This window comes from Marinitoga sp. 38H-ov (genome assembly GCF_011057715.1).
Taxonomy (GTDB): domain Bacteria; phylum Thermotogota; class Thermotogae; order Petrotogales; family Petrotogaceae; genus Marinitoga.
Genome location: NZ_LNGH01000016.1, coordinates 57,672 through 115,342 on the forward strand (window position 1 = coordinate 57,672; position 57,671 = coordinate 115,342).

60 protein-coding genes and 1 tRNA gene (2 of these 61 cut by a window edge) are annotated in these 57,671 nt (G+C 26.9%); 23 read left to right on the plus strand and 38 right to left on the minus strand.

What is annotated here, in order from left to right; all coding sequences use genetic code 11:
- The 14 genes from AS160_RS05650 to AS160_RS05715 form a co-directional block, all read right to left on the minus strand.
- A protein-coding gene (locus AS160_RS05650; protein ID WP_165146170.1) for an LCP family protein crosses the window boundary here: on the minus strand, positions 1–629 show its 5' portion. Its footprint begins 547 nt before the window's first position; only the first 629 of its 1,176 coding nucleotides appear in the window; it begins with the start codon at positions 627–629; its stop codon lies beyond the left edge, outside the window.
- Between the two features lie 4 nt (positions 630–633).
- Positions 634–1,353, minus strand: coding sequence for a hypothetical protein (locus tag AS160_RS05655; RefSeq protein WP_165146173.1), 720 nt, complete (start codon positions 1,351–1,353; stop codon positions 634–636).
- Positions 1,354–1,372: 19 nt separating this feature from the next.
- Positions 1,373–1,960, minus strand: a complete 588-nt coding sequence (yqeK, locus tag AS160_RS05660; protein WP_165146176.1) for a bis(5'-nucleosyl)-tetraphosphatase (symmetrical) YqeK — start codon at positions 1,958–1,960, stop codon at positions 1,373–1,375.
- Positions 1,947–2,228: a DUF503 family protein gene (locus AS160_RS05665; protein WP_165146179.1), complete on the minus strand. Its 282-nt coding sequence runs from the start codon at positions 2,226–2,228 to the stop codon at positions 1,947–1,949. The genes yqeK and AS160_RS05665 overlap by 14 nt, the downstream gene beginning before the upstream one ends.
- Positions 2,229–2,231: 3 nt before the next feature.
- Positions 2,232–2,759 carry a cob(I)yrinic acid a,c-diamide adenosyltransferase gene (locus AS160_RS05670; protein ID WP_165146182.1) on the minus strand — a complete coding sequence of 176 codons (528 nt, stop codon included), beginning with the start codon at positions 2,757–2,759 and terminating at the stop codon, positions 2,232–2,234.
- A 102-nt stretch (positions 2,760–2,861) separates the two neighbouring features.
- Positions 2,862–4,940: an elongation factor G gene (gene fusA, locus AS160_RS05675; protein WP_165146185.1), complete on the minus strand. Its 2,079-nt coding sequence runs from the start codon at positions 4,938–4,940 to the stop codon at positions 2,862–2,864.
- Between the two features lie 26 nt (positions 4,941–4,966).
- Complete coding sequence (locus AS160_RS05680; RefSeq protein ID WP_165146188.1) at positions 4,967–6,715, minus strand: phosphodiester glycosidase family protein; 1,749 nt, start codon at positions 6,713–6,715, stop codon at positions 4,967–4,969.
- The gene (locus AS160_RS05685; protein ID WP_165146191.1) at positions 6,715–8,031 is read right to left on the minus strand and encodes a thymidine phosphorylase; all 1,317 of its coding nucleotides are present in this window, start codon (positions 8,029–8,031) and stop codon (positions 6,715–6,717) included. Before AS160_RS05685 ends, AS160_RS05680 begins: the two co-directional genes overlap by 1 nt.
- On the minus strand, positions 8,018–9,301 hold the full coding sequence (locus AS160_RS05690; protein WP_165146194.1) for an ATP-binding protein: 1,284 nt from the start codon (positions 9,299–9,301) through the stop codon (positions 8,018–8,020). Before AS160_RS05690 ends, AS160_RS05685 begins: the two co-directional genes overlap by 14 nt.
- A gap of 51 nt (positions 9,302–9,352) precedes the next feature.
- A complete protein-coding gene (locus AS160_RS05695) occupies positions 9,353–10,084 on the minus strand; it encodes a response regulator transcription factor (RefSeq protein WP_165146197.1) in 732 nt (243 codons plus the stop codon).
- A 25-nt stretch (positions 10,085–10,109) separates the two neighbouring features.
- Positions 10,110–10,532: a hotdog domain-containing protein gene (locus tag AS160_RS05700; protein ID WP_165146200.1), complete on the minus strand. Its 423-nt coding sequence runs from the start codon at positions 10,530–10,532 to the stop codon at positions 10,110–10,112.
- Positions 10,483–12,369 carry an ATP-dependent zinc metalloprotease FtsH gene (gene ftsH, locus AS160_RS05705; protein WP_165146203.1) on the minus strand — a complete coding sequence of 629 codons (1,887 nt, stop codon included), beginning with the start codon at positions 12,367–12,369 and terminating at the stop codon, positions 10,483–10,485. The genes AS160_RS05700 and ftsH overlap by 50 nt, the downstream gene beginning before the upstream one ends.
- Positions 12,370–12,384: 15 nt before the next feature.
- The gene (tilS, locus tag AS160_RS05710) at positions 12,385–13,320 is read right to left on the minus strand and encodes a tRNA lysidine(34) synthetase TilS (protein ID WP_165146206.1); all 936 of its coding nucleotides are present in this window, start codon (positions 13,318–13,320) and stop codon (positions 12,385–12,387) included.
- A gap of 88 nt (positions 13,321–13,408) precedes the next feature.
- Positions 13,409–13,483: transfer RNA gene (locus tag AS160_RS05715), tRNA-Thr, on the minus strand.
- A gap of 128 nt (positions 13,484–13,611) precedes the next feature.
- On the opposite strand from AS160_RS05715, the gene AS160_RS05720 reads away from it, so the two are divergent.
- Positions 13,612–14,499 (plus strand): HD domain-containing phosphohydrolase, encoded by an 888-nt coding sequence (locus AS160_RS05720; protein WP_165146209.1) that lies wholly within the window; start codon positions 13,612–13,614, stop codon positions 14,497–14,499.
- A gap of 20 nt (positions 14,500–14,519) precedes the next feature.
- Here AS160_RS05720 and miaB read toward each other — a convergent pair whose 3' ends face one another.
- From miaB to AS160_RS05795, 15 genes are all read right to left on the minus strand, one after another.
- On the minus strand, positions 14,520–15,869 hold the full coding sequence (gene miaB / locus AS160_RS05725) for a tRNA (N6-isopentenyl adenosine(37)-C2)-methylthiotransferase MiaB (RefSeq protein WP_165146212.1): 1,350 nt from the start codon (positions 15,867–15,869) through the stop codon (positions 14,520–14,522).
- A 60-nt stretch (positions 15,870–15,929) separates the two neighbouring features.
- Positions 15,930–16,733 (minus strand): 30S ribosomal protein S2, encoded by an 804-nt coding sequence (gene rpsB, locus AS160_RS05730; RefSeq protein WP_165146215.1) that lies wholly within the window; start codon positions 16,731–16,733, stop codon positions 15,930–15,932.
- A 91-nt stretch (positions 16,734–16,824) separates the two neighbouring features.
- Positions 16,825–17,181 carry a ribosome silencing factor gene (rsfS, locus tag AS160_RS05735; RefSeq protein ID WP_165146218.1) on the minus strand — a complete coding sequence of 119 codons (357 nt, stop codon included), beginning with the start codon at positions 17,179–17,181 and terminating at the stop codon, positions 16,825–16,827.
- Between the two features lie 15 nt (positions 17,182–17,196).
- The gene (gene glmS / locus AS160_RS05740; protein ID WP_165146221.1) at positions 17,197–19,023 is read right to left on the minus strand and encodes a glutamine--fructose-6-phosphate transaminase (isomerizing); all 1,827 of its coding nucleotides are present in this window, start codon (positions 19,021–19,023) and stop codon (positions 17,197–17,199) included.
- A gap of 15 nt (positions 19,024–19,038) precedes the next feature.
- Positions 19,039–20,025: a phosphate acyltransferase PlsX gene (gene plsX, locus AS160_RS05745; protein WP_165146224.1), complete on the minus strand. Its 987-nt coding sequence runs from the start codon at positions 20,023–20,025 to the stop codon at positions 19,039–19,041.
- 2 nt (positions 20,026–20,027) lie between these two features.
- Positions 20,028–20,213, minus strand: coding sequence for a 50S ribosomal protein L32 (gene rpmF, locus AS160_RS05750; protein WP_165146227.1), 186 nt, complete (start codon positions 20,211–20,213; stop codon positions 20,028–20,030).
- A gap of 22 nt (positions 20,214–20,235) precedes the next feature.
- Positions 20,236–20,805, minus strand: a complete 570-nt coding sequence (locus AS160_RS05755) for a DUF177 domain-containing protein (RefSeq protein ID WP_165146230.1) — start codon at positions 20,803–20,805, stop codon at positions 20,236–20,238.
- A gap of 98 nt (positions 20,806–20,903) precedes the next feature.
- Positions 20,904–21,815 carry an RluA family pseudouridine synthase gene (locus AS160_RS05760; RefSeq protein WP_165146233.1) on the minus strand — a complete coding sequence of 304 codons (912 nt, stop codon included), beginning with the start codon at positions 21,813–21,815 and terminating at the stop codon, positions 20,904–20,906.
- Positions 21,797–22,249 (minus strand): signal peptidase II, encoded by a 453-nt coding sequence (gene lspA / locus AS160_RS05765; protein WP_165146236.1) that lies wholly within the window; start codon positions 22,247–22,249, stop codon positions 21,797–21,799. Before lspA ends, AS160_RS05760 begins: the two co-directional genes overlap by 19 nt.
- Before the next feature lie 12 nt (positions 22,250–22,261).
- Positions 22,262–23,080 (minus strand): protein-glutamate O-methyltransferase CheR, encoded by an 819-nt coding sequence (locus tag AS160_RS05770; RefSeq protein ID WP_165146239.1) that lies wholly within the window; start codon positions 23,078–23,080, stop codon positions 22,262–22,264.
- A gap of 13 nt (positions 23,081–23,093) precedes the next feature.
- Complete coding sequence (locus AS160_RS05775; protein WP_165146242.1) at positions 23,094–23,858, minus strand: hypothetical protein; 765 nt, start codon at positions 23,856–23,858, stop codon at positions 23,094–23,096.
- Between the two features lie 39 nt (positions 23,859–23,897).
- Positions 23,898–24,650 carry a YebC/PmpR family DNA-binding transcriptional regulator gene (locus AS160_RS05780; protein ID WP_165146245.1) on the minus strand — a complete coding sequence of 251 codons (753 nt, stop codon included), beginning with the start codon at positions 24,648–24,650 and terminating at the stop codon, positions 23,898–23,900.
- 12 nt (positions 24,651–24,662) lie between these two features.
- Complete coding sequence (locus AS160_RS05785) at positions 24,663–26,066, minus strand: SpoIIE family protein phosphatase (RefSeq protein WP_165146248.1); 1,404 nt, start codon at positions 26,064–26,066, stop codon at positions 24,663–24,665.
- Positions 26,059–26,427, minus strand: a complete 369-nt coding sequence (locus AS160_RS05790; protein ID WP_165146251.1) for a response regulator — start codon at positions 26,425–26,427, stop codon at positions 26,059–26,061. Before AS160_RS05790 ends, AS160_RS05785 begins: the two co-directional genes overlap by 8 nt.
- Positions 26,428–26,967 (minus strand): TIGR03936 family radical SAM-associated protein, encoded by a 540-nt coding sequence (locus tag AS160_RS05795; RefSeq protein WP_165146254.1) that lies wholly within the window; start codon positions 26,965–26,967, stop codon positions 26,428–26,430. It abuts the gene before it with no gap.
- An 88-nt stretch (positions 26,968–27,055) separates the two neighbouring features.
- Between AS160_RS05795 and AS160_RS05800 the strand changes: the two genes are divergently transcribed.
- The 5 genes from AS160_RS05800 (at position 27,056) to AS160_RS05820 (ending at position 32,773) form a co-directional block, all read left to right on the plus strand.
- Positions 27,056–29,053, plus strand: a complete 1,998-nt coding sequence (locus AS160_RS05800) for a transglycosylase domain-containing protein (protein ID WP_165146257.1) — start codon at positions 27,056–27,058, stop codon at positions 29,051–29,053.
- Between the two features lie 8 nt (positions 29,054–29,061).
- The gene (locus AS160_RS05805; RefSeq protein ID WP_165146260.1) at positions 29,062–29,910 is read left to right on the plus strand and encodes a cyclic nucleotide-binding domain-containing protein; all 849 of its coding nucleotides are present in this window, start codon (positions 29,062–29,064) and stop codon (positions 29,908–29,910) included.
- Complete coding sequence (locus AS160_RS05810; RefSeq protein ID WP_165146263.1) at positions 29,900–30,403, plus strand: hypothetical protein; 504 nt, start codon at positions 29,900–29,902, stop codon at positions 30,401–30,403. The genes AS160_RS05805 and AS160_RS05810 overlap by 11 nt, the downstream gene beginning before the upstream one ends.
- 136 nt (positions 30,404–30,539) lie before the next feature.
- Positions 30,540–31,577, plus strand: coding sequence for an L-threonine 3-dehydrogenase (tdh, locus tag AS160_RS05815; RefSeq protein WP_165146265.1), 1,038 nt, complete (start codon positions 30,540–30,542; stop codon positions 31,575–31,577).
- 11 nt (positions 31,578–31,588) lie between these two features.
- The gene (locus AS160_RS05820; RefSeq protein ID WP_165146267.1) at positions 31,589–32,773 is read left to right on the plus strand and encodes a glycine C-acetyltransferase; all 1,185 of its coding nucleotides are present in this window, start codon (positions 31,589–31,591) and stop codon (positions 32,771–32,773) included.
- 23 nt (positions 32,774–32,796) lie between these two features.
- On the opposite strand, the gene plsY is transcribed toward AS160_RS05820, so the two are convergent.
- Together plsY and AS160_RS05830 are read right to left on the minus strand one after the other, a co-directional pair.
- The gene (gene plsY / locus AS160_RS05825; protein ID WP_165146269.1) at positions 32,797–33,387 is read right to left on the minus strand and encodes a glycerol-3-phosphate 1-O-acyltransferase PlsY; all 591 of its coding nucleotides are present in this window, start codon (positions 33,385–33,387) and stop codon (positions 32,797–32,799) included.
- 8 nt (positions 33,388–33,395) lie between these two features.
- The gene (locus AS160_RS05830; protein WP_165146271.1) at positions 33,396–34,571 is read right to left on the minus strand and encodes an ABC transporter permease; all 1,176 of its coding nucleotides are present in this window, start codon (positions 34,569–34,571) and stop codon (positions 33,396–33,398) included.
- Between the two features lie 114 nt (positions 34,572–34,685).
- On the opposite strand from AS160_RS05830, the gene upp reads away from it, so the two are divergent.
- Positions 34,686–35,321, plus strand: coding sequence for a uracil phosphoribosyltransferase (gene upp / locus AS160_RS05835; protein WP_165146273.1), 636 nt, complete (start codon positions 34,686–34,688; stop codon positions 35,319–35,321).
- A 16-nt stretch (positions 35,322–35,337) separates the two neighbouring features.
- Here upp and ftsY read toward each other — a convergent pair whose 3' ends face one another.
- Entirely contained in the window at positions 35,338–36,243 is a 906-nt protein-coding gene (gene ftsY, locus AS160_RS05840; RefSeq protein WP_165146275.1) for a signal recognition particle-docking protein FtsY, read from the minus strand.
- Positions 36,244–36,397: 154 nt separating this feature from the next.
- On the opposite strand from ftsY, the gene AS160_RS05845 reads away from it, so the two are divergent.
- From AS160_RS05845 to eno, 8 genes are all read left to right on the plus strand, one after another.
- Positions 36,398–37,054, plus strand: a complete 657-nt coding sequence (locus AS160_RS05845; RefSeq protein WP_165146277.1) for a DUF2225 domain-containing protein — start codon at positions 36,398–36,400, stop codon at positions 37,052–37,054.
- The gene (locus AS160_RS05850) at positions 37,054–39,012 is read left to right on the plus strand and encodes a peptidoglycan DD-metalloendopeptidase family protein (RefSeq protein WP_165146280.1); all 1,959 of its coding nucleotides are present in this window, start codon (positions 37,054–37,056) and stop codon (positions 39,010–39,012) included. The genes AS160_RS05845 and AS160_RS05850 overlap by 1 nt, the downstream gene beginning before the upstream one ends.
- A 3-nt stretch (positions 39,013–39,015) precedes the next feature.
- Positions 39,016–39,495, plus strand: a complete 480-nt coding sequence (locus tag AS160_RS05855) for an Rrf2 family transcriptional regulator (RefSeq protein WP_165146282.1) — start codon at positions 39,016–39,018, stop codon at positions 39,493–39,495.
- A complete protein-coding gene (gene mnmA / locus AS160_RS05860) occupies positions 39,455–40,540 on the plus strand; it encodes a tRNA 2-thiouridine(34) synthase MnmA (protein WP_165146284.1) in 1,086 nt (361 codons plus the stop codon). The genes AS160_RS05855 and mnmA overlap by 41 nt, the downstream gene beginning before the upstream one ends.
- A 10-nt stretch (positions 40,541–40,550) precedes the next feature.
- Entirely contained in the window at positions 40,551–41,039 is a 489-nt protein-coding gene (gene coaD, locus AS160_RS05865) for a pantetheine-phosphate adenylyltransferase (protein ID WP_165146286.1), read from the plus strand.
- A gap of 64 nt (positions 41,040–41,103) precedes the next feature.
- Complete coding sequence (tsf, locus tag AS160_RS05870) at positions 41,104–41,703, plus strand: translation elongation factor Ts (protein ID WP_165146288.1); 600 nt, start codon at positions 41,104–41,106, stop codon at positions 41,701–41,703.
- A 52-nt stretch (positions 41,704–41,755) separates the two neighbouring features.
- Positions 41,756–42,454 (plus strand): UMP kinase, encoded by a 699-nt coding sequence (gene pyrH / locus AS160_RS05875; RefSeq protein WP_165146290.1) that lies wholly within the window; start codon positions 41,756–41,758, stop codon positions 42,452–42,454.
- A gap of 14 nt (positions 42,455–42,468) precedes the next feature.
- Positions 42,469–43,761 (plus strand): phosphopyruvate hydratase, encoded by a 1,293-nt coding sequence (gene eno / locus AS160_RS05880; RefSeq protein WP_165146292.1) that lies wholly within the window; start codon positions 42,469–42,471, stop codon positions 43,759–43,761.
- 49 nt (positions 43,762–43,810) lie between these two features.
- Here the strand turns inward: eno and AS160_RS05885 are convergent, their stop codons facing one another.
- Genes AS160_RS05885 through AS160_RS05905 form a run of 5 tightly spaced genes read right to left on the minus strand, consistent with a single transcriptional unit; the run spans position 43,811 to position 49,146 of the window.
- A complete protein-coding gene (locus AS160_RS05885; protein ID WP_206528115.1) occupies positions 43,811–45,448 on the minus strand; it encodes a cache domain-containing protein in 1,638 nt (545 codons plus the stop codon).
- Positions 45,449–45,473: 25 nt separating this feature from the next.
- Positions 45,474–46,472, minus strand: coding sequence for a M42 family metallopeptidase (locus AS160_RS05890; protein ID WP_165146296.1), 999 nt, complete (start codon positions 46,470–46,472; stop codon positions 45,474–45,476).
- Positions 46,472–47,512: a M42 family metallopeptidase gene (locus tag AS160_RS05895; RefSeq protein WP_165146299.1), complete on the minus strand. Its 1,041-nt coding sequence runs from the start codon at positions 47,510–47,512 to the stop codon at positions 46,472–46,474. Before AS160_RS05895 ends, AS160_RS05890 begins: the two co-directional genes overlap by 1 nt.
- Positions 47,505–48,527, minus strand: coding sequence for a M20/M25/M40 family metallo-hydrolase (locus AS160_RS05900; protein ID WP_165146302.1), 1,023 nt, complete (start codon positions 48,525–48,527; stop codon positions 47,505–47,507). The genes AS160_RS05895 and AS160_RS05900 overlap by 8 nt, the downstream gene beginning before the upstream one ends.
- Before the next feature lie 13 nt (positions 48,528–48,540).
- On the minus strand, positions 48,541–49,146 hold the full coding sequence (locus AS160_RS05905) for a septum site-determining protein MinC (RefSeq protein WP_165146305.1): 606 nt from the start codon (positions 49,144–49,146) through the stop codon (positions 48,541–48,543).
- Between the two features lie 210 nt (positions 49,147–49,356).
- Here AS160_RS05905 and AS160_RS05910 point away from each other — a divergent pair, with 210 nt between their 5' ends.
- From AS160_RS05910 to AS160_RS05940, 7 genes are read left to right on the plus strand one after another with little or no spacing between them, the layout of a single operon-like run.
- Positions 49,357–51,039, plus strand: a complete 1,683-nt coding sequence (locus tag AS160_RS05910) for a methylmalonyl-CoA mutase family protein (protein WP_165146308.1) — start codon at positions 49,357–49,359, stop codon at positions 51,037–51,039.
- A 17-nt stretch (positions 51,040–51,056) separates the two neighbouring features.
- Positions 51,057–51,449 (plus strand): cobalamin B12-binding domain-containing protein, encoded by a 393-nt coding sequence (locus AS160_RS05915; protein WP_165146311.1) that lies wholly within the window; start codon positions 51,057–51,059, stop codon positions 51,447–51,449.
- Positions 51,433–52,347 carry a methylmalonyl Co-A mutase-associated GTPase MeaB gene (gene meaB / locus AS160_RS05920; protein ID WP_165146314.1) on the plus strand — a complete coding sequence of 305 codons (915 nt, stop codon included), beginning with the start codon at positions 51,433–51,435 and terminating at the stop codon, positions 52,345–52,347. Before AS160_RS05915 ends, meaB begins: the two co-directional genes overlap by 17 nt.
- Positions 52,328–52,732 carry a methylmalonyl-CoA epimerase gene (gene mce, locus AS160_RS05925; RefSeq protein ID WP_165146372.1) on the plus strand — a complete coding sequence of 135 codons (405 nt, stop codon included), beginning with the start codon at positions 52,328–52,330 and terminating at the stop codon, positions 52,730–52,732. The genes meaB and mce overlap by 20 nt, the downstream gene beginning before the upstream one ends.
- Before the next feature lie 19 nt (positions 52,733–52,751).
- On the plus strand, positions 52,752–54,305 hold the full coding sequence (locus AS160_RS05930; RefSeq protein ID WP_165146318.1) for a carboxyl transferase domain-containing protein: 1,554 nt from the start codon (positions 52,752–52,754) through the stop codon (positions 54,303–54,305).
- Between the two features lie 14 nt (positions 54,306–54,319).
- Positions 54,320–54,688: an OadG family protein gene (locus AS160_RS05935; RefSeq protein WP_165146321.1), complete on the plus strand. Its 369-nt coding sequence runs from the start codon at positions 54,320–54,322 to the stop codon at positions 54,686–54,688.
- Positions 54,685–55,086, plus strand: coding sequence for a biotin/lipoyl-containing protein (locus tag AS160_RS05940; RefSeq protein WP_165146324.1), 402 nt, complete (start codon positions 54,685–54,687; stop codon positions 55,084–55,086). The genes AS160_RS05935 and AS160_RS05940 overlap by 4 nt, the downstream gene beginning before the upstream one ends.
- A 23-nt stretch (positions 55,087–55,109) precedes the next feature.
- On the opposite strand, the gene AS160_RS05945 is transcribed toward AS160_RS05940, so the two are convergent.
- Positions 55,110–56,210 (minus strand): class I SAM-dependent RNA methyltransferase, encoded by a 1,101-nt coding sequence (locus AS160_RS05945; protein WP_165146327.1) that lies wholly within the window; start codon positions 56,208–56,210, stop codon positions 55,110–55,112.
- 161 nt (positions 56,211–56,371) lie between these two features.
- Here AS160_RS05945 and AS160_RS05950 point away from each other — a divergent pair, with 161 nt between their 5' ends.
- Positions 56,372–57,671: the 5' portion of an ABC transporter permease subunit gene (locus tag AS160_RS05950; RefSeq protein ID WP_165146330.1), read on the plus strand. It continues 473 nt past the right edge of the window; the window shows 1,300 of its 1,773 coding nt (coding positions 1–1,300); the start codon lies at positions 56,372–56,374; the stop codon falls past the right edge of the window.

The window sequence follows — 57,671 nt, forward strand, 5'->3', positions numbered from 1 at the left end:
AATATTTTTGAAAAACCTGCATTTTTTGCAGAATTCATTAAAGCAAATAAAACATCTTTTTGTCTTTGAATTCTTCCTAAATCTCCTAATGCATCATGCCTAAATCTTGCATAATACAATAATTCTTCACCATTCAGATAATTATATCCTTGTTTAAAGTCTATATGTAAATTCTGATGAAAATCTTCATAATACATATCATTAGGAACATAAATCTTTACCGGAGAATATATATCTCCAATTTCTTTAAAAAGACCATAATCAAAAATTAAATAATCTGATATTTTTACTTTTACTATGTTATGTATAATTTCTTTTAATTTTTCTATGCCATATTTAACATATATTGCATTTATTCTTATTGTTTCATTATCAACATTTATTAATAAATCCCTTGGAATAGGTAATACTAATACTTTATTTTTTTTCTCACTTACACTTACTAATAATATAGAATCTGTTCTAGAAACTTTTTTATCTACATCGGTTGTATCCATACCTAATACTAAAAAATAATATGGATCTTCTATCTTTTCCATTTTAGTATATATATTAACAAATGGATAAATCATTGATATTATTATTAATATAGAAAATAAAATACCAAAAAAATACATCAAAAATTTCATTGGATCACTCCAATATGGTTTTTAACGTTTCTAAAGATGTTTTATCAATATAATTTCTTTCAAATTGTTTTTTTAAATCAGGTAATTTAACAGTTACTGGGTTTGAAAGTAATGTTTTTATTTCTAATTTATCATAACTTGTAATAGAATAATTTGAGAATGCTTGTAGAAATGAAAATGATCCATTAAATGATAAATTTGTATTTCCATATTTTCTTACTTCGTTTACAATTTTATTAGCTGTCAATATATCTAATATTCCTGATTTTCTAACTTTTAAATAATTAAATAAATTATCTATATTATTTCCATTGCCTTTAATTATACTCATAAACGCTGGAATACTCTCTTCTTTTAATACAAAATAATATTTTATAGTTGATGGATTAATATCAAAAATTTGTTCAAAATTGGTTAACGCTTCCTCTGGATTTAACGAATTAATTTGTAATCCTTTTTCTGAATAAAAAATATTATCTTGACTTTTTACTATAAAGACTTTTCTTGATTGATTTTTAACTCTAACAAAATATAATTCAGTATTATTTTTAGTTTCATATGTTATTAAATAACTTATAGCATCAGCTTTCATTTCTGTTGTATTTTTTAGATTATTATAAAAATAAAATATTCCTCCAGCAATAACTATTATAATCATCAATATTAATATCCATATCCATTTTCCTGAAGATCTTTTGCTACCTCCAACTTGTATTCTTGCCACTTAATACACCTCCAAATTATTATTTGTTTATATTATAATTCCATGCATCTATTGTTTCTTTTAATAAGTAATGTTCTTTATTTAAAGCAAAAATAATTTTATTTTTTAATATTTCCTTATATGCTAAATCTAAATCTATATTAGCAATATTTCTAAAATATTCTACATTATCATAATTTCTTGTAGGTTCTATAGAATCTGAAATAAAAAGTATTTTTCCAATATTATTAAAATATTTATATCCACTTGTATGATAGTATATTGCTTCATAAATATCATTTGGAATTTCATACTCTCTTTTTAAATATTCGGCAGCTATTTTACCATGTAATAATATAGGATTTTTTTCTTCCACATATGAAATATCAATTCCATAAACTTTAGCAATTTTTAAAAACTTATAAGGTTTTACATCTCTAAATAAATCATGCCCTAATGCAGCAATTTCTGCTTTTATTTCATTTTCATTATACTTTTCTGCTAATATTTTTGCTGTATAGGCTACACCCATAATATGTTTTATTCTATGTTCTGTATTTAATCTTTTTACTATTTTTTTTAAATAAAAAAGTATTTCCTCCAGAAAAATCACCTCATAATATTTCATAATCAGAATTTATCACTCTTAATCCAAATTTATATTCAATTATATCTTCCATTTTTTCATAAAAAGATAGTAAGTAATCTACATCATTTGATAATGTTGATAAAGTAAATTGAAATATTTTCTTATTATCATTAAATCCACTTTCAATAATGGCAATATTAAATTTTTTTCTGAATTCGTTTGAAACTTTTTTTACTATACTCCTTTTTTCTTTCAAAGATTTAATATTAATTAATTCTACTTGAAATGTTGCTAATAACACTTTCATAAATCACCATTGTTTGTACTCTATTTTATCAATTAAATATTCTTCATATCTAGCCATAATAAATAATAAATCTGATAATCTATTTACATATTTTAACAAATGCTCTGATATATTATCTGTTTTTGAGAGTGTAACTATTCTTCTTTCTGCTCTCCTAGCAATAGTTCTACATACATCTAATTTTGCTGATTCTATTGTATTACCAGCTATAACAAAACCTGTTAAATTCATTTTATTTTCAAAATATTTCACATACTTTGTAAGTCTTTCTACATCAGATGTTTCAATAGGTTTTACATATATTTTATCTTTTGATGCCAATTCACCTGCTACTTTAAATAAATCATTTTGCACTTCATTTATTATATTTTTTACTTCATATGATTTCACAAAATGTTTTGCTTCACCTAAAAAAGAATTTAATTCATCAATTGTTCCGTATGCTTCTACTCTTATATCATCTTTAGATACTCTTTCACCTGACCATAAACTTGTATTACCTTTATCTCCACCACCTGTACTTATTGACATTATACTCCTCCTTACTATTTTTATTGTACAAAAATATTATACCATTTAAAATGTGAATTTTTAAGTACTAAAAAAAAATGGTTGCCAAAAGGCAACCAGAAATTATTCTTGTTCAGCTTTTTCTCTTTCTCTTTCTTGAATTATTTTTTGTTGAATATCAGGTGTAACTTCTTGATAAGTTGAGAATTTCATTGTGAAATATCCTTTACCGCTTGTAATAGAACTTAATCTAGGGGAGAAATCTAACATTTCTGCAAGAGGAATTTCAGCTTCAATTTTATCCATACCTCTACCTACAGATTGCATTCCCATTGGTCTTCCTCTTTTAGCAGAAATCTCACCCATTACATCTCCGGTATATTCTGTTGGTGTATAAACTTCAACCTTCATAACAGGTTCTAAAATTACAGGATTAGCATTATTCATACCATCTTTAAATGCTTGTCTAGCTGCAATTTGGAAAGCTATATCAGATGAATCAACATCGTGATAAGAACCATCAAATAAAGTGACTTTAATATCTACAACAGGATATTCAGCAACTACACCCTTTTTCATAGCTTCTCTAATTCCTTTATCAACTGATGGAATAAAGTTCTTTGGAATTACACCACCAACTATTTTATCAACAAATTCATAACCTTCTCCACGAGGTAATGGTTCTATTTCTATCTTAACATGACCATATTGTCCATGACCACCTGTTTGTTTCTTATGTTTATACTCTGCAGTTACCTTTCTTCTAATTGTTTCTCTATATGCAATTTTAGGTTTTCCAACTTCTACATTTACCTTAAATGTTTTCTTTAATCTTTCAACCATTATTTCTAAATGTGTAGTTCCTAATCCAGAAATTATTGTTTCTCCAGTTTCAGGATCAAATTCCCATGAGAATGTTGGATCTGATTCTTGTAATTTTGACAATGCATTGTTTACTTTATCTATTTCATTTTTAGATGATGTTTTTACTGATTTTGAAATCATTGGTTCAGGGAATTCAGGGTATTTTACTTTTATTAATCTAGATGAATGAGCAACTGTATCATTTATTTTACTTTTTTTCAACTTAGGTACAACTATAATATCCCCAACTCCCGCTTCAGAAACTTCTTCTCTATCATTATATCTTGGAATATAAATATGTGCAACTTTTTCATTAGAATCTTCTTGAACTTCAACAAATGAGTCTCCAGGTTTTATTTTACCGGCTAAAACTCTAATAAATGTTAATTTACCCACAAAAGGATCAACAGCATTTTTTACAACTAATCCTACAAATGGTTCTTCTTCTTTAGGTTCAATAACATATTCTTTTCCATCGAGTTCTCCTACAAACTTTCTTTCATCTGGATGCATTCCTACTAATCTTATAGCTTCTAGAAATCTGTCCATACCTATATTCATTTCAGCAGATCCTACTAAAATAGGAACAATTTCATCATCTTCAAATGCTTGATGTAATGCATTAAATACATTTTCTGGATTTAACGCTTCTTCGCCTTGCTCAAGATATTTTTCCATCATTTCTTCATTTGTTTCTACAATATCTTCAATTAATTCTTGATGATATGATTCATAATATTCCTTTGCTTCTTCAGGAACAATATCTAATTTTTTATCTTTACCACTTTTATCTTTGTCATATTCAAAAGACTCATGAGTTATTAAATTTACAATACCTTTAAAATCAGGTCCTTCACCAATTGGAACTTGTAATGGAACTACTTTTACTCCATCTTCAAATGTTTCTTTAATAGTAGAAACTAATTCACCAAAGTTTACTCCTTCTTTGTCCATTTGAGTAATAAATATAAATATTGGTTTTTTATTTTCTCTTGCTATTTTCCATATTCTTTCTGTAGTTACTTCAATACCTGCAGATGCATTAATTACTAATACTACATTATCTACCGCATTAACAGCAACATCTATATCCCCTAAAAAATCAGCCATTCCAGGTGTATCAAAGAAATAAAATTTTGTATCTTTATAGTCAACTGCTACCACATGATTAGAAAATGATGCACCCTTTTCTTTTTCAATCTCCTCTGAATCCAAATATCTTTGACCAATTCTATCTGCTCCACAATAATTATTTAATATAGCATCCATTAATGTGGTTTTCCCACATCCATGATGGCCAAATAGCCCCACTATCCTTTTTTTGTCTACGTTTGCCATATACTACACCCCCACTGTTAGAATATCTATTTTTTCTTAAAAACTCCCAAGAAAGCGGGAATTTTATTTCTCCAATTTTCAGATCTATAATTTAAAAATCTTCCGTTATAATAAAATAAAGATGAACTTCCCCCATCAAGCATCATAGCTTGCCTAATATTGCCTATTTTTTCTAATAATAATTGAGCTTCATCATAATTTATACCAGGATTAGATTCCATATATCCATCAACTACTATAAATAATACCATATTTTCATTATCAATTGCAACTATTGTTCTAGGTGTTTTTCGGTTAATAATGCTAGATGAATAGGATAATTTTTCTTCTTTTAATGCTTCTTGCATTAAATCATCTGTCAATAGCAATGGTCCACCTTCAACCATTTCTTTAATAGCTATATTTTGATTAATATCTATATCAAATATAACTTCTTCCCCTTCTTCTAAATTAGGTATATACTTTAAATATTTTCTTTCAATCAATAATAATTTCTGATCATTTATTGGGATTTTTTTACCTATGTTAATTATATATCCATTCTCTATTAATAAAAATAAGTAATCATCTTCATTTTCTTTTATTTCTCCCTTATATTCTGAAGTATATAATTTCACATCGCCTTTCCAAGCAGTATTTATTGCTTTAATCCAAAAAGGTACATCTTTTATATATATTTTATATTCCATTACAACATTTTTAATATAAGGATTGCCATATTGATCTAATATAAAACTAGGTCTATAATATGACGATATATGTTGAATTTTACCATTTGAAATTATCTTTCCAATAGGCTCTAAAGAAGAAACATCAAAATACCCTGCATTAATTGCCAATATTGGATTTATTTCATTTAAATATTCTTCTGCATCTATTGTAGCCCCTAAATTATTAAATATAACTTTAATTTCCAATTCCTTTGGGTTAATTCTAGCAATATGAACAGGAACTATTCTTCCGCCTAAATCAATCATTTTATTTTCGACTTTAATTAATTCTGTGTCTATTATTTGATCATTTTTTATTTCTTTTAATTTCTGTTCTAAAGGAGATGCTTTAGGTGTTTCTTCTTTAGTATTTGATTGACTTTTTAATGTATTATCTTCTTTTGAACCACTAATTTTATCTTCATTCATATTAAGGATAATAGTTCTATTAGAAATATTTAAATCATAGCTATTAAAATTTTTTATTTTATACTTAACAACATTATCAGAAACCATAACAAAATCTATATCTTTAGGAACTGGAAACTCATTAAATGCAGGATATATAACTATACCATCATTTTCAACTTTTATCATATTTTCATTTATAATATGACTTAAAGTAAAAATAATTTTATTAAATGAAAACTCTATTTTTATTATTCTAGGAATACTTTTATATAAAAATACATTATCTAATTTAAATGTTTTTAAATTAAAGAAATCTGATATAGCATCTATTAAAACATATAACTTTCCATTTTTCTCAAAAACCGCTGAAGAATATGACTTATTAATATTAAAATTTATTCTTGCTGTTCCTTTAATTAAATCAAGTTCTAATATATCATTATTTTCAGGATTTGATATATATATAATATTTTTTGATGGATATTTTCTTAGATTAAAAAATTCAGCAAATTCTTCAATATCAATATATATATTTTCGGATAAGCTTAAACTATTAAATTCTTTAGGATTCTTTGTAACATCGATAAAATATACCCCTGAAAAAGACAATATACTTAATATTAAAAATAATAATATAATAACCTTTTTATACATTATTTACCTCCTACTATTCTCTCGTAAATCAATTTCATTTTTTCTTCTTTTGGAGGTACATCTGTTATTTCATATGCTTCATTTAATAATTTTAATGCTTCATCCACATTGCTTTTTTCTGAAATATACAATTCAGCTATTAAATCTCCCTTATTAACCTTAACTCCTAATTTTTTCAATACTTTTATTCCAACTGAAAAATCTATTATATCTTCTTTTGTTTTTCTTCCAGCTCCTAAAACCATAGACGCAATTCCAACTTTTTCTGTATCGATATGAGAAATATAACCATCTTTTTCTGCTTTAAATTCAACAATTTTATCTGATATTGGTAAGATTTTTGGGTTATCAATAACTCTTTCATCTCCACCTTGAGCTTTTATCCATTTTCTCATAACCTCTAATGCTTTCCCATTTTTTATATTTTCTCTTAAAATATCTTTTGCTTTTTCATATGTATATAATCCAGATAAATCTAACATATTAGCCCCTAACTCAACACATAATTCGGTAAAGTCTTCTGGCCCCTTCCCTTTTAAGGTTTCAATAGCTTCTAAAACTTCTAAAGAATTACCTACAGCTTCCCCTAAAGGTTGATCCATATTTGTAACTAAAGCTATTATTTTTCTATTATTTAATTCTGCTATTTCTACCATCGACTTTGCTAATTTAATAGCATCATCTATATTTTTCATAAAAGCTCCACTACCCGTTTTCACATCTAAAACTATACCATCAGATTCTACAGCTAACTTTTTACTCATAATACTTGCTGATATTAATGAAATTTCGTCAACTGTATCTGTAACATCCCTTAAAGCGTATAATTTCTTATCTGCCGGGGCTATATTTCCAGTTTGACCTGCAACTACCATTCCAATTTCATTTGCAATTCTAAAAAATTCTTCTTTAGATATTGCTGTTTTAAATCCAGGTATGGACTCTAATTTATCAATTGTTCCACCAGTATGCCCTAATCCTCTACCAGATAATTTTGAAACTTTTAAACCCGCAGAAGCTACTAATGGACCTACTGCTAATGTTGTTTTGTCCCCAACTCCACCTGTTGAATGTTTATCGATTTTCACTCCGCTAATACCTGATAAATCAATAATATCGCCACTATCTCTCATTGTCATTGTCAAATAATATCTTTCTTCTTTAGTCATTCCATTAAAAAATATTGACATTAACCATGCTGAAATTTGATAATCTGGAATATCGCCATTTACATACCCATTAACCATGTATTCTATTTCTTCTTTAGTATTTATTCCTCCATTTCTTTTTTTATGAATTATATCAACTGGCCTCATTTATATTCCTCCCTTTATTAAAAATAATTTTGAACAACGTCCCTTGATTTTCTTCACTATCCACTTCAATATACGCTCTATGTTTTTCTAATATTTGCTTTACTATATACAACCCTAAACCAGTACCAGGAACCTGCCTTGTTCTGGATTTATCAACTCTATAGAACAAATTAAAGATTTTATTTCTTTCTCTTTCGGGAATTCCTATTCCTGTATCTTCAAATTCCAAAACAACTTCATCTTCATAATCATATAACCTTACAAATACTTCCTTTTCTCCTGAATCTTTAATATGAGTAAATTTAATAGAATTATCTAATACATTATATAAAACTTGTATTAATCTATCCTCATCACCTATAATCTTTAAATCCTCTTCAATATCTAAATGTAATTTGATATCCATATCTTTAATTAAAGAATTAAAGATCATATATATTTTTTTTACTAAATTAGATAAGTTAACTTCTTTAAAATTATACTCATAATCCTTTCTTTCTAATCTGGATATATCCAATAAATCATTAATTAATCTCGTTAATCTAGATGACTCATCTTCTATTATATTTAAAAATCTTAATGCTTGAGAAGATAACTTTTCATCACTCATTAACAAAGTTTCAGAATATCCATGTATTACTGTAAGAGGTGTTTTTAACTCATGAGACATTATAGTTAAAAATTCTCTTCTCATTAAATCTAATTCTTTTTCTTTTGTAATGTCTCTTAATACAACAATTCTATAATTTTGATTTTTTTCTGATTCTAATAAAATCTTCTTTATTTCACAATGAAAAAAGGATTTTTTTGGACTATATACAATAATTTCATCACTAATATTTTCATCTAGCCTATAACTTTTTAGTATTATATCAATAATATTATGATCCTCTAGTATTTCAGATAATTTTTTACCCAAAAAATTATCTGAAATAAAAAGATTTTGAGCACTTTTATTTGCATAATCTAAAATTAATGCATTTGAATCTTCAGAATAAAAAACTAGCATAATTGATTCTGATATATTGTTTAAAACTGAGTATATATTATTTCTTTTAATTTTTTCTATTTCTAGTTTTTTATTTAGTCCATTTATCTTTTCTTCTAAAGAATGTATTAAATACTCAACTGCTGGATCATTTGCAGAAATAGATAAAACTTTTGATAAAGATGATTTAATTTTTATATTTTCATTTTTTACTGTAATATAATTTGTAAAAATAATATACATTAGTATAGAAAACAATAAGATTATTAAAACATAGTACATTATATCACCTATTTCAAAAAAGCGACAGAAAATCTGCCGCTTTTTGTTTTATTAATAGTCTAACTTTTCTTTTCCAGGATCTCTAAATTTATAACCTTTTCCTCTAACAGTAATAATGTATTTTGGATTTGATGGATCTTCTTCTATCTTTGTTCTTAATCTTCTTATATGAACATCAACTGTTCTTGTATCTCCAAAATAATCATAACCCCATAATTTATCTAATAATACATCTCTACTAAATACTTTACCTTCATTTTTAGCTAAGAATGTTAATAATTCAAATTCTAATGGTGTTAATTCTACAGCATTTCCTCTTATGAGAACTTCATATCTTTCAGTATCAATTTCTAAATCTTTGGCAATTATTTTCTTTGGACCTTCTTCTTTAATTTGCATTGCTTGTTGTTGTCTTCTAAAAATAGATTTTATTCTAGCAATTAATTCTCTTACATTAAATGGTTTTGTTACATAGTCATCACTACCTAATTCTAAACCTGCAACCTTATCAGCTGGATCATCTTTTGCACTTAATATAAGTACTGGTGAATTTTTAAATTTATCATTACTTTTAACAGATCTAATAAAATCAAAACCATCCATTGAACCAGGTAACATAATATCAACTATAAAAAAGTCTACTTCTTTTTCATCTAACATTTTTACTGCTTCATCTGCATCTGAAGCTAAAACTACCTCATACCCTTCTTTTGTAAGATTAAAATTCAACATTTCTGAAATAGCAGGATCATCTTCAATAATCATAATAACTTTTTTAGCCATAATTTATTCCTCCCTCCAATATCAATTATATTATTTTTGTTGATTTTTCATTTGTTCTTCTTTTTAATACATTTTTACTTACTATAATTTTCTTAAATTCCGCTTCAGCAACTTTTTCAACTTCATCAAAGACTTCAGCAAAAAATTTAATTTTATTGTCTTTTACATAAACTATTTTAAGTTTTATATATACCTTGAACCCCATTGGTGTTGGAGATATATGCTTTATTCTAGCTGATGAAACTACAGATACATGTTCTGGTATTAGTGGATCAAGTAATTCTGTAGATGCTCTAAATATTTCCTCTAATAATGCAGTTGTAGCTAATAAATGAAAATCTTTAAATTCTTCTTTCTCAGACCATAAAAAGGATTCGTCATTTACACTAAAAGAATAATTAAATTCCTTCCCCTCTAATTTCTTGAGATTCCCCCAAATCACCTCCATTTTTTTTCACCTCCACGGTTCCTAATAACTCATTCAATTCCTCACCGCTTAAAGTTTCCTTTTCTAATAATACATTAGCTATTTCATGTAATTTATCAATATTTTCTGATAAAATTGTTTTTGCTTTTTCATATGATTCTATAATAATCCTCTTTATTTCATTATCTATTTCATTTGCTGTTTCTTCACTATAGTTTTTCATTTTAGCTAATTCCTTGCCTAAAAATACTTCTTCCTCTTCAGCTCCCCAAGCTATTGGCCCTAATCTTTCACTCATTCCAAATTTTAATATCATAATTCTTGCATATTCTGTAGCTTTTTGCAAATCATTCGCAGCACCACTAGTAATTTGATTAAAAACTAATTCTTCAGCCGCTCTACCGCCTAAAATACCTGTTATTCTATCAAGAATCTCTTCTTTTGTCATTAAATATCTATCTTCTAATGGAAGTTGAAGTGTAAAACCTAATGCTTGATGTCCTCTAGGTATTATCGTAACCTTATGAACTGGATCAGCATTTGGCAATAACGCCCCAACTATTGCATGACCTAATTCATGATAAGCTATTATTTTTCTGGTTTTATCAGAAATAACTCTAGTCTTTCTCGCAGGACCAGCTATAACTCTATCTATAGCTTCTTCCATTTCTTCCATTTCAATTATTTTTTTACCTTTTCTAGCAGATAATAAAGCTGCTTCATTTATTAAATTTTCTAAATCTGCTCCAGAAAAACCAGGTGTCCTTCTAGCTAAAACCTCTATATCTATATTCGGAGATATAGGTTTTCCTTTCATATGTATTTTTAATATTTGTTCTCTACCTTTAACATCAGGCATATCTAATACAACTTTCTTATCAAATCTTCCAGGTCTTAACAAGGCTTTATCTAATATATCAGGCCTATTAGTAGCAGCCATTACTACAATTCCAACTCTTGGATCAAATCCATCCATTTCAACTAATAATTGGTTTAATGTTTGTTCTCTTTCGTCATGTCCGCCACCTAAACCCGCTCCTCTTTGCCTTCCTACAGCATCTATTTCATCAATAAATATAATAGCCGGAGCATTCGCTTTAGCTTGTGCAAATAAATCTCTAACTCTTGCTGCACCTACACCAACAAAAAGTTCCACAAAATCTGAACCACTTATATAGAAAAATGGCACTTTTGCTTCTCCAGCAACTGCTCTTGCTACTAATGTTTTACCAGTACCAGGAGGTCCAACTAATAAGATTCCCTTTGGCATTCTAGCTCCCATCTTATTAAATGATTGAGGATTTTTTAAGAATTTAACAATATCTTCTAATTCTTCTTTAGCTTCATCAACTCCTGCTACATCATCAAAAGTAACTCTTTCCTTATCGGGATCATATTTCCTGGCAGGACTTTTAGTAAAATTCATACCTTGTGGGCCTCTACCAGTTAATGGTCTTAACATTATCATCCAAAGGAATATTAAAATTATAAAAGGAATTATATAACTAAGAATCCCATATAACCAACCCGAAGTAACATCCTGCTTAAAATCTACTTCAACATTTTTTTCTATTAACTTATCAACAAAATTTGAATCCCTTAAAATTATTGGGGCAAATAAATCATAACTTTGCCCTTCTATTGTTTTAACAATAACACTCCCTGTATCTTTCACTAATACCTTTGAGACTTTACCTTTATCTACTAATTCTGAAAATTCAGTATAGCTAATAGTCGTACTTGCAGTATCTACTGTCATTCCTCTTATAATAAAAAATATTATAAATCCTATAATTAAATAAACTGCAATAATTCCAAACAATCTTTTTTTATCATTATTTTCATTTTTATCCGCCAAGAGCAATTACCTCCTTCAATTTAACTCTTTAGTTATATATAATTTATCTTTCTTTTTTTCAATATTTAATTTATTTATTTTTCTTTTTCCAGAATTTTTCATACTTAATATCTTTTCTATTTCCTCTTTTGATGGAGGAAATATATTTGATTTTAAAAAAACTAATCTTAATATTTCTTTATCAAAAAAATCATTTTTTATTTCCACTTCATATATATTATTTTTATAAATTACTCTTTCTTTAAAAAGTGATTCTATGTATTCCCTATATTCCCACGTTATTTCAGCAAATCTAAAAAGTGATTCTTCATATTTAATATTTATTTCCTCAAATTTTGGTAATATTTCATGTCTAACCTTGTTACGCATATATTTTGTATCATAATTAGATTCATCAATAACATATTTAACATTGTTAATTGTAACATATTTTTCTAAATTTTCAAAATTTAAAATCAATATCGGTCTTGTAACATTTTTGTATATTGGCAACATACCAGCTATTCCATAAATTCCTGTTCCCTTAGCAAGTCTATATAAAATAGTTTCTGATAAATCTTTAGAATAATGAGCTACAGCAATTTTTTCATATCTTTTTTTATCCATAATCTCATTAAAAAAATCATATCTTAATTTTCTAGCAGCTTCTTCTATTCCAATCTTATTATTTTTAGCGTAATTTAAAACATCTATTTTTTTCGAAAAAAATGGAATATTTCTTTTCCTACACTCATTTTCAACAAATTTTTCTTCATTATCAGCATTTTTTCTTAATGAATGATTAAAATGAGCTACAGCAATAGATATTTTTAATATATTCTTTAATTTATGAATTATATCTAACATTACCATAGAATCTCTTCCGCCCGAAACTCCAAGTAATACTCTATCATCTTCTGAATACATATTATATTTCCGAATAAATTTTAATACTTCAAATTCTATTTTCACCTTATCAACTCCATTCTTTCTTAATATATTATAACATAAAATGTAAAAATTTTATATTAAAAAAAGATTCCCCTTTCGGAGAATCTTTTGGAGCCGGTGAAGGGAATCGAACCCCCAACCTACTCATTACGAATGAGCCGCTCTACCCTTGAGCTACACCGGCAAACATGTATATTATATTACTCAAAAATAATTTTGTCAAGATTAACTTTTATTTTTTAATTTTTTATAATATAATTATGATATAATATATTATAATTTGTTTTAAATTTAAAAAAAAGGAGAGATAATATGGCTTTTGAAACGTATAAAATTTATGATTCCACTACTCTTTCAAAAGGAATAATTAATAAATATTTATTTGATTACATTGATGATGTAGATAATGCCCATATTATTATTTCTAATAAAAAAGAAAACACAGATAAACCATATATTTTATTAGAAAATGAAAAATTAAATTTAATATCAAAAGAAAAAAAATATATCTTAGATTTTTCAAGCGAAAATCTTCAATTAGCTTTATTAAAATTAATTTCTAAAACATTTAAGAAAGAACCTTTTGAGTTGCTATATCTATTAGAAGCAAAAAGAAAAGAATTTGCTGAGTTTATCAAAAATCTTATAGTTCTTTTTGAAGTGGAAGATAAAAGCAATAGCATGAGTCATTCTCAAAGAGTAGCTTATTATGCTAAAGAATTTGCTGAATATATTAAAAAAAATGAAGACGAAATTGAATTTATACAGGATTTAGCAATGTTACATGATGTGGGAAGAATAGGGATTGAACAGCTAATGTTGTTTTCTAAAACCAGGATTTATGATTTAGAACAATGGGATTTAGAGCACACTAAGGCTGGAACTATATTTTTATCAAATAGAAGAGAATTATGGTATGCCATTGATGTTGTAAGGCATCATCATGAAAAATGGGACGGTTCTGGTTTCCCAGATAATCTAAAAGGAGAGGAAATTCCTTATTATGCAAGATTTATAGGTATAGTTGACTGGTTTGATTTAGCAACTCATACAGCTACGTCTGAACATTTTGGAATATTAACTCCTAATGAAGCAATTGAATATATGAAATTGAATTTGGGTAAAATTTTTGACCCATTACTAGGAAAAGCCTTTATTGATTTTATTAATGATTTTTTATCTAAAAAAGAATTTATATAAGAGCAGCCGCCCGGCTGCTCTTATATATAATACTCTACTTTTTCAAAATTCAAATCTGTTTCTTTTGAAATAATTTCTCCGTATAATGGACCAGCTGATATTTTATTTATTTTAACTTTCACAAATTTACCAACTAAATTTTCTTCACTTTCAAATATAACTACTTTATTATTTATTGTTCTTCCTAAATATGCTCCTGATTTAGTCTTATTTTCTTGAATAACTAAAACAGTTTTATCTAAATATTTTTCATTTTCTTCATGATTTATTTGTTTTTGAATATTCATTAAATATTGAAATCTCTTATTTTTTATTCTTTTTGGTATATTATCTTCATAATATTTTGCTGAAATAGTTCCTTCTCTTGGAGAATATTCGGCAATATTTAACCTTTCATATCTAGCACGTTTTACTAAATCAACTGTTTCCATAAAATCTTCATCAGTTTCTCCTGGAAATCCTACTATTATATCACCAGATATTGTAACATTTTCTACATTACTTTTTATCTTATCTAGGAGATCTAAATAAAATTCTTTTGTATATCTTCGATTCATTTTTTTCAAAATGTTGTCACTTCCTGCTTGTACGGGCAAATGGAAATTTTTAGCTGCTTTTGGATTTTTACTTATTTCTTCTATTAAGTCGTCTGTTATATCTGTTGGATAAGAAGTTAAAAACCAAATTCTTTTTATCGATTCAAATTTTGCTGCTTCTCTAATTAAAATATTTAGTTTAGGTTTCCCATCACCAAAATCTTTTCCGTAAGAATCAACGTTTTGACCTAAAAAGGTTATTTCCCTATAACCATTATCATTGTAGTATTTTACTTCATTCATAATATCTTCAATTGGTCTACTTTTTTCAAAACTTCTTGTATAGGGAACTATACAATATGTACAATATTTATTACATCCATAAATTATATTTATCCAACCATGATGTTTACTATATGGATGTTTAGGTAATTCAGCAGTTATATTATCAAATTTATCAGTAAAATCTGAAAATCTTTTCCCCTCTTTTGCTTTATTATAAAATTCACTAATATCCATATAATTTCTCGTTCCAAATACAAAATCCACTCCATGAAATCTTTTTAATATATTTTTTCTTTCCTTTTCTGCAACACAACCACCTACAGCAATTACTAAATTTTCATTTTTCTTTTTCAATTTTTCATAATAACCAATAGCTCCATATAACTTATGTTCAGCTTTTTCTCTTACCGCACAACTATTTAAAATTATAAAATCTGCTTCTTGTGGATTTTCTGTCCATTCGAAGCCTTCTTTTTCTAACACTCCTGCCATAATCTCTGATTCATTCACATTCATTTGACAACCAAATGTTCTAATAAAAAATTTCACTTTTTCACCTCCATTATTAATAAAATCCCGGAGAAAATCCCCGGGATAAAATTTATTTAATTATTCTTCATCTTCTTCAATAATTTCTCCGTATTTTTCTTCAGCCTCCACTTTAGCTTTTGTAACTTCTTCTACATCATCTACAACTTCTTCTTTTTCTTCAGGAGTTTCTTCTCCCATTCTTCCTTCTCTTCCTTCAATATATGCATCAGCAATCTTAGATGCAATTAATTTTATTGCTCTTATAGCATCATCATTTCCAGGAATTACAATATCAATTGGATCTGGATCACAGTTTGTATCAACTAAAGCAATAATTGGAATACCTAACATATTTGCTTCAGCTATAGCTATTTGTTCTTTTCTAGGATCAACTAAGAAAATAAAATCTGGAATTCTTTTCATACCCCTTAAACCACCAAGGTTTTTATTTAATTTATCGTATACTTTCTTGATTTTACTTTGTTCCTTTTTAGGTAATTTTTCAAATTCTTCAGAATTTACATATTCATCTAATTCTTCTAATTTTTTAATTCTTTTCTTGATAGTTGGGAAGTTTGTTAATAATCCACCTAACCACCTGTTGTTTACATAATATGCTCCTGCTCTTTTTGCTTCCTCCTCTGTTATTTGTTGTGCTTGTTTTTTTGTCCCAACAAATAATAACACTTTACCTTGTGAAGCTTGATCTCTTACAAATTCATATGCTTCTTCTACTGCTTTTAATGATTTTTGTAAATCAATAATATAAATACCTTTTCTTTCTGTGAAAATGTATGGTTTCATTTTAGGGTTCCATCTTCTTGTTCTGTGACCAAAGTGAACCCCAGCTTCTAAAAGTTGTTTCATGCTAATAACTGACATACTACTACACCTCCAAGTTTTGGTTTTTACCTCCACCATCTTACGTTTCCGACCCTGCGGGCACCGAGGAAACTACTAACGGTGTGTGAGGTTATATTTTAATTTCTTCTGCTTCATTCCATAATCCTTCTAAATCATAAAATTCTCTTGCTTTCTCTGTAAACAAATGAACAATTATACTTCCACCATCAACGATTAACCATTCATATCCTTTATCTTTATCATAATATAATAAATCATGATTTTTTTCTTTGAACTTTTCAACAACAGATTCCTTTAAAGCATTTAAATGTGTATCTGAATTACCTGTAGCTATTATAAAATAATCAACTAGTAGTGGTGTATTTTTCATGTTAAGAACTTTAATATCTATTGCATCTTTTTCATCTAATACATTATATATCTCTTTAGCTATTTCAAAAATTTCCTCTTCTGATTTTAACTTCACTAATTTTCACCTCCATTACTCTACTGTAACACTTTTAGCTAAATTTCTAGGTTTATCAGGATCTAATTTTCTTAATATCGCTACATTATATGCAAACATTTGAATTATCGGTGCCATTACTAACGGATATAGAGATTCATGAGTTTCAGGAACAAATAAATATTCATTTGTCAATTGCTCTATTTCTTTATTCCCATTTGTAGTTATAGCTATTATATTAGCATTTCTTGCTTTTGATTCCATCAAATTAGATTTCATCTTTTCATACAATGAATCTTTAGGAATTATAGCAAAAACTGGGAACTGTTCGTCTAATAAGGCTATTGGGCCATGTTTTAACTCACCTGCTTGATAACCTGCCGCATGTATATAACTTATTTCTTTTAATTTTAATGCTCCTTCTAATGCAGTAGGAAATCCAAAGCCTCTTCCAATATACATCATATGTTGATAATTTACATATTCTCTTGCCAATTCCTTAGTTCTCTCATTTAAATTCAATACTTCTTTATATATTTCAGGCATTTTTTCTATACCTTTTAAAATTTCGATTATTTCTTCGTTTAACCCCTGAGTTAATTCTATTATCTTTGCGCCTACTGCATATAATATTGCTATTTGTGCAGTATATGTTTTAGTTGCAGCTACCCCTATTTCTGGTCCTGTATTCATATATATTGCCCCATGAGATTCTCTAGGAATTGTAGATCCAAAAACATTACTTATTGTTATTACTTTTGCTCCTTTTTCTTTTGCTATTCTTATTCCCTCTAATGTATCTATAGTTTCACCTGATTGAGATATAGCTAGTACCAATGTATTTTCATCTACATGCGGATTCATATATCTAAATTCAGAAGCTACTTCTATATCAACATCTATCTTGGAATATCTATTCATAAAATACTTAAATGTTAATCCTGCATGATAACTTGTGCCACAAGCTACTATATATATCTTTTTTAATTCTTTTGAAATAAATTCATTTAAATTATCTAATTCAGATAATAATGGTTTCCCATCTTTTATTCTACCTGTTATAGCAGCTTTTAATGCCTCTGGTTGTTCATTAATTTCTTTTAACATGAAATGATCATATCCACCTTTTTCAGCTGCTTGTTCATCCCAGTTTATATATACTGAATTTTTTTCTATTTTTTCTCCATTTATATTAAAAAATGTTATATTTCCTGGTTCTAATAATGCTATTTCATTATCATTCATAAAATACACGTTCTTTGTATATTTTATTATAGGTGTTATATCAGAAGCTAAAAATGCATAATCATTATTATAAGCCACTACTAATGGGCTTCCTTTTCTAACAGATACGATTTTATTTTCATCTGTATGTATTACTCCAATTGCATACGCACCATCTAATCTTTTTATAGCCTTTAGAACAGCTTCAAATAAGTCTCCATTATAATATTCTTCAACTAAATGTGCTATTACTTCAGTATCAGTTTCTGATTTAAATACATGCCCTTTTTCTATTAATTCTTCCCTTAATTCTTGAAAATTTTCTATTATACCATTATGAACTAACGCTATTTTACCTGTACAATCTGTATGAGGATGAGCATTTACGTCTGTTACTCCTCCATGCGTTGCCCATCTTGTATGAGCAATACCTATTTTTATATTTTCTTCTAACTTATCATTCAATTCATTTTGTAAATTTATTATTTTGCCTGTACTTTTTACCAATTCAACATGACCATTCTTTGAAAAAGCAATCCCCGCTGAGTCGTATCCTCTATATTCTAATTTTTTTAATCCTAATACTACATCTTTTACTTTAATATTTTCCTTCCCAACAACTCCCACAATTCCACACATTTTCCTTTACCTCCATTACAACATTTCCTTAATTTTATCAACTATTTTCTCTTCTGTTGCTTTATTTGCAACGGATAATGCATTAGCAATAGCTTCGCTATCTGAAGAACCATGAGCTTTTATTAATATCCCATTAATTCCTAAAAAAAATGTTCCACCATATTGTCTATAGTCTAAACTGGATTTTAAACCTTTTAATGATTTTTTCATTAAAAGAGCTCCTATTTTAGTTAAAATACCGCCATTAGATACTTTTTCTTTTAATTCTGATAATATATAATATGCGGTTCCTTCTATAGTTTTTAACATGTTATTACCAGTAAACCCATCAGTAACAATAACATCAATATTATTTTCGAAAATATCTCTTCCTTCTATAAATCCCATATAATTTATTCTTTCATCACTAGATAAATGTTCAGCTGCTTCTTTTACTAATTTTGTCCCTTTACTTTCTTCTGTACCTATATTTAGTATATATACCTTTGGATTATCAATTCCTAGAAATTTAGCGAAGGCAATTCCCTCTTTTGCTAAATCTAAAAAATGAATTGGCTTTAATTCTGCATTAGCACCTCCATCTACTAAAACCCTAGGTTTTCCCCCTTTACCAGGTAATGGTATTACTAATGCAGGTCTTGTTATACCTTTAATTCTTCCAGTAATAAATGTACCAGCAGCGAGCAATGCTCCTGTATTCCCAGCACTCACAAAAGCATCTAACTCACCATTTTTCATCATTTCATTTCCTATATATATAGAACTATTCTTTAATTTAATAACTTCTGTAGGTTTGGTATGATTATCAACCAAATTCTCTGCCTTAATAAGCTTTATTCTATTTTTTAATTCCTTAGGTATTTCTAAACTTTCGTCTCCCCCAATTAAATACAATTCCTCTAGAAAGTTGTTTTTTAAAGCAAAAATCGCGCCCTCTAAATTCGAGTGGGGCGCGTTATCTCCGCCGAATAAATCTAAGCCTATTTTGGCTTTTCTAGACATTATTATTCTCCTATTTCTAATATTTGTTTTCCATTATAATATCCACAGTTCAAACAAACCCTGTGGGGGAGTTTTGGTTCACCACAATTTGGACATTTTGATACATTTACTTTAATTGCTTTGTATAAATTTGCTGCTCTTCTTCTGTGTGTTCTAGTTCTTGATGTTTTTTGCTTTGGTACAGCCATTTATAATCCCTCCTAAAATTTATTATTTTTCTTCATTAAATATATCCAATAATTTTGCAAACCTTGGATCTATATATTCTTCTTCATGCTTATGATCAGGATTTTCATTTAAATCAATACCACATACTGCACATAGTCCTTTACAATCTTCACCACATAACGGTTTTTCAGGAATTTCCATTAATATTGATTCTATGATCCTATCTGTTACATCCACTTTAGATTCATCAAAAAAAATAATATTATCTAATGAATCTAATTTTTCATTTTTTGTATATTTATCTGATAACTTACTATTTATATAATAAGCTTCTATTTCACCTATTATATTTTGATTATATTTATTTAAACATCTTGAACATTCTAATTCTAACTTAGTTTTCACATTTCCTTTTATTAAAAATCCTTCGGAATTTTTTTCAATATAAAATCTCACATCAACCTTATCTATTATATTAAACAACCCTTCTGGCGTATCTATTTTACCCCAATCCAACTGAAAGGCAAATTCTTCTTTTTCTTCAATCTTATCTAAGTCATATATTAATTTAGTATCCCTCAATTTATCATTCAAATTTTTTTCAACTTTCATGATAACACCTCGCGCTTTATTTTACGATAATATTTTTTAATATATAACAAGAGTATGTTAATTTTCTGTTATATTTTTTATGGCCCATAATTAATATTTTATTTTGACAATGTTATAATAGCTTTTTTAAAATCATCAGGTATAGATGCTACAAACTCCATCCATTCATTTGTACGTGGATGAAATAATCCTAATTTTAATGCATGTAACATTTGCCTATTAATCCCTAAATCAATATCAGAAGTACCATAAATCTCATCTCCAAATAGTGGATGTCCTATATATTTAAAATGTACTCTGATCTGATGAGTACGTCCAGTCTTTAAATTAATCCAAGCCAACGATCCACTCTTAAACTCTTTTATTATCTTATATTGAGTTATTGATTCTTTTCCACCAGGAACAACAGCCATTTTTATTCTGATATTTGGATGTCTCCCAAGCGGTTGATTTATTTCACCTGTTTTTTTATTCAAATGGCCTTTAACCAATGCTATATATGTTTTTTTTGTTTTTCTATCTTTAAACTGTTTGCTCAATGATTGATGAGCTAAATCATTTTTTGCTATAACTATAGCCCCTGATGTATCTTTATCCAATCTATGTACAATACCTGGTCTTAATTCTCCACCAATCCCTTGTAAATCCTTACAATGATACAATAGAGCATTAACCAATGTTCCGGTAACCTTATTAAATACAGGATGAACAATCATATTTGGAGGTTTATTTACTATAATAATATCTTTATCTTCATATATAATATTTAATGGAATATCTTCAGGTAATACTTCAATAGATGGCGGTTTATCTGGTACCTCAATTGTAACAACTTCTCCGTTTTTTAATTTATACGAAGGTTTCTTTAAATCACCATTTACAATAATTTGTCCTTGTTTTATTGCTTTTTGTACATATGTTCTAGAAATCCAATCAGGAACTTTTTCTACAACATATTTATCTAATCTCCATCCATTTTCTCTATTCGTTACTAAAAAACTTTCTTCCACGGATATTTACTCCTTTTGTAATAATAAATAGCTAAGAGTATTCCACCTATAGTCACAAAAGAATCTGCAACATTAAAAACTGAAAAATATTTTACACTAAACGTGTCAACTACATAATTAAACCTTATTCTATCATATATATTCCCCAGTGCACCGCCTATAATAAAAACCGTAGATAAATCAAATAATATAGAATTTTCTTTAGATAAATAATTTTTTCTAAAAACCCATATAATAGTAACAACTATGGTAGAAATAATACCATGTAAAAAAGAATAACCTTGAAACATTCCAAAAGCTATTCCTGTATTTTTTACATATGTTAAAGATAAAAAATCTCCTAAAATATTAATGGTTTTCCCACTTAAATATTCTTGAGTAATCTTTTTTATTATTTGATCAAAAAGCATAATTAATGGAATTAACCAATCCATTTTATCACCGCATTATTCCTTTACTTTTTGATAAAAGAATGGTTCTATAACTTCTAGCCCTAAACTTTTATAATTAAATATTCTCTCTGTTGATCCAACAAATAAAACTCCACCAACTCTCAACGATTTAACAAAATTCTTATATAAATTATTTTTTGCTTCCATATCAAAATATATTACTACATTTCTACATGATATCAAATCCACATTACTTTCAAATGGATCCATTAATAAGTTATGTTGTTTAAAAATTACTCTATTTTTTACAAATGATAATATTTCATAATTGTTATTGTCAGATTTTCTAAAATATTTTTTCTTTAAATCTTCAGAAACATTCACCAAAGAACGCTCTGTATAAATACCTTTTTTAGCTTTTTCTATAACAAATTTGTCCAAATCAGTTGCTAAAACTTTAACGGTCTTAGGGGCATTTAATTCTTCCAATAAAATAGCGTGTGTATATGGTTCTTCGCCAGTAGAACAACCTGCACTCCAAATTTTTGTTTTTGATCCACTCTCTTTTAAAATTCTAGGTAAAATTTCTTTTTTTAAATAATTCCATTTTTCAGGATTTCTAAAGAATTCTGTTACATTTATGGTTAATTTATCTAAAAATTCATCCCATAATTTCGAATCTTTTTTCAAATCATTAAAATAATCTTTATAGCTATTATACGAATATTTTCTCATAATCATATCTATTCTTCTTCTTACTCTATGTTGTTTATATCCTCTTAAATCCAATTGAAAATGTTTTGCAATATTTTCTAATAACCATACATACTCGTTATCATTATATGGTGAATTATATAAGCTGTTTTCGTTCATATTTTCTCCTCCATTAAAAAGATAGATTAAATTTTAAACCATATTTTTTTTCTGAATTAAATATAAAATATATTTTATCCCTAATTATAGGTAAATTAATTTCAAATTCATTAGCTTTCATTTCGTAAAATTTATTTTTAATATACTTATTATTATCTTTAAAATTGAAATATAAATTAATATTTTTATTTATCAGTTCAACAAAAAAATTGTTTTTGGATATTGTTATTATACCATTTGAAAAAACTAAAAAAACACCAATGTCATTATTTGAATTTATAAAACTACCTACCTTAATATTTTTTCCATAATAGTAACCAAAAAAAGTTTCTGACAAATTATTTATATTTATCCAATAAAAATAGTTATTATTATTTTTATTGAAATTCAAACCTAACATACCATTAGAAACTACATATATTATAGGCACATTAAAATATATATTTTCAAAAGAAATCATAAAAGATTCTTTTGATAATAAAAAATAATTTGGATCATTAAATTTATCATTTTTATAATTAAATTCTATACTAAACCCTGGCTGATGAAATCTTAAATAATTTAAAATATCTTTAGAAACTTCTATATTATTTATTGATTGCGGTTTTATAGTATGATAAAACGATAAATTTGCAACATATAAACCTGTTGCTTCAAAATCAAAACTATATTCTAATTTTAAATCGCCGCTATTCATATAATTTAAAAATATATTATTTGAAAAATATATATTAAAAAATATTATGTTTAATAACAAAATTAGTATACGTTTTTTCATTTTTCTCCTTTATTAAAAAGGGGCTATAAGCCCCTTAATTTACATATTTTGTGCTAATCTTTCCATTTCCTCATCATCTATTTCAAAGTTAGCAAAAACTTCTTGAATATCATCACTATCTTCTAATGCATCCATTAATTTTAACATTTTTTCTGCATCTGAACCAGAAATTTTTACTGTTGTTTTTGGTATATAAGTTAAAGATGCTTTCACTGAAAAACCATTATCTTTTAAAGTATCTCTAACTTGAGCCATATCATCAGGTGAAGCTATTACTTGAATATTTTCATCTTCCACAACATCTTCTGCTCCAGCATCTAAAGCTGTCATCATAAATTCATCTAAGTCGGCTACTTCTTCTTTAGGAATTTCAATTAATCCTTTCCTTTCGAAATTCCATGCAACAGCTCCACTTTCAGCTAAACTTCCACCATGTTTTGAAAGAATATGTCTTACTTCTTGAGCTGCTCTGTTTTTATTATCAGTTAGTGCCCTCATAATTATAGCAACTCCAGCTGGGCCATAACCTTCATACATAATTTCTACGTAAGAATCTGCTTCTGTCCCTCCAGCTCCTTTTTTAATAGCTGCATCAATCTTATCTTTTGGCATATTTGCTTCTTTTGCCTTTTCAATAGCAGTTCTTAACCTCGGATTTGATTCTGGATCAGCTCCACCCTCTTTAGCTGCTACTGTTAATTCTCTAATTAATTTAGTAAAAATCTTTGATCTTTTAGCATCTTGGGCTGCTTTTCTGTGTTTAATATTTGCCCATTTGTTATGCCCTGACATATCATAACCTCCTTATAATATTGATTTTATTATCATTATTGTTGTATCATCATGTTGAGATGCTTCTCCAACAAATTTATCTAATTCATCAATAATAATTTTAGTAATTTCTTTAGATGATTTATCTTTATTATTTTTAAATATCTCTATCAATTTATCTAACCCAAATTCCTCTATATTTTTATTTCTTGCTTCAGTTATACCATCAGTATATAAAACAAAACTTATTTCATTATTATAACTTAATTCTTGACTTTCAAAAATAAATCCGTCCATAATTCCTATTGGCATATATTCTGCTTCAAACGAAAGAAGCTCACCATCTTTATATATTATTGTTGGATTATGCCCACAATTTATCATTTCAATTTTTTTATTTTTTATATCAAACATTATAAAAATTGCAGTAACAAATCTATCCTGAGGAATTTCTTTTGAAATATAATTATTTAAATTGGTCACTATTGATGTTAAGTCTTCATTTTTCTCTAATTCATAACGCAATATTGATCTAAATGATGTCATAATTAATGCAGCAGGTACGCTTTTGCCAGAAACATCAGCTAAAACCATAAATACTTTTTCTCCCAAATCTACAACATCATAATAATCTCCACCAATATCATACGCCGGCCTATAAAAAGCTTCTATGTCAAGTTCTCTAAATTCAGGAATTTCGCTTGGCAATAATGACTTTTGTATTTCTGAAGCTATTCTCAATTGCTCTGCAAGTTTTTCTTTCTCTATTTTTTCATTTAAATAATTTAAAGTATCATAACTAAAAGCTATTTGCTCGGCAATAGATTCCATTATTTTTCTATTACCTGCGGTAAATATACCTTTTTTTGATCCATAAAATAAGAAAAAACCCCAAATTTTCATTTTGGATTCTATCGGTATAAACATTATAGGAACTTCATTATTTAAAATAGGATCTCTTTCTAAAATTATCGGTTTTATTTTATTACTCTTTTTAAGAACATCTATTATTTCTACAACTTTTTCAAAATTAATATTTTTTAATTCAGCATGTAATATTTTAAAATCTTTTTGTGGAGGAAAATCAGAAAATTCACCTACAAGTATATCATCAAAAGATATTATATCCCTAATTCTTTCCAATACTTCTTCAATAGCTGTCCTTGGATCTATCGCCATATGAAGCATTTTCCCAATATCCAAAACAGCAGTAAGTTCTTCGTATAATTTAGACAATTCCTCAACCTGAGCTTCTAATTGCAAAGAAAACTCTTCTAGCTGAGTCCTATATGTTTCACTTTCATTAAATAATACATCTATTAAATATTTTACTCGATCCCTTATTTCATGAAGATCTTTAGGTTCATCATTATAATACTTTAATTTTTCATTTAAAAAATTATATATTTCTAATCCATATAGGGTGGCTTTATCCATTCCCCCCCACCGCCTGTTTAATAATATCTACAATATTTTTAGGGCTAAATGGTTTTGTAGCAACTTTAAAAGCACCGAGAGATATTGCAAGTTTTTCATCTTCTTCTCCACCTTTTGCCGTTAAAACCAAAATAGGTAAAGAGATATTTTCTTCTTTTAATTTTTTCAATACAGTAAACCCATCCATCTTTGGCATCATAATATCCAAACAAACAGCATCTGGACTAATTTCTTTTATTTTTTTTATTCCTTCTTCACCATCTTTAGCTTCAAATACTTCAAATCCTTCTTTTTGAAAATTAAAGGACAATATTTTTCTTAACACATCAGAATCATCAACAATAAGTATTTTTTTTGACATTTAATCCCCCCAAATCACATCTTCTACAATAGGATAAAATAAGAAATCTTCATTTATACCTGAAAAAATCTTCCATATATTATATATTTTATTATATTCTTGTTTATATTTTAACACATATATATCTTTTCTGTTATTTTCATAAGAAAAATCTATAAAATTTTCAGACATATTAAAAGAATTGAATATTTCAAATAAATTTTTAGATATATATACTTTAAACTTATAATATTTTATATTAAATTTATAATTTTCATCTATTTGTTTATACTCAATTAATTTAAACCCTTCAGATACAAAATTGTTAAATTTTGAAAAGTCATATTCTTTATAGGTATTTAATATTATAAATAAAGCTCTATTAATATATCCCAATGGAACAGCTTGAGAAATACTTAATTTTATTTTTGAATGAAATCCTTGTGTATATTCAATAGGAACTTTAGCTCTTCTAATTATTCTTTCAATTTCTTCTAAAGTATCATTATGTGAAATATACATTGACTTCCCATATTTTTTAAATTTTAAAAGATATTTCAAATTACTCACTCCATTATATGATATAATATATTTGTATTATATACTACTTTTATTAAAATCATTTTAAAGTTAATTGGAGGTATTTAAATTGAAGTTTTTTTTATCTGGATTATTAATTTCTATTATGATTGGCATAAGTCTTTTTATATATACAAAAAATATTTTTTCAGAAAAATCCATTTTTTCTATAAATAGTAACTATAATACATACCTTTTTTCAGATAATTCAGAAATAAGCCCACCAAAGTTCCAATATGTTAATTTAAAGGATGCTCCTATAGATTTAATATTTGTTTTATTATGGTCTGAAGATAGAGATTTTTTTGGACATCCCGGTTTTGATTTAAAAGGATTGATTAGATCTATAATAATAAATTTAAAAAACGGAACTTCCTTTGGAGGAAGCACTTTAACTCAACAAATAATAAAAAATATTTATCTAAGTCAAGAGAAATTAATTACTAGAAAAATTCTAGAAATATTTCTTTCTTTTTGGGTTGAAAAAAGTTACACCAAAAATGAAATACTGGAATCGTATATTAATATGGCTTATTTAGGAAATGATATAACCGGTTTTGGCGCAGCTGCAAAAAGATATTTTGGAAAAGATTTAAAAGATTTAAATTTAACTGAAATATCTATTTTAGTTGGTATTTTAAATTCTCCGGAATATTATAATCCATATAAGTATCCTCTAAAGGCTAAAAAACAAGGATTAATAATATTAAATTCATTGCTTGAGAAACAAATCATAACAAATGAAGATTATAAAAAATATACATATATATTAAATAATATCTCATTTAAAAAAAGCTATCTTGATGATAGTAATTTACAGATTTTATTAGCTATAAAAAGTGAAGAGGCTAATATTAATTTAAACGGCGGAGGATATATTGTTAAATCCACTATAAATAGAGATTTGTTTGAAATGACTAAAAATTCCTGGGAAGCTTCACAAAGTGCAATTGTTTTAGATAATAAAACAGGAAAAATTCTTACTTTTTTAGGTAGTCAATACGATGTATTCTATTCTAATAGACAAATTGGTTCTACAATTAAACCCTTTTATTACCTTTTAGCTATTGAAAAAGGATACAATTTTGATACCAAATTGTTAGACGAACCTTTTAAGATAGGAGACTGGGCTCCAAAAAATTTTGAAAAAACTTTTAAGGGATATGTGACACTAAAAGATGCTTTAATTAATTCTATTAACATCCCTTCCATACACTTGTTTTTAGACTTAGAAACTAATCCAACAAAATCTGTTGAAATTGTAGAAAAATTTTTAAATGATATAGGTATAGAAGGATATTATCCTCACGATATCACAATATCTCTAGGTACAGTTGAAAGTAATGTATATAATATTGCTAAAGCTTATTCTATATTTCCAAATTACGGACTAATACCAGAGTATTATATTATTCAAGAAATTTATGATAAAAATGGAAATATTATATACAAAAAAACTCCTAAAATAGATAAAAAAATTACTTCTATTAGCAATAAATCATATAGTTTAATGAATGAATTATTAGAAAGTGTTGTAAAGGAAGGTACAGCAAAAAATTTATTTGTTGAAAATTTAAACTTTCATGGAAAGACAGGAACATCCGACAATTCAGTATGGTTTTCCGGATATGACGGAAAAATTAATATTTCTGTAAGAAAAGATGGTAAATTTTTGCTATCAACTACTCATGCTATCCCAATTGCAAAAAATATTTTAAAAAATTATTTTTACTATAACTCAAATATAAAAGTTCCAAAATATAACTTTGATGGATTTGTAGATTTAGAAAATTCTTTTGAGGAATTATTAAACATTTTTAATAATAAAAATTTATCTAAAAATTTATACTTAAAAAATATTCAAAATTATGAGTTTTTATTCCCGGATTTATTTTTAGAAAATTACAAAAATAATCTTGATAAAAAATTATTTGAATTTGATATTTCAAATATTAATTCGTATATTCAAAATTTAGATTTAGGTGATAAAAAAATATTTAATAAATTTATAAAAGAAAAGTTATTTATAGATATATATTTCCCAGAATTATATTACAATATTAAGTAGGTGTTCTTATGAAAGAGTTTTTTAATCCAGGTGATATTATTTTTAAAGAAAATGAATCATATGATTATTGTTACTATATAATTTCAGGAAAAGTTCATTCTTCTCTTAGAATGAGAGAGTTTTCATCTAATGAATTTATTGGAGTTATGAGTTTTTTAACGGGAAAGCCACTGTTAGAAACATATACAGCTAATTCAAAGGTAGAAGCTTTAAAATTAGATAAAAAAACTATTTTAAGTATTATAGGAGAAGAAGAATTTTCGCTATTATTAGAAAATATATCAACAATATATGTTAATTTATCTTATAAAAGTTTACTTAATATCACTCCTAATATATACGATTTAATTATAAAAAAGGCTAAATTAAAAAATAGAAAAGATTTAGTAGAAGAAACTCAATTAAACGAAGTTGATAGCATATTGGCAGAGTTAGATCAAATTTTAAACGCCGGAGAAATATTTGAAACAGAGATACCAGAAGACATTGAAATTTTAGAAGAAAATTTTAAATCTTTATTTAACAAAGAAAATATAGATTTAGCAGGAATAATTGTTTTTACTGCAAATTATATAAGAAAAAATAAAGATAATAAAAAATTATGCGAAGACCTAAAATATGGTTTTGAAAAATCTATAGAAATAGAAGACAGAGCTTTAGTAAAGTATTTTTTATACTTAATATGTTTAAATTGTAAAGATAAAAATGAAATAAAAAACATTTTAGAGCAATACTTAGAATTATTAAGATTTTGGGGAGTCCCTTCTTGGGGAGAAATGCTAATCAGAATAGAGAATTATGAATCATACTTAGAAATAATAAGCAAAAAAGGTGAGGATAAAGAAAATGAAATATGAATTGATAAATAATTTAGCTAAAGATGTAAAAGAAATTGGATATATCCAAAATGGAATAGTTGTATCTATTATAAAATATGATGAATATCCACCTAAATTAGGTCAAGTTTTTTGTGATGGCGAATTTTTTGGTTTAGATGCTCTTGCATTCGGTATAGCCTTAATAGACTATTATAAAATAGGTAATACTAAATTTAAAAAAAATTCATATAATCTTTTTCTTCAATTATTACAAGATGAAAATTTTTATGAAAAATTTTTTTTGAGTGTAAAAATTACTTTTTTAGAAGTTGCATCTTTTATAAAGAAAAAAGATGAAGAAATTTTATTGTTAAATCTAAAGAAAATATATAACAGAAGTTCTAATATAAAAGGTCTTCCAAAAAATTTTATACTAAACTATGTCGATAAAAATTCTATAAATAATCTTTTAGATAAAAAATTAATATACGAAGATGAAGAATTTTATTATTATAATTCTGAGCAAATCTAACCATTTTGAAGATTTTTAAAGAAAATAAGAAATAATAATCAATAACGTGAAAAAAATGACATTGAAATTTTTTTCATTTATAAGTTAAACTTATATAAAGAATATATAATAAGGATGGTGAATAAAGTTGGGGACAATGAAAGCTATAGTAAAAAAAGAACCAAAAAAAGGATTTGTCTTAGAAGAAGTTGAAATACCTGAAATCAAAGAACCAACTGATGTAAAAGTAAAAGTATTAAATGCATCTATTTGCGGAACAGATTTACATATTTGGAAATGGGATGATTGGTCAAAACAAAGAATTAAAACACCTCAAATTGATGGTCATGAATTTGTTGGTGAAGTAGTCGAAGTTGGATCAATGGTAAAGGGTTTAAAACCTGGAGACATTGTTGCAGCAGAAACTCATATTCCTTGTGGAGTTTGTAAACAATGCAAAACTGGAAATATGCACGTATGTAAAGATATGCAAATTTTAGGTGTTGACAGAGATGGAGTTTTTGCTGAATATGTTGTTGTACCTGAAATTGTATTATGGAAATTAGATCCTTCTATACCAAAAGAATTTGCTTCTGTCATGGAACCATTAGGAAATGCAATTCATTCTGCTACAGCTACAGATTTAAGAGGAAAAACTGTATTAATTACCGGAGCTGGTCCAATTGGCGCAGTATGCGTTCAAGTTGCTAAATTATCTGGCGCTTCTACTGTAATCGTTAGCGAAGTTTCAGAATATAGAATTAATATGGCTAAAGAAATGGGTGCTGATTATATCATCAATCCTGCTGAAAAAGATTTAGTTGAGGAAATTATGAAATTAACTGATGGTAATGGCGTTGATGTATTATTAGAAATGTCAGGAAACCCAAATGCTTTAAATGGTGGAATAGAGTCTTTAACCAATGCAGGCGAGGCAATTATTTTAGGGGTATTTCCAACAAATCCTGTTCCATTTGTAATGAACACCGCAGTATTTAAAGGTATAAAAATACATTGTATAACTGGAAGAAAAATGTTTGAAACATGGCAAATTGCCTCTGAATGGTTAAGAACAAAAAAGATTGACTTATCAAAATTAATTACACATATATTACCTATGGAAGAATTTGAAAAAGGATTTGAACTTATGGATTCAAAACAAAGTGGTAAAATTGTTTTAAAAATATCTGAGTAAGGGGGAATTCTATGAACTTTTATGAACAATTGATTTCTGAAATGAACGAATTAAAGGAAAACGGCCTTTTTGTTACAATTAGAACTTTAAACAGCGCACAAGGTGCTTGGTTTGAAGTGGATGGAAAAAAAGTTTTAAATTTATGCTCTAATAATTATTTAGGTTTTGCTAACAACGAAAGACTTAAAAAAGCCGCAATTAAAGCAGTAGAAGAATACGGTGTAGGTCCCGGCGCTGTTAGAAGCATTGCTGGTACAATGGATATTCACACAAAATTAGAAAAGGAACTTGCAGAATTCAAAAAAGCAGAAGCTACTTTAGTCGTACAATCTGGATTTAACGCAAACCAAGCAGTTATTCCGGCTATAACAACTGCAGAAGATGCTATCCTATCAGATGAACTAAATCATGCAAGTATTATTGATGGAGTTAGACTATCAAAAGCTAAGAAATATGTATGGAAACATAAGGATGTAAAAGACTTAGAAGAAAAATTAAAAGAAGCAAAATCAAATGGTGCTAGAAGATTATTAATTATAACAGATGGTGTATTTAGTATGGATGGAGATTTAGCTCCATTACCAGAAATCGTAGAAGTTGCAGAAAAATATAATGCTATTGTTATGGTCGATGACGCTCATGGTGAAGGTGTTTTAGGAGATAGCGGAAGAGGAATTGTTGATCATTTCCATCTACATGGGCGAGTTGATATAGAAGTTGGTACATTATCTAAAGCTTTTGGTGTAGTTGGTGGATTTGTTGCTGGAAAAAAAGAATTAATTGAATATTTAAAACAAAAAGCTAGACCTTTCTTGTTTAGTAGTTCATTATCTCCAGCAGAAGCAGGAGCTGCTCTAGAAGCTGTTAGAATATTGAGTGAAAGTGGAGAAGTTGTAGAAAAATTATGGGAAAATGGAAGATACTTTAAAGAAAAATTGAATGCGTTAGGTTTTGATACATGGCATAGTGAAACACCAATAACTCCAGTTATGTTATACGATGCTAAAGTAGCAAAAGAATTTAGTTTAAAACTATTTGAAGAGGGTATTTTTGCACAATCTATTGGATATCCTACTGTTCCAAAAGGATTAGCTAGAATTAGGGTAATGATTAGTGCTGCCCATACAAAAGAAGATTTAGATTTTGCTGTTGAAAAATTTGAGAAAATTGGAAAAGAATTAAATATAATAAAATAAAAAAGCAGGCCTGGCCTGCTTTTTTATTCGGCTTTATCCAATCGTTCAGTAACTTTTATTTCAGTTTTATTTATTATTCTAATGAGATTTTCTATATGTTTAGGAAGTATTATAACAAACATAAGAGAAAGCAATAACGGATCCATATTAAATATTTTAAAATATGAGAAAAACATTATTATAAATAAACTTACAACATTTCCTAATGCTATATATTTTGTAATATAAGTAATAATAGCTGATATACCCGCAAACATTAAACCAACTATAGGATTATATGCCATTAATACCCCTAACAATGTAGCTATACCTTTGCCACCTTTAAATTTCAAAAAAATACTCCAATTATGTCCAATTACTACTAATAATGATGCTAAATATACATATATATTCTCCGTTTTTAGAATATGAGAAAACAAATAATATACAAAAAAACCTTTTGAAAAATCTCCAACTAAACACAAAAGACCAACTTTTAAATTTGTAATATAAACCGCATTTGATGTCCCTACATTCTTTGATCCATACTTTCTAACATCTCTCCCTGTTAAAATATATGGAAAAATAAAACTAAAAGGAATACTACCAATAATATAAGCTAAAAATAAATACATAATGCTCCTCACTTTCTTTCAATATGAGTTAAAAATATATAACTTATAATAAATGATATAAATGTAAATAGCATCATTATATATATATTATTTATAACCATTGATAAATCATAATTTAATAATGCTATTTTTCTTAAAGAATCTATAGAATATTTTATAGGTAAGGCATATGTCCATCTATACCAAATAGAATCTTTTGGAATAGATATTAAAACATCTCCAAATAATACCATTGTACCTATAAATATTGCTAATAAAAATGTTGTTGTTCTTGTAGTTTTTGATATAGAAGAAATTAACATTCCAAATGATGCAAACATTATTACATTTAATAATATTAAAATCAAAATATCTATTTCTTTCCCTGCAAAATTGCTTCCAAAATTTTTAAATACATAATAAGTAATAACACTAGATATTAATCCAAGTATTGAATAAGTTAATAGCTTATATAATGAAAACTCCCAAATTTTTAAACCATTTGCTCTATATATGTCTAATAACCCATTTTCTCTTGTTTGAGAAATTGATATCCCTATTCCGCCCATAGAAAAAATAAGTATTAATACCAATATTGCAGACGGAGCTAGCATATCTTGAAAATCTAAAGATGCATTTTCAATATTTTTTAAACTTCCATCTTTGACATTTGGAATTTGTATTTCTATTTCAGGTGGTTTCCTATCTTTATCTACAGATATACCACCTTTTAATAAAAATTGCGTTGTTGAACCTGTTGATATTTCTGGTATTCCAGATAATTCACTAAATAGTGCTTTTACAACAGTATAAATAGCAACACTGCTATCTAAATCATTGGGATTAGGAACTAAAATTAATTTAGTATCTTTATAATCTTTTAAATTATTCATAAACCCTTTTGGCACAATTAATATAGAATCAAATTCATTTGTTTTTATTGCTTCAATTAATTCTTTTTGTGTAGTTAATTGAACGGCATCTTTCCATTTAAAAAACTGACTTAAAAAGAGAAAACCAAATTTTCCAAGAAAAGAATTATCTTCATTATAAACTGCTATTTTATAATTTGATAGCATATTTTCAGGAAATAGGTTTGAACCCAAATAAGATAAAAGAAAAGGAATTAAAATAAGAGAAATTAAAAAACCTTTATTTCTAAAAATTTTTACTAATTCATATTTCATCAAAGATAATATCTTCATACTTCACCTCTACAATATTTTCTAAATCTTTATATATTCTACCAAAAAATTTAAAATGTTCAAAGCTTTTTTATGGTATAATCATTAACAGAATATAAAAAAGGAGGCACAAAAATGGAATTTTCAAATCTTACTGTGGTAGACCATCCTTTAATAAAACACAAACTCACTATTATGAGAAACAAAGATACAGGACCAAAAGAATTTAGAGAATTATTAAAAGAAATAACTCAATTATTAACTTATGAAGCTACAAGAAATTTACCAACAATAAATATCGAAGTTGAAACTCCTATCCAAAAAACTCTTGGAGAAATGGTTGAAGATAAAAAAATAACTATTGTTCCTATTTTAAGAGCTGGTTTAGGTATGATGGATGGCATTTTAAGCCTTGTCCCTAATGCAAGTATTGGATTTCTTGGTATTTTTAGAGACCCCGAAACATTAAAACCCGTTGAATACTACCTTAAGTTTCCTCCTTTTTCAGAAAATCACTTTGTCTTCATTGTAGACCCCATGCTAGCTACTGGATTTTCCATTAAATATGCTATTAAAAAAGTTAAAGAATATGGTGTTAATAATATAATTGTAATGTCATTATTAGCCGCACCTGAAGGTGTTAAAAATTTAGAAGAAGAATATCCAGATGTTAAAATTTATACAGCATCTTTAGATGAAAAATTAAATGATCATGCATATATAATTCCAGGTCTTGGTGACGCTGGAGACAGATTATTTAGAACAAAATAGAATAGCGGAAAAACCGCTATTCTTCTATATCTAATAATGCATTACAATAATCATTGGGATCAAAAAGTTGTAAATCATCTTCTTTTTCTCCTACTCCTATTAATTTAATAGGTATTTTTAATTCTTGATTAATTGCAAAGGCTATTCCACCTTTTGCAGTTCCATCTAATTTTGTAACCACTATCCCACTTAAATCTATAGCCTCTTTAAAAACCTTAGCTTGAACAATGCCGTTTTGCCCTGTTGTTCCATCTAAAACCAGTAATGTTTCATGTGGTGCATCTGGTATAACTTTTTGAATAACTCTTTTAATTTTTTTCAATTCTTCCATTAAATTACTTTTTGTATGTAGCCTCCCCGCTGTATCTATAATAACAACATCTTTATTTTTAGAAATTGCATGATTTAATGCATCATATGCAACAGCTGCAGCATCTGATCCATGAGAATGAGCTATTACATTAATACCAAGTCTATTTCCCCATTCTTTTAATTGCTCTATTGCAGCAGCTCTAAATGTATCCCCTGATGCAAATACTACTTCATTCCCATTCTCTTTATATATTTTTCCTAATTTAGCTATTGTAGTAGTTTTACCTGTACCATTAACTCCTACTACTAAAATAACATATGGTTTTTTTTCTGGTTTTAGAATTATAGGTTTATTATCCAGATGTTCAACCATAATGTCCCTTAATAACAATAATGGATCATCTGTCTTTTCTTTTTTATATCTTTCTTTTAATTTTTCTATAATATCCTTTGATGCCTCAACTCCCATATCGGATAATATCATTATTTCTTCAAGTTCTTCTAGAACATCATCATCTAATGTTCTTCCAGAAAATATAGTTTTTATATTCCCAAAAAATTTATCTCTTGTTTTTTTCAATCCTTCTTTTATTTTATTAAAAAAACCCATACAGCACCTCCATATACAAATTTTCAATATATTTTATCACTATTTTTTTAAATTTCAAAGATCTTAGAAAACATTTCTGAAAACAATTATTTGGAAAAAATGCAATTAAATGGTAAAATATCTTTAGTATAATTACATTTAAAGAGGTGTAAAAATGGGAGATTTTTGGGAAGATTCTACAAATTGTCCTTTATGTGGAAAATCATTTTTTTATACAAAAGTAAAATATGATAGTATAGTGATTAATAAATACGATGATGATTTAAAACCAAATTTTAAGGGACCTAATCCACAAAATTTTTCTATATTAACCTGTCCAAAATGCGGTTTTACATTTTTCTCTGATGATATCAATGTTTTAAAAAGAATAAAAAAAGAAAAAAAAGAAGAATTAAAAGAATACTTAAAAATTGCAAAACTAAGATTAGGAAAAATAGATAATTCATATGAAAAATCTTCTGAGTTTATAAAAAAACAACTTGCATTAGCCTCAATAATTTATAAAATTATTGAAAACCCAGAAAACATGGCAAAAAGTTTAATAAGACTAGCTTGGATATTTAGAGATGAAAATAAAGAAAAAGAAGAATTAAAAATGATATATTCTGCTGTAAATTACTTAGAAGAAAAATTCAAAGATTTAACAACAGATGAAGAACTTATAATGTATTATTTTTACAAAGGATATTTAAACTTAAGACTAGGCAAGAAAAAAGATGCAAAAGAAAGCTTTAATAAATTAATATCAAGGTATAAGAATTCTAGTAATCCATATATAAAAAAAGCAGAATATTTAAAGGGTGATTTATAATGAAAAAAATAGTGTTATTCCTATCAATTTTATTTATATTTACTTCATGTTCTTTATTCCAAATGACACCAACTAATGATAGAATTAACAATATTGAAAAAGAAATTTCTTCAATAAAATTAACTTTAAATAATCAAGAACAAATTATTAAAAATTACTATAATCTCGAGGTTAAATTCAACGAATTATCTAATGAAATTTCATTATTAAAAACTAAAATAGAATCGTTTGACAAATCAGATAACAACAAGTTAATTAATTTAGAAAATCAATTAACGGACATTGAAAATTCTATAGTTAAAATTAAAAACGATATTCCGCAAATAAAAGATTATAATGAAATTCTAAGTGCATTTGAGAAAAAAATTAATGATATTGAAAAAAATATTCAGTCATTAAATAACGAAAACGCAAAAAAGGAAGAATTAAATATATTGAATGATAGTATAGAATCTCTTAATTCAAGTATTACAAATATTGAAACTAATATTTATTCGTTAAAATCTAATTTTTCAACTTTTTCATTAGATTTTAATAAAAAATATGTTTCACTTGAAGGGAAAATTAATACTTTAGAAAATAATTATAGTTCTATAGGTTTAACTATAGATTCATCTGAAATACAAAAAAAGATAGATGATTCTGTAAAATATAATATTGATGCTCTTTTAAAAACAGTGAATTCATTAGATAAAATATGGCAAATTAATTTTGAAACACTAGAGAAGGATTTAGATTCTTTAAAAAATGATTATTCTATTTTCAAAGAAAATGTATCTGGTATTATAAATGAAGAAAATTTAAAAAAATATGTATATGAATCTGTTGAAACAGAAACTCAAAGGGAAGTTGCAAAATTATTCTATAAAACAAAAAGTGAAGAGCTATTAAAAATTAAAAATTTAGAAGAACAATTCAATATATTGAATAATAATATTTCTAAACTCCAAAACTCATTTGAATTATTATCTTCAAGACCTTTGAGCACTTTGGATGAAAAATATAAAACAAAATTAGCTGAATTAGAAAGAGAACTTACAAATGCTTTGATTTCCTTTTCTAATGCAGAAATCAAAGAGCTATTTGGTTCAGGAGATCAAATTATATATAAAGTTAAATCCGGAGATACTTTAAGTCAAATCGCCTTAGCTTTTGGCCTAGGATACAATGGAGTGGATTTAATTAAAGTTGCTAATAATATTGACGATCCAAGAACAATACGTGTAGGTCAAGATATAATAATACCTGTGAATAATATTGAAGAATTTTTAAGTTGGCCTTTAGAATATACTTCGCCTTCTGATTATGAAAGAATTGTAATTAGATTTGGAGATAGAATATCTACTGGAATTTCTGTTGGTTTAGGAATCTTACCTTTAAAAGATGAAAATGTAAAATCCGTATTACCAGGAAGAATAATAGAAATTGGAAAATCACAAAATGATTCAAATTACATTAAAATAGATCATGGAAACGGCGTAATTACAGTATATTCTAACTTAATATCTATTTTAATAAAAGAAGGAAAATGGGTGGATTCAAATACAGTTATAGGAAAAGTACAAAAAGACAAACTATTCAATTTTGAGATTTGGAAAAACGGAGAACCAAAAGATCCTATGAGACTTTTTTTTAAATATATTGGAAACTTTAAAGCAACTTTCTATACAGAATGGGATGATAAAATAATATATTATCCAGCTTTTAGACTTACAAAATCTCAAAATGTTCCTAGACCATGGGTTACTGTTGCTGCAGATCCTAATTATTTACCTTTAGGAACCATTGTATATATTCCTGAATTTAGAAATTCTCCAAATTTTGGTTTTTTTGAAATCGAAGATATTGGTGGAAAAATTATAGGTAATCGCTTAGACATATATATAAATGATGTTAGACTTGCCCAAAATTCTTATGATGTTGACGTTTATATTGTTGGACAAAAAACTAGGAGGTAAAATATGGGATTAACTGTAAAAAGTAGTTATGCTTTAAGAGCTTTGTATGAATTGGCTAATTTTCATTATAATGGTATAAAAAGAGTTTCAATAAATGACTTATCTAAGAAACAAAAAATACCTAAAGATTTTTTAGAAAAAATCTTTAGTGAGTTAAGAGAACATGGAATAGTCGACTCTGTAAGAGGTAGATATGGCGGATATGCATTAACCAAAAATCCAAAAGATTTAAAATTAAGCGAAGTGATATATGTATTGGATAAACCATTCCAATCATATGAGTGTGTTATAACTGGAAAATGTGAAACTTTAGGATCAGATTGCGCTGTAGGATATGTATGGAAAATGGTAAACACTGTTTTAATGAAAGAATTATCTAAAATAACTTTAGCTGATTTACTTGAAATTGGAAAAAAATTAGAATTAATGGGAGGCAATACAGTTGAAGAAAAGATTAATAATGCTGATGAGCGGGGGAGTTGATAGTTCAGTTGCCGCTTATTTGGCAATCAAAGAAGGATATGAAGTAATTGGGGTCCATTTTAAAACTATTCCCGATGAAGTCTTTTTAAAAATACCTGAAAAGAAAAAAATTTGTTGTAGCCCATCAGATACATATGATGCAATGAGAATAGCTAAAAAACTAGGTTTTGAGCTAAAAGTTATTAAAGTATATGAAGATTTCAAAGAAAAAATTATTGACTATTTTATTAACGAATATAAAAGTGGTTATACACCAAATCCTTGTATGTTATGCAATAAGTTCTTTAAATTTGGTTTAGCTATTGACTTATTAGAAAAATTCAATGCAGATATTGTAGCTTCAGGACACTATGCTATACAGGAATTTTCCAAAAAATATAATAAAAATATAATAAAAAAAGGTATAGACAAATCTAAAGATCAATCTTATTTTTTAGCATATATAAATAAGGATTATATTCCGAAAATATATTTTCCTAACGGAAAATATACTAAAGATGAAATTAGAAAAATAGCAGAAACTTTAGATATGAACATTTCAAAAAAAATAGACAGTCAAGAATTATGTTTTATACCTGATAATGACTATAGAAGATTTCTAAAAGAAAATAATGTAGAAATAAGTAAAGGAGAAGTTTTAAACTTAGATGGTGAAGTTATTGGCGAACATACAGGATATACTAATTACACTATTGGTCAAAGAACAGGAATTACATATTTTAAAAATCCTAATATAAAAATGCATGTATATAAAATTCTTCCCGATAAGAATCAAATTATAGTTGCACCTACTGATAAGGTTTATTTTAATGGATTAATTGCTAATGATTTTAATTTTTTAGTTGATTTTGAAAAAATTGAAGCAAAATGTAGAATTAGAAAGAAAAATGAAGAAAAAGAAGCATATATTGAAAAGATTGACAAAAATAAAATAAAAGTTATTTTTAAAGAACCTATATTCGCAGTTACTCCTGGCCAATTTGCTGTTGTTTATGATAATGAGGGGGTAATCTTAGGTGCCGGTAAGATAGAAAGCTATTTATAGGAGGCGAAATATGTTAAGAGCTATTTATCCCGGAAGCTTTGATCCAATTACATATGGGCATATAAATTTAATTAAAAGAGCCTCTAAGGTTGTTGATGAATTATATATAGCAATACTTAATAATATTAATAAAAAATATTTTTTTTCATGTGAGGAAAGATTAGAATTAACCAAAATGGCTTTAAAAGAATTTAATAATATACATGTCGAAAGTTATTCAGGATTATTAGTAGATTATGCTAAAAAAAAGGAGATAAATGTAATTATACGAGGTCTTCGTGCTGTTTCTGATTTTGAATATGAATTACAACTCGCAAATGCTAACAGGTCCCTAAACAAAGATATAGAAATATTATTTCTTATGACTGATACTGAATATTCTTTTATTTCTTCTTCAATTGTTAAGGAAGTTGCAAAATATGGTGGTAATATTTCTCAGTGGGTACCTAAAAATGTGGAAGATGCTATAATTAAAAAAATTAGTAATAACAATGTCTAAAAAAAGAAAAGTAATTATGTTAAAATATTTTTGAATTTAAATATATTATTAGGAGGGAATTGAAATGAATATTTCTGCTGCAGATGTAAAAAAATTAAGAGATGCTACCGGTGCTGGAATGATGGATTGTAAAAAAGCTTTAATTGAAGCTGAAGGTGATTTTGATAAAGCTGTTGATATCTTAAGAATAAAAGGAGCTGCAAAAGCTGCAAAAAAAGCTGGAAGAGGTACTGGTGAAGGTATAGTATATTCTTATATTCACCATAATGAAAGAGTTGGAGTTTTATTAGAATTAAATTGTGAAACAGATTTTGTTGCTAGAACTGAAGATTTCCATGAATTAGCAAAACAAATTTCATTACAAATTGCAGCTATGAAACCAAGATGGGTTAAAAGAGAAGATGTTCCAGAAGAAGTTATTGCAAAAGAAAAAGAAATATATACAGAAGAAATGAAAGAATCTGGAAAACCTGCACATATTGTTGAAAAAATTGTAGAAAATAAATTAAATAAATTCTTTGAAGATAATTGTTTATTAGAGCAAGAATTCGTATTTGCTGATGAAAAGGGTACAAAAATACAAGATCTTATTACATCTGCTATTGCTAAAATAGGAGAAAATATACAAGTTTCAAGATTTGCAAGATTTGAAATTGGTGAATAATACAGGGGTGGTGTTTGTCCACCCTTTTTTTTAAGGAAAAGGGGGGAATATTATGTATAAAAGAATTTTATTAAAATTAAGTGGAGAAGTTTTGTCCGGAGAAGACAAAAAAGGATTTGATGAAAAATCATTAGAATATTTATCAGAAGAAATTAAAAATGTGGTAAAACATGGAATAAATTTAGGAATGGTAATTGGAGCAGGAAATTTATTTAGAGGAAGAGAATTAGAAGGAGTTACAAATAGTATTGGTGACCATATTGGAATGCTTGGTACTGTAATTAATGCTCTTTATTTAAAAGATTACTTTGAGAAAAAAGGCATTAAAACTGTTGTTGTTTCTCAAATTGTAAATTTACCCTCTGTAAGAATTATTCACTATGATGATATAGAATTATACTTTAATGCTGGATATGTTGTTATTTTCGCAGGTGGTACTTCTAATCCATTCTTTACAACAGACACAGCTGCTGCATTAAGAGCTGTTGAAATGAAAGCTGATGTATTAATTAAAGCAACAAAAGTTGATGGTATATATGATAAAGACCCTAAAAAATTCAAAGATGCAAAAAAATATGATAAAATATCATATGATGATGCTATCAATCTTGGATTAAAAATTATGGATACTGAAGCATTTTCAATATGCAAAAGATATAAAATGCCTATAATTGTATTAAATTTCTTTGAAAAAAATAGTTTATTAAATTCTATATTAGATTCCAATGTAGGAACTTTTGTTAAACCTTAGGGAGGTGGAGAATCATGTGGTATGATGAAATCGTTGCTGTTAGTGCAAGAGAAGTTTTAGATTCTAGAGGAAATCCAACAGTTGAAGCTGTTGTAGAATTAGCAAGTGGTGCTATGGGAAGAGCTATTGTTCCATCAGGAGCTTCAACTGGAAAATTTGAAGCTTTAGAATTAAGAGATGGTGATAAATCAAGATTTAAAGGAAAAGGCGTATTAACTGCAGTAAAAAATATTAATGAAATTATTGCTAAAGAATTAGTTGGATTTAATGTATTTGATCAACCATTAATCGACAAAGTTATGTTAGAATTAGATGGTACTGATAACAAATCTAAATTAGGAGCTAATGCAATTTTAGCTGTATCTATGGCTGTTGCAAGAGCTGCTGCAGATTCATTAGGAATTCCACTATACAAATACTTAGGCGGACCAAATGCAAAAGTATTACCAGTTCCATTAATGAATATTGTTAATGGTGGAGAACATGCTGATAACAACTTAGATATTCAAGAATTTATGATTGTTCCTGCTGGTTTTGATAAATTTTCAGATGCTTTAAGAGCTGGAGCAGAAGTATTTCATTCATTAAAATCATTATTGAAAAAAGAAGGTCATGTTACTGCTGTAGGTGATGAAGGTGGATTTGCACCTAATTTAAATTCAAATGAAGAAGCTATCCAATTTATTATTAAAGCTATTGAAGATGCTGGTTATAAGGCTGGGGAACATGTATTTATTGCTTTAGACTGTGCTGCATCTGAATATTATGATGAAGAGAAAAAAGTATATAATATAGACGGAAAAGAATTATCTGCTGATGAAGCTATGGAATACTATGAAATGTTAATTAATAAGTATCCTATAGTATCTATTGAAGATCCATTTGATCAAGAAGATTGGGAAGCTTATACTAAATTCACATCTAAAGTTGCTAATAAAGTACAAATTGTTGGTGATGATTTATATGTAACAAATGTAAAAAGATTACAAAAAGGTATTGAATTAAAAGCTTCTAACTCTATTTTAATTAAATTAAACCAAATTGGTTCAGTAACTGAAACATTAGATACAATGGAATTAGCAATGAAATCAAATATGACAAATGTTGTATCTCACAGATCTGGAGAAAGTGAAGATACATTTATAGCTGATTTAGCAGTTGCTATGAATGCTGGATTTATTAAAACTGGATCATTATCTAGAAGCGAAAGAATTGCTAAGTATAATCAATTATTAAGAATTGAAGAAGAATTAGGAGAAATTGCTGAATACAGAGGATTAAAAGCATTTTATTCTTTAAGAAAATAAATTAATGAGGTCTTGAAAAAGACCTCATTTTTTAATATGAACTTTCTATTTAATATGAACTTTCTATTTCATCATATGAACTAGATAAAATTCTTTCAACTTCTTTAATAAGTTTTTTCTTCTTTGAATCATATTTAGGAATTTTTAATTGTATAATCTTTACCTCTATATTATTTAAATCGCATAAAATCTCTAAACTCTCTATTATTTCATCATTCATCTTTTTACTATATGTATTTAAAAATATCAAATTATTGTCTTTTTTAAATGTATAGCATTTAAATTCAATAAATTTTAAATTAAATTCCTCTTTAAACTTAGCTATAATTAAATTTTTAAAATTATATCCAAAGTAATAATTCATAAAATTTTCAAATTCTAATATGTTATTGATCTTTATATAATAATTATATATCATTTGTTTTATACCATTAAATATTAGATTTTTTTCTAATTCACTTAATTTATTTTCTTTAATCACTAAAAAATGATCTATTCCAAGTAATTGAGATGGTATTTTAAATTCATATATTTCCTTAGTATTTTTTAAAATATTGATAATTTCATCTGATATCTTATATTCTCCTGAATTATAAATTTCATATAACTCATGTATTTTAGTATAAAATCCTATAAAAAGTATATCATCATATACTTTCAAAGAATTTAAGATATTGTTTTCAATTTCTTCAAATGTATTTATTTCTTTAAATATAGTATTTGCGTTAAATTTTATTATTTTTATTTTTTTAATTATATCTTTAGAATCATCTATTTCAAGCTCTTTATTAATTTTAAAAAGATTATCTGAAATTCTATTTTCAAACTTTATATATCTTTTTAACCAAAAAAATAATATTAATGAAATAAATAATGATATTAATAAGAAATACATTAATGAATATCTTTCAAACATTTTATTTTCAAATATAGATAATAAATATACATTATTTCCAAAATCTGTCTTTTTTAAATAATAAAAGTTTCCATTAAATTTAATTTTTTCCTCTATCTTATTTGATAGAAATATCTTAGAATATATAAAATATGGTAAAGAGATTTTAGGCCAAATTAACTTTGTATCTTTATCTATAATATAAAAATTAAGATTATCTATATTAAAACTCATTAAATTTTTTAAATCAACATTTATTTCTAAAGTTATATATCCTATAGGAACATTATCTATATGAAAAATAAATGAAGATAGATATAAATAATTTTCACCATCTACATTAAATATAGGTGAAACTACAACTAAATCAGTACTTTTTTTTAATACACTTAAATTCCTTTCATATAAAGTATAGTTTTTGATATTTGGATATTTTGGATAAAATATATTACCATTAAAATCGCTTATAATTATTTCGCCATTAAAATTGGTTAAACTCTTTTTTTCTAAAATATTTTTTTCAAATTCTATATACTGTTTATTGTCAAATACATACTTTAATTCACTACTTTTTAAAATATAATTAAAATAATATATTTTTGTACTGATATGCAAATCATTATTAAATGTATTTATTATATTTTTATATTCATAATTATAATTATTAATTATATTAAAAACAGAAAGAGAAGAACGGTTTACTATATTTTCAACCGTTCTTTCTATATATTTTAAATTTAAAATTATAAAAAATGAAAAAATCATCAAAAACGTAATTAAAGAAAAAAACAAAAATTGTTTAAAGGAATTCATTGAATCACCAATTTGATAAGGCTAAAACAAATTTAACACTTTCTTCAACATCAAAAATAGAAACCATTTCATGAGGAGTATGTATATATCTTGTAGGTATAGATATTGTTCCAGACGGGATACCAGATTTTGTTGTTTGATATCCTCCAGCATTAGTGCCACCAAATAATAACACTTCCATTTGATATTTTATATTATTTTCTTTAGCAACATCTTTTAGAGTATCAACTACAAACTTATCACTTACTGTATAACCATCTTTTATTTTGATACATGGACCTTCATCTAATCTCATTGACATTCTTTTAAATGCTTTTGGGGTATCTGCAGAAGCAGTTACATCTAATGCAATAGCCATATCTATATCATAATTATAACCAGCTACCGTAGCACCAATTAACCCTACTTCTTCTTGTACTGTAAATGCAAATATTAAATTATTTTTTGGATTTTTTATTCTTTTTAATGCTTCAATCATTATTGCACAACCTATTCTATCATCTAAAGCTTTTGAGACAACTTTTTCACCTAAATCATTAAAATGTGAATAGTATGTTCCAAATGTTCCTATAGGAGCTATTTTCTCTGCTTCTTCCTTAGAATTTACACCTATATCAACATATAATATATCAAAATTAATATTATTCATATTTTTTGAATATTCTTCCATTGTTTCTCCTTCAAATCCTACTACTCCAATATGACCATTAAATTGAACTTTTGTCCCTATTAAAACTCTAGGATTAACTCCACCTACTGGTTCAATTCTCAAAAAACCTTCTTCAGTTATATGGGTTACAACTAAACCTATTTCATCCATATGTGCATCAAATAATATTGTTTTATCTGATTCGCCCTTTTTTATTGCTATTAAATTACCTAATCTATCGACCTTATATTCATCAACATAATCTTTTATTTCATTTATAATAACCTCTCTAATTGCATGTTCTCTTCCACTTGGTGAATTTACCTCAGTTAGTTTTTTTATTAATTCTTTCATTATTTTAAAATCCTCCCTTCAAGTATTAATAACTCTAATAATCTATATCCATTTATATAATCATTTAAATCTATTATAGAATTAGGTGAATGAATATATCTTGACGGAACAGCTAAAATCCCTGAAGGAATTCCATCTAATGTAATTGCTAATCTTCTTGCATCTGTTCCCCCTGCTGTTCTCATTTTAAATTGTAATTTTATATTATTTTCTTCTGCTATACTTACAATTTTATCAAATATTTCTTTTGATAATACAACACCAGAATGCATAAAAAATGTTGCTGGTCCATTACCTAGATGAGTAGCCCATTTGTCTTTATCTAGCAAAGGATAATCACCAGCTGTTGTTCCTTCTAAAACTATAGCAACATCTGGATTTATTTGATGTGCAGCAACTCCACTACCTCTTAATCCTACTTCTTCTTGTACAACAAAAGAAAAATATGTATCGTATTCTGGTCTTTCACTTTCATTTATCTTATCTATTAAATTTATCATCCATGAACAACCTGCTCTATCATCAAATGCTTTTGATACCGCTCTATTACCATTTTCATAGTATTTCGTATCAAATGTAACCATATCTCCTAATTTTACTTTTTTACTCAATTCATCCTTATTAAACCCAGTATATACTTTAAAACTATTATAATCTGGTTTGTTTTTTCTTTCGGATGGGCTTAACAAATGTATAGGCTTTATTTGAACAACGCCTAATATTTCATCATTAACTTTTAATCTTTGAGCAAAAACTACTCTTGAATCAACCCCGCCAACGGGAGAAATATGAAATGTCCCATCATCATTTATTTTTGTTACCATAAACCCTACTTCATCCATATGTGCAAGAACCATTATTTTTTTTGATGAATCTTTACCTTTAATTTTACTAATTAAATTACCCATCGCATCAATATGATATTCATCAACTTTATCTTTTATTTTTTCTAATATGTACTCTCTAACTTTTTCTTCTCTACCTGATATACCAGATATCTCAGTTAACTCGGGTAGGTATTTTAACAATTCTTTATTCATTCATTTCACCTTCTTTTGAATAATCAGCAATAAATTGAGCTATTAATCTCGCAGATAAATCTATATCTATTGGATCTGCAACTTCTACAGAAGAATGCATATTTAAAATCGGAATAGATATACCTATTGTTTTAATCCCTTCTCTTACAATTTGGATAATATCTGCTTCTGTTCCACTACGTATAGGAAGTGGTTCAATCTGGTGTTTTATATTATATTTTTTTGCAATCTCTATAATTTTTTCTGTAATTTCTGTATTAAATGATGGTCCAATAGCAATTGCTGGTCCTTTTCCCATCTCAATTTTCTCAAAATGTTGTGGTGTATCACTCCCAAATGTAACATCTACAACTATTCCTATTTCAGGATTAATTTCGAAACTTGTTCTTTTTGCACCTTTTAGACCTATTTCCTCACCTTGATTAAATAATAAATAAACAGTCTTATCATCAATTCTATATTTTTTTAAATATTCTATTGTTTTTAATAATACAGCACAACCTGCTCTGTCATCTAAAGCTTTACCTGTTATTTTTCCATTTAATTCTTCAGATTTTACTTCCACAACGCCTATATCTCCAACTTCTAAACCTTCAGTACCACCTGAAATAGAAAAATCAATATATAAATTATCAAAATCAGGAGCAGCGCTTCTATGTTCTTGTTTTTGTAAATGGGGTGCCAACATACCAACAACCCCTATCTTATCCTTAACTTTAACCCTTTTTGATATTAAAGTTCTGGGATCCACCCCTCCAATTGTTTGAACCATAACAAATTCTTCATTTACAATCTTAGATATAACTATACCAATTTCATCAATATGGGCAAATAATGCTATTTTTGTTTTTCCATTTCCATATTTTATCCCTAAAGATCCTTTTCCAACATCTAATATTTTCAAATCTGTTGATAACTCATTAGCAATCTCTATAATTCTATCCTTAACTTCATTTTCATACATAGAAATACCAACTGCATCACTCAGTTTTTTTATTATTTCTTTACTTTCCATTTGAATACCTCCATCATAATTCTATAGGTTCTACATTTATTTGATCATTATCATAATGAATAGAAACAGGTCCTTGTGGCCATGCATAATTATTCAATACAATACCACAAATTTCTACTAATGGTGAATCCATTTCAGCTGCAACTATAAATGTATTTTTATTTTGAGTCATTCCTACTCTTATTGTTCCTTTTACTTTTCCGAAAACAATGACGCTTCCTCCTGCTCTAATTTCTGCCCCTTGATTAACATTACCAAAGATTATTATATCACCTGGATTATCTAAAATTTGTCCAGATCTTACATGTTTTTTATAAATATTTGTGCCGCTTAATCTAAATTCTTTTTTCTTCTTTTTAATTTCTGGTAAATCTTCAAAATATGCCCCAGATAAAAATAATTTTTTTTCTTTTGCTAATTTTCCAATTTTCGGGACAATTGAATACATTTCTGGATTTTTTATTAATACATAAAATCCATCTCCATCCTCAAAAAAATTATTAAGCTTATCAAGGTTTTCGGAAAGCTCTTCTAAAAGTTGTTTTTGAGTAACATTATTTTCCATAAAAAATATAATATCCCCGTCTATAAATTTGGGATATACAGATTCCGAAGCCATATAACAACCTCCCGTAATTTTCAATTAATATCTATATAATATAATATCATATATTTAAAACTAATACCAATTTATTATTCTTATCATATTAAAGATAATCCTTAATTATTACATAAAATTAGCTTATATGGGCTTTTTTTTAATTAGCAAAATTAAAAAAAATGTTGTAAAATATACTATGAAAAATTATTCATATAGTGGAGGTGTATTATGTTTAAAGAAGATAAATTAAATGAAATTTCTAATAAGAAAAAACAATGGGAAGAATCCACCTTAAAGAAGGCAATAGAAAAATTTCCTGAAAGGAAAGAATCATTTAAAACTACATATAACGAAGAGTTAAAACGCGTATACACTCCTGAAGATATTAAAAATATTGATTATTTAGAAGATATTGGTTTTCCAGGAGAATACCCATACACTAGAGGTGTTCAACCAACAATGTATAGGGGAAGATTCTGGACAATGAGACAATACGCAGGCTTCGCTACTGCCGAAGAATCAAATAAAAGATATAAATATCTTTTAGAACAAGGTCAAACCGGATTATCTGTAGCTTTCGATTTACCTACACAAATAGGATATGATTCTGATCATTCAATGTCCGAAGGTGAAGTTGGTAAAGTTGGTGTTGCTATAGATTCTTTAAAAGATATGGAAATATTATTTGATGGCATTCCATTAGATAAAGTTAGTGTTTCAATGACAATTAATTCCACAGCTTCAATATTATTATCTATGTTAATAGCAGTAGCGGAAAAACAGGGAGTTTCTCAAGATAAACTAAGGGGAACTATACAAAATGATATTTTAAAAGAATATATTGCAAGAGGAACTTATGTTTTACCTCCTGAACCTTCAATGAAGATAATTGTGGATATATTTGAATACGGATCAAAAAACTTACCAAAATTTAATTTAATAAGTATAAGTGGTTATCATATTAGAGAGGCTGGCGCAAATGCTGTTCAAGAAGTAGCTTTCACTTTAGCAGATGGAATTGCATATGTAGAAGCTGCTATTAAAGCAGGCTTAGATCCAAACGTATTTGGTAAAAATTTATCTTTCTTCTTTAACGCTCATAATAACTTTATAGAAGAAATTGCAAAATTTAGAGCTGCAAGAAAATTATGGGCAAAAATAATGAGAAATAGATTTAATGTTACTAATCCAAATGCTTTAAAATTAAAATTCCATACTCAAACTGCAGGATCCACATTAACCGCTCAACAACCTTTAAATAATATAATACGTGTTACTATACAAGCATTATCTGCTGTTTTAGGTGGAACTCAATCTTTACATACTAATTCATATGACGAAGCTTTAGGGCTACCAACAGAATTATCAGCAACGATTGCATTAAGAACTCAACAAATAATCGCATATGAATCTGGTGTTACTGAAACAATTGATCCATTTGCCGGTTCATATGTAATAGAAGCATTAACTAAAGATATTGAAGAAAAAGCTATGAATTATATTGATAAAATAGAAAAAATGGGTGGAATGGTAAGAGCAATAGAAGATGGTTATGTACAAAAAGAAATATTAAATTCAGCATATGAATCACAATTAGCTGTAGAAAATAATGAACAAATTATTGTTGGTTTAAATAAATTTACAATAGAAGAAGAACAAAAATCAGGTTCCATATTAAAGGTTGATCCAGAAGTTGAAGAAAGACAAAAACAAAAATTAAAAGAATTAAGAAAAGAGAGAAATAATGAATTAGTAAAGAAAAACTTATTAAAATTAAGAAATGCCGCAGAAAATAATGAAAATTTAATGCCATTTATTTTAGAAGCTGTAAAATCTTATGCTACTTTAGGAGAAATAACAGACGTATTAAGAGAAGTTTACGGTGAATATCACGAAGCTGTAATATTATAATCAAAGGAGGACTAAGAATGGGAAAAATTAGGGTATTAGTTGGTAAACCCGGTTTAGATGGACATGATAGAGGAGCTAAGGTTGTTGCTAGAGCATTAAGAGATGCTGGAATGGAAGTTATATATACCGGAATAAGACAAACCCCTGAAGATATTGTTAATACCGCATTAGAAGAAGATGTTAATGTAATTGGATTATCTATATTATCAGGCGCTCATATGAAATTATGTGAAAAAATATTAAATCTTTTAAAAGAAAAAAATGCTCAAATTCCTGTATTTTTAGGAGGAATTATTCCAGAGGATGATATTCCTGAATTGAAAAAAATGGGAATTTCTGAAGTTTTTGGACCTGGAACATCTCTTGAAAAAATTACTAGTAAGGTGAAAGAAATTGCAGGAGATAATTGAAAAATTTAAAAATGGTGACAAATATGCTTTAGCAAAAATAATTTCATTAGTTGAAAATAATATCAATTATGCTTGGGAAATTATTAATAAATTACCAAAACCAAAAAAAGACGCTCAAATAATTGGAATAACAGGTAGTCCCGGAGCTGGAAAAAGCACTACATTATCAAAAATGGTTAATAAATGGGTTAATCAAGGTTTAAAAATTGGTATTATAGCAGTTGATCCATCTAGTCCTTTTTCTGGAGGTGCTTTTTTAGGCGATAGAATTAGAATGAGAAGTTTATCGGGAAAAGAAAATGTTTATATAAGAAGTGTTGCTTCACGTGGAAGTGTTGGTGGATTATGCGATTCTATATATGATATAGTTGATGTAATGAAATCTTTTGGCTTTGACAAAATTATTATTGAAACTGTTGGAGCAGGACAATCAGAAATTGAGGTAATATTTGTTGCTGATACTATATTATTGGTTTTATCACCTAATAATGGTGATGAAATACAAATGTTTAAGGCAGGTATAATGGAAATTGCTGATGCGTATATTGTTAATAAAATGGATTTACCAGAATCAGATAAATTTATTTTGCAACTAAAAAATACATTATCTTTAGAAAGCGACTCTAAATCAAAAGTTATTCTTCCAGTAAGCGCTATACGCAATGAAGGAATTAATGAAATTATACAATGGATTGATAATCATTTTGATACTATAAAAAGTAGTGGAGAATATGAATTTAGAAAAAAAAGAAGAACAAAACGAAGAGTTAGAAGTTCTATAATAAGAAATATTGATGATATAATTGAATCAGGAGATTTTGAATTTAAAAATATGGAAGATTTAAAGAAAAAAATTATGAATTTTATTTGTGAGGTGAATAATAATGAAGAAAATTGATCATATTGGAATTGCTGTAAGATCTATTGAAAATGCATTAAAATTATATAATGATCTTCTTGGATTAGAAATTACAGGCGAAGAAATTCTTGAAGATAGAGGACTAAAAGTTGCTTTTATTAAAGTAGGAGATACTAGAATAGAGCTTTTAGAACCCCTTCATGAAAAATCAGAAATTTCAAGTTTTTTAGAAAAAAAGGGTGAAGGCATGCATCACATTGCATATGAAGTTGACGATGTAAAAAGTATGATTGAAAAGGCAAAATCATTAGAATTAAAACCATTAAGCGATGAACCAAAGGATGGAGCTCATAATACAAAAGTTGTATTTTTACATCCAAAAACAACTAACGGAGTGCTTGTTGAATTAGTTGAACATAAATAATCCGAAAGGAGTGTAATAAATGGATGAAAAATTTCAAGAAATTTATGATGAATTTTTAAAACGAAAAGAAAAACTTCTTAAAGGCGGTGGAGCTGATAAAGTTGAAAAACAACATAAACTTGGAAAATTAACCGCTAGAGAAAGAATAGAATTATTAGTTGATGAAGGATCATTTGTTGAAACAGATTTATTTGTAAAACATAGAAGCACATATTTTGGTCTTGATAAAAAGAACTTTCCATATGATGGTGTCGTAACTGGAATAGGTACTATAAATGGTAAAAAAGTAGCAATTTATTCACAAGATTTTACTGTTCAAGGTGGATCTTTAGGTGAAATGCATGCAAAAAAAATTATGAAATTGCAAGATATGGCTATGAAATATGGAATCCCTATTATTGGAATAAATGACTCTGGTGGTGCGAGAATTCAAGAAGGCGTTGATTCATTATATGGTTATGGTGGAATTTTCTATAGAAATACTTTAGCTTCTGGTGTAATTCCACAAATAACTGTTATTGCTGGACCATGTGCTGGTGGAGCTGTTTATTCTCCTGCTATTACGGATTTTATAATTATGGTTGATCAAACATCACAAATGTTTATAACAGGCCCACAAGTAATTAAAGCCGTTACAGGAGAAGATGTAGATAAAGATGCATTAGGCGGTGCTATGGCTCATAATGTTAAAAGTGGTGTTGCTCATTTTGTTGCATCATCTGATCAAGAAGCTTTAGAAATAACTAAAAAAATATTATCTTATATTCCTTCAAATAATTTAGAAATACCAGAAGATTTAGAATTTGATAACAATGTAGATTTACCTGAAGAAATTTATAATATAGTTTCTCCAAATCCTAAAAAAGGATATGATGTAAGGGATATTTTAAATTTAGTATTAGATAATAATTCATTCTTTGAAGTACATAAGCATTTTGCTCCAAATATTGTTGTTGGTTTTGGAAGATTAGGTGGAAAAAGTGTAGGAATTATTGCTAATCAACCTAAAGTATTAGCTGGTTCCTTGGATATTAATTCATCTGATAAGGCTGCTAGATTTATTAGATTTTGTGATGCCTTTAACATACCAATAATCACATTTGTTGATACTCCTGGATTTCTTCCAGGTGTTAATCAAGAACATGGTGGAATTATTAGACATGGAGCAAAATTATTATATGCATATAGTGAAGCTACTGTGCCAAAATTAACTGTAATTTTACGAAAAGCATATGGTGGAGCTTACATTGCAATGGCTTCACAACATATAGGTTCGGATTTTGTTTTTGCTTGGCCAACAGCTGAAATAGCCGTAATGGGATCCGAAGGTGCAGCTAATATAATATTTAGAAAAGATATATCAAATTCAGAAAATCCAGAAAAAACAAGAATGGAAAAAATTGAAGAATATAAAAAAGAATTTGCTAATCCTTATGCTGCAGCTGGAAGAGGTTATATTGAAGATGTTATTGACCCAAAAGAAACAAGAAAAATATTAATACAAAGTTTATTTGTTGCTGAAACTAAAGCAGAATCAAGACCAAACAAAAAACATGGAAATATTCCATTATAATTGGTGGTGTAATTATGGGTGAAGTATTATCTATAACTTTTGTAGGTATCGTAATTGTATTTTTAGTTTTAGCAATACTTAGTTTATTTTTCATTTTATTTAAATATATATCTTCTACAGAAAAAAAAGTGAAAAAAGAAATCAATATTCCTCACACAAATCCTGCACCATTAAATTCTAATACTACAAAAAATGAAGATAATGATGAGGAAATTATTGCTGCTATTATGGGAGCTATTGCTGCTACTATGGGAAGTAAAACATATAGAATTAAAAATATTAAACCTATTAACAATATAAATAAAACCTCTAAGATGAGCATGTGGGGAATGTTACCACCTGCTGTAACCTGGAGAGCTAGAAGATTAGGAGGGAGAAAATGATTAGGAAATTTAATGTAAAAGTAAATGGAAAATCATATGAAGTTGAAGTTGAAGAATTAAATGGAAATATTTCAGAACCAGTCACTCATACATCTCAGCCAGAAAAACCAGCTCCACAACCCAAAGAAATCCCAGTAAAAAAAGTTGAACCAGAGAAGGTTAGTCCTGCTGTAACTAGTTCTGGAAAAAATGTAGTTAAAGCACCATTACCAGGAGTCATTGTTGACATAAACGTTTCTGAAGGAACTAGAATTTCAAAAGGTCAAAAATTATTAATAATAGAAGCAATGAAAATGGAAAATGAAATATTAAGTGATTATGATGGAGTTATTGAAAAAATATTAGTTAAAAAAGGCGATAATGTAGACGGCGATCAAGAGTTAATAATTATTTCATAATAAATGAGAGAGGTCATCCTCTCTCATTTATATTCATATATATATAATGTTTGTTTACCATTTACTATTTTTTTCTTTTTATCAGACTTATAACCAAAATAATCTTCAAATTTTTCATGTGATGTTATAATTGAGTATTTAAAATTAGGATAATTTTTTTTCAAATATCTCATTTGTTCATATAATTTTTCTGCATGTTTTTTATCTCCTAATCTATCTCCATATGGTGGATTAGTTATTATATATCCTTCATCATAATCTAATTTAATGCTCTCCATATTATTCTTTTCAAAGTGTATATATTCTTCTAAATTAACTGCATTTTTTTTAGCTATTTCTATCATTTTAAATTCTTTATCAAAACCATATATTTTTAAATCATTATATTTTATTTCACTAATGGCTTTTTTCCTAAAGTTTTCAAATTTTTCACTATTAAAATTATGCCAAGTTTCAAAAATAAAATTCCTATTTAACCCAGGAGCAATATTTAATCCATATAATGCAGCTTCAATTGGTATCGTTCCCGAGCCACAAAAAGGATCAATTAACACATGTTTCCTTTTCCAACCTGCCATTAATATCATAGCTGCAGCTATGGTTTCTCTCAATGGTGCTTCACTAACTAATTTTCTATATCCCCTCTTATGCAATCCTTCGCCAGTTGTATCTAATGTAATTGTTACTTTATTTTTTTTAATATATACTCTAAATTTATATATGCCTTTTTCTTCATTGTACGAATTTATTCTATATTCTTTTTTTAATTTATCTATCATGGATTTTTTTACTATAGATTGTATTACAGATTGATTATATAATGAAGACTTTGAAGTTCTTACCTTATCAATTATAATTTTTCCATTTTTTGGTAAATAATATGATAATTTAACATCTTTAATTCCTTCATACAATTCATCGAAAGTTTCGGCATAAAATTCAGCTATTTTTATATATATTCTCTCTGCAGTTCTTAATCTTAAATTAAGATTATAATAATCTAAATCTTCTCCAGAAAATTCTACCATTCCTTCATTTGCATTTTGAATAGTATAATTTAGTTTCTTTAATTCATTTGAAAGGATTTTTTCTAAACCTAATGAACATAATGCTATATAATTCATACTAACACCTCTTTTATTTTTTTTTATTATAACATTTTTTTATTAACATAAATATATTGTTTATTATTACACAAAATCACTTATTTTATGTTATAATAATTAAGAATACCCTATTATTGTAAAAAATCTAAATTTTTCATACATTTTAAGGGAGGGAAACCATGAAAGTCCTTGGAAAGTTGTTGTTATATACAGTCATATCTCTAATGAACGCTGGTTTAGTATGGTCTATATTTATACTTTCCGGCTTAGGAAATTACGGTTTAGCTATTGTTATAGGTGCATTTGTAGTATTAGCTAATCTAGCCATTTTTTCTAAAAAGGGTTATCCATACAGATACACCTTACCTGCAATGTTTTTTTTATTTATTTTGACAGTTTATCCCATATATTATACAGTTAGAACAGCATTTACAAATTATGGGACAGGGCATTTATTTACCAGGGATCAGGCAATGCAAATATTATTAAATGATCCAAATTATTTGTATGAGCCAGAAAATGCAAATAGTTATAATTTTAAAATCTTTGTAAAACAAAAAGATTTTAAACCTACTGAAGAGTTTTTAATTGTTTTGTATAATGATAAGGAAATATTATTAACTGAAAAACCAAAAGATATTATTTATGATTCAAAAGGAAATGCCAAAAATGCTTCTTCGGATTTAAAAAAAGTAAATGAAAATTCTTTATCAGTTTCATTTAACGGAAACACTTATACTGCATTTCTAAAAAAAGAATTAAATAATTTAAGTACTATTGAAGAAAAGATAGAAAATATTTTGGGGTTTGAAGATAACAATGGTGAAAAATACGTGTATTTTTACTCTCCAAATGATTCTAGTACATTTAAAAATTCTGCATATTATAATTCGGTATTAAGACAAAAATATATAGGTATGCTAGAATTAAAAAATTATGATGGAAAAGTATATAGATTATCCTCAAGATATATATATAAGAAGTTTTCTGAAGCATATAGAATATATGAGTTAAAAGTTAAACCTATATTTGAAAATAACAAGAAAAAATATAAAACGGTTATATATAATACTAGAACAAATACTGAATTAATTGAAAAAGATAGTGCTTTTTGGGATTATAATGAAAAGGGCGAATTAAATCGTTTAATAGGTTTTTCATCTTTTGTTGGAGCATATCAATTTAACAGAATTAAAGATGATCCCAAAATATCAGGACCTTTCTTAAAAATATTTTCTTGGACATTTACTTATGCTGCTTTAAGTGTATTGTTTAGCTTTATAATAGGAATGGTATTAGCTTTAATGCTAAATGATAAATTTATGAAAGGTAGAATTTTATATAGAACTCTCTTAATAATACCATGGGCAGTCCCTGGTTTTATTTCTGTTTTAATATGGAGAAATGGATTCTTTAATGAAACATACGGTATTTTAAATAGATTTGTTATATCAAATCTAGGACTAGAACCTATAAAAT

Excerpts from the sequence above, each read along its gene's own strand:
- AS160_RS05900 (WP_165146302.1), bottom strand. The coding sequence starts at position 48,527 with ATGGAAAGTAAAGAAATAATAAAAAAACTGAGTGATGCAGTTGGTATT.
- AS160_RS05700 (WP_165146200.1), bottom strand. The coding sequence starts at position 10,532 with ATGGAGGTGATTTGGGGGAATCTCAAGAAATTAGAGGGGAAGGAATTT.
- AS160_RS05665 (WP_165146179.1), bottom strand. The coding sequence starts at position 2,228 with ATGAAAGTGTTATTAGCAACATTTCAAGTAGAATTAATTAATATTAAA.
- lspA (WP_165146236.1), bottom strand. The coding sequence starts at position 22,249 with ATGGATTGGTTAATTCCATTAATTATGCTTTTTGATCAAATAATAAAA.
- AS160_RS05850 (WP_165146280.1), top strand. The coding sequence starts at position 37,054 with ATGAAAAAAATAGTGTTATTCCTATCAATTTTATTTATATTTACTTCA.
- AS160_RS05810 (WP_165146263.1), top strand. The coding sequence starts at position 29,900 with ATGAAATATGAATTGATAAATAATTTAGCTAAAGATGTAAAAGAAATT.
- glmS (WP_165146221.1), bottom strand. The coding sequence starts at position 19,023 with ATGTGTGGAATTGTGGGAGTTGTTGGGAAGGAAAATATTAAAGTAAAA.
- tsf (WP_165146288.1), top strand. The coding sequence starts at position 41,104 with ATGAATATTTCTGCTGCAGATGTAAAAAAATTAAGAGATGCTACCGGT.
- AS160_RS05820 (WP_165146267.1), top strand. The coding sequence starts at position 31,589 with ATGAACTTTTATGAACAATTGATTTCTGAAATGAACGAATTAAAGGAA.
- pyrH (WP_165146290.1), top strand. The coding sequence starts at position 41,756 with ATGTATAAAAGAATTTTATTAAAATTAAGTGGAGAAGTTTTGTCCGGA.
- AS160_RS05720 (WP_165146209.1), top strand. The coding sequence starts at position 13,612 with ATGGCTTTTGAAACGTATAAAATTTATGATTCCACTACTCTTTCAAAA.
- yqeK (WP_165146176.1), bottom strand. The coding sequence starts at position 1,960 with ATGAAATATTATGAGGTGATTTTTCTGGAGGAAATACTTTTTTATTTA.
- AS160_RS05790 (WP_165146251.1), bottom strand. The coding sequence starts at position 26,427 with ATGTCAAAAAAAATACTTATTGTTGATGATTCTGATGTGTTAAGAAAA.
- plsY (WP_165146269.1), bottom strand. The coding sequence starts at position 33,387 with ATGTATTTATTTTTAGCTTATATTATTGGTAGTATTCCTTTTAGTTTT.
- coaD (WP_165146286.1), top strand. The coding sequence starts at position 40,551 with ATGTTAAGAGCTATTTATCCCGGAAGCTTTGATCCAATTACATATGGG.
- AS160_RS05895 (WP_165146299.1), bottom strand. The coding sequence starts at position 47,512 with ATGAATAAAGAATTGTTAAAATACCTACCCGAGTTAACTGAGATATCT.
- tdh (WP_165146265.1), top strand. The coding sequence starts at position 30,540 with ATGAAAGCTATAGTAAAAAAAGAACCAAAAAAAGGATTTGTCTTAGAA.
- AS160_RS05775 (WP_165146242.1), bottom strand. The coding sequence starts at position 23,858 with ATGAAAAAACGTATACTAATTTTGTTATTAAACATAATATTTTTTAAT.
- eno (WP_165146292.1), top strand. The coding sequence starts at position 42,469 with ATGTGGTATGATGAAATCGTTGCTGTTAGTGCAAGAGAAGTTTTAGAT.
- rpmF (WP_165146227.1), bottom strand. The coding sequence starts at position 20,213 with ATGGCTGTACCAAAGCAAAAAACATCAAGAACTAGAACACACAGAAGA.
- AS160_RS05940 (WP_165146324.1), top strand. The coding sequence starts at position 54,685 with ATGATTAGGAAATTTAATGTAAAAGTAAATGGAAAATCATATGAAGTT.
- AS160_RS05915 (WP_165146311.1), top strand. The coding sequence starts at position 51,057 with ATGGGAAAAATTAGGGTATTAGTTGGTAAACCCGGTTTAGATGGACAT.
- fusA (WP_165146185.1), bottom strand. The coding sequence starts at position 4,940 with ATGGCAAACGTAGACAAAAAAAGGATAGTGGGGCTATTTGGCCATCAT.
- AS160_RS05755 (WP_165146230.1), bottom strand. The coding sequence starts at position 20,805 with ATGAAAGTTGAAAAAAATTTGAATGATAAATTGAGGGATACTAAATTA.
- AS160_RS05845 (WP_165146277.1), top strand. The coding sequence starts at position 36,398 with ATGGGAGATTTTTGGGAAGATTCTACAAATTGTCCTTTATGTGGAAAA.
- AS160_RS05770 (WP_165146239.1), bottom strand. The coding sequence starts at position 23,080 with ATGAACGAAAACAGCTTATATAATTCACCATATAATGATAACGAGTAT.
- AS160_RS05670 (WP_165146182.1), bottom strand. The coding sequence starts at position 2,759 with ATGTCAATAAGTACAGGTGGTGGAGATAAAGGTAATACAAGTTTATGG.
- AS160_RS05910 (WP_165146308.1), top strand. The coding sequence starts at position 49,357 with ATGTTTAAAGAAGATAAATTAAATGAAATTTCTAATAAGAAAAAACAA.
- upp (WP_165146273.1), top strand. The coding sequence starts at position 34,686 with ATGGAATTTTCAAATCTTACTGTGGTAGACCATCCTTTAATAAAACAC.
- ftsY (WP_165146275.1), bottom strand. The coding sequence starts at position 36,243 with ATGGGTTTTTTTAATAAAATAAAAGAAGGATTGAAAAAAACAAGAGAT.
- rpsB (WP_165146215.1), bottom strand. The coding sequence starts at position 16,733 with ATGTCAGTTATTAGCATGAAACAACTTTTAGAAGCTGGGGTTCACTTT.
- AS160_RS05785 (WP_165146248.1), bottom strand. The coding sequence starts at position 26,066 with ATGGATAAAGCCACCCTATATGGATTAGAAATATATAATTTTTTAAAT.
- AS160_RS05780 (WP_165146245.1), bottom strand. The coding sequence starts at position 24,650 with ATGTCAGGGCATAACAAATGGGCAAATATTAAACACAGAAAAGCAGCC.
- AS160_RS05905 (WP_165146305.1), bottom strand. The coding sequence starts at position 49,146 with ATGGCTTCGGAATCTGTATATCCCAAATTTATAGACGGGGATATTATA.
- AS160_RS05685 (WP_165146191.1), bottom strand. The coding sequence starts at position 8,031 with ATGAGGCCAGTTGATATAATTCATAAAAAAAGAAATGGAGGAATAAAT.
- AS160_RS05945 (WP_165146327.1), bottom strand. The coding sequence starts at position 56,210 with ATGAATTATATAGCATTATGTTCATTAGGTTTAGAAAAAATCCTTTCA.
- AS160_RS05695 (WP_165146197.1), bottom strand. The coding sequence starts at position 10,084 with ATGGCTAAAAAAGTTATTATGATTATTGAAGATGATCCTGCTATTTCA.
- AS160_RS05830 (WP_165146271.1), bottom strand. The coding sequence starts at position 34,571 with ATGAAGATATTATCTTTGATGAAATATGAATTAGTAAAAATTTTTAGA.
- AS160_RS05855 (WP_165146282.1), top strand. The coding sequence starts at position 39,016 with ATGGGATTAACTGTAAAAAGTAGTTATGCTTTAAGAGCTTTGTATGAA.
- AS160_RS05890 (WP_165146296.1), bottom strand. The coding sequence starts at position 46,472 with ATGAAAGAATTAATAAAAAAACTAACTGAGGTAAATTCACCAAGTGGA.
- AS160_RS05690 (WP_165146194.1), bottom strand. The coding sequence starts at position 9,301 with ATGTACTATGTTTTAATAATCTTATTGTTTTCTATACTAATGTATATT.
- AS160_RS05680 (WP_165146188.1), bottom strand. The coding sequence starts at position 6,715 with ATGTATAAAAAGGTTATTATATTATTATTTTTAATATTAAGTATATTG.
- AS160_RS05935 (WP_165146321.1), top strand. The coding sequence starts at position 54,320 with ATGGGTGAAGTATTATCTATAACTTTTGTAGGTATCGTAATTGTATTT.
- plsX (WP_165146224.1), bottom strand. The coding sequence starts at position 20,025 with ATGTCTAGAAAAGCCAAAATAGGCTTAGATTTATTCGGCGGAGATAAC.
- AS160_RS05930 (WP_165146318.1), top strand. The coding sequence starts at position 52,752 with ATGGATGAAAAATTTCAAGAAATTTATGATGAATTTTTAAAACGAAAA.
- AS160_RS05805 (WP_165146260.1), top strand. The coding sequence starts at position 29,062 with ATGAAAGAGTTTTTTAATCCAGGTGATATTATTTTTAAAGAAAATGAA.